Annotated in this window: 58 protein-coding genes (1 of these 58 running past the window's edge); 6 read left to right on the forward strand and 52 right to left on the reverse strand. The window is 43.6% G+C overall.

What is annotated here, in order from left to right:
* Positions 1 to 56 precede the first annotated feature (56 nt).
* From guaB to ABS301_RS09460, 7 genes are all read right to left on the reverse strand, one after another.
* Complete coding sequence (gene guaB, locus ABS301_RS09430) at positions 57 to 1,511, reverse strand: IMP dehydrogenase (protein WP_349671988.1); 1,455 nt, start codon at positions 1,509 to 1,511, stop codon at positions 57 to 59.
* 313 nt (positions 1,512 to 1,824) lie between these two features.
* Entirely contained in the window at positions 1,825 to 3,477 is a 1,653-nt protein-coding gene (gene treC, locus ABS301_RS09435) for an alpha,alpha-phosphotrehalase (RefSeq protein WP_349671989.1), read from the reverse strand.
* Positions 3,478 to 3,480: 3 nt separating this feature from the next.
* Positions 3,481 to 4,887 carry a PTS system trehalose-specific EIIBC component gene (gene treP / locus ABS301_RS09440; protein ID WP_349671990.1) on the reverse strand — a complete coding sequence of 469 codons (1,407 nt, stop codon included), beginning with the start codon at positions 4,885 to 4,887 and terminating at the stop codon, positions 3,481 to 3,483.
* A 134-nt stretch (positions 4,888 to 5,021) separates the two neighbouring features.
* Positions 5,022 to 5,735 carry a trehalose operon repressor gene (gene treR, locus ABS301_RS09445; RefSeq protein ID WP_349671991.1) on the reverse strand — a complete coding sequence of 238 codons (714 nt, stop codon included), beginning with the start codon at positions 5,733 to 5,735 and terminating at the stop codon, positions 5,022 to 5,024.
* Positions 5,736 to 5,892: 157 nt separating this feature from the next.
* Positions 5,893 to 6,402 carry a DUF6106 family protein gene (locus ABS301_RS09450; protein ID WP_349671992.1) on the reverse strand — a complete coding sequence of 170 codons (510 nt, stop codon included), beginning with the start codon at positions 6,400 to 6,402 and terminating at the stop codon, positions 5,893 to 5,895.
* A 52-nt stretch (positions 6,403 to 6,454) separates the two neighbouring features.
* Positions 6,455 to 8,074: a chaperonin GroEL gene (gene groL / locus ABS301_RS09455; protein ID WP_349671993.1), complete on the reverse strand. Its 1,620-nt coding sequence runs from the start codon at positions 8,072 to 8,074 to the stop codon at positions 6,455 to 6,457.
* 97 nt (positions 8,075 to 8,171) lie between these two features.
* Complete coding sequence (locus tag ABS301_RS09460; protein ID WP_097005136.1) at positions 8,172 to 8,462, reverse strand: co-chaperone GroES; 291 nt, start codon at positions 8,460 to 8,462, stop codon at positions 8,172 to 8,174.
* A 266-nt stretch (positions 8,463 to 8,728) separates the two neighbouring features.
* On the opposite strand from ABS301_RS09460, the gene ABS301_RS09465 reads away from it, so the two are divergent.
* Complete coding sequence (locus tag ABS301_RS09465) at positions 8,729 to 9,280, forward strand: hypothetical protein (RefSeq protein WP_349671994.1); 552 nt, start codon at positions 8,729 to 8,731, stop codon at positions 9,278 to 9,280.
* Positions 9,281 to 9,367: 87 nt separating this feature from the next.
* Here ABS301_RS09465 and bioB read toward each other — a convergent pair whose 3' ends face one another.
* The 6 genes from bioB to rhaB form a co-directional block, all read right to left on the reverse strand.
* The gene (bioB, locus tag ABS301_RS09470) at positions 9,368 to 10,324 is read right to left on the reverse strand and encodes a biotin synthase BioB (RefSeq protein ID WP_349671995.1); all 957 of its coding nucleotides are present in this window, start codon (positions 10,322 to 10,324) and stop codon (positions 9,368 to 9,370) included.
* 24 nt (positions 10,325 to 10,348) lie between these two features.
* Positions 10,349 to 10,891 carry a biotin transporter BioY gene (locus ABS301_RS09475; protein WP_349671996.1) on the reverse strand — a complete coding sequence of 181 codons (543 nt, stop codon included), beginning with the start codon at positions 10,889 to 10,891 and terminating at the stop codon, positions 10,349 to 10,351.
* Positions 10,892 to 11,006: 115 nt separating this feature from the next.
* A complete protein-coding gene (rhaD, locus tag ABS301_RS09480) occupies positions 11,007 to 11,834 on the reverse strand; it encodes a rhamnulose-1-phosphate aldolase (RefSeq protein WP_349671997.1) in 828 nt (275 codons plus the stop codon).
* A gap of 12 nt (positions 11,835 to 11,846) precedes the next feature.
* A complete protein-coding gene (locus ABS301_RS09485) occupies positions 11,847 to 13,097 on the reverse strand; it encodes an L-rhamnose isomerase (protein WP_349671998.1) in 1,251 nt (416 codons plus the stop codon).
* A 22-nt stretch (positions 13,098 to 13,119) separates the two neighbouring features.
* On the reverse strand, positions 13,120 to 13,434 hold the full coding sequence (rhaM, locus tag ABS301_RS09490) for an L-rhamnose mutarotase (RefSeq protein WP_104436530.1): 315 nt from the start codon (positions 13,432 to 13,434) through the stop codon (positions 13,120 to 13,122).
* Between the two features lie 25 nt (positions 13,435 to 13,459).
* Positions 13,460 to 14,890, reverse strand: coding sequence for a rhamnulokinase (gene rhaB, locus ABS301_RS09495; RefSeq protein ID WP_349671999.1), 1,431 nt, complete (start codon positions 14,888 to 14,890; stop codon positions 13,460 to 13,462).
* Positions 14,891 to 15,267: 377 nt separating this feature from the next.
* On the opposite strand from rhaB, the gene ABS301_RS09500 reads away from it, so the two are divergent.
* Both ABS301_RS09500 and ABS301_RS09505 read left to right on the forward strand, forming a co-directional pair.
* Positions 15,268 to 15,762 carry a CarD family transcriptional regulator gene (locus ABS301_RS09500; RefSeq protein ID WP_349672000.1) on the forward strand — a complete coding sequence of 165 codons (495 nt, stop codon included), beginning with the start codon at positions 15,268 to 15,270 and terminating at the stop codon, positions 15,760 to 15,762.
* A 502-nt stretch (positions 15,763 to 16,264) separates the two neighbouring features.
* On the forward strand, positions 16,265 to 16,465 hold the full coding sequence (locus ABS301_RS09505; RefSeq protein ID WP_349672001.1) for a cold-shock protein: 201 nt from the start codon (positions 16,265 to 16,267) through the stop codon (positions 16,463 to 16,465).
* Positions 16,466 to 16,912: 447 nt separating this feature from the next.
* On the opposite strand, the gene ABS301_RS09510 is transcribed toward ABS301_RS09505, so the two are convergent.
* From ABS301_RS09510 to ABS301_RS09565, 12 genes are all read right to left on the reverse strand, one after another.
* Positions 16,913 to 17,146 (reverse strand): hypothetical protein, encoded by a 234-nt coding sequence (locus ABS301_RS09510; protein ID WP_349672002.1) that lies wholly within the window; start codon positions 17,144 to 17,146, stop codon positions 16,913 to 16,915.
* 189 nt (positions 17,147 to 17,335) lie between these two features.
* Complete coding sequence (locus ABS301_RS09515; RefSeq protein WP_349672003.1) at positions 17,336 to 18,325, reverse strand: AraC family transcriptional regulator; 990 nt, start codon at positions 18,323 to 18,325, stop codon at positions 17,336 to 17,338.
* The gene (locus ABS301_RS09520; RefSeq protein ID WP_349672004.1) at positions 18,322 to 19,227 is read right to left on the reverse strand and encodes an MORN repeat-containing protein; all 906 of its coding nucleotides are present in this window, start codon (positions 19,225 to 19,227) and stop codon (positions 18,322 to 18,324) included. The genes ABS301_RS09515 and ABS301_RS09520 overlap by 4 nt, the downstream gene beginning before the upstream one ends.
* The gene (pdxR, locus tag ABS301_RS09525; RefSeq protein ID WP_349672005.1) at positions 19,224 to 20,666 is read right to left on the reverse strand and encodes a MocR-like pyridoxine biosynthesis transcription factor PdxR; all 1,443 of its coding nucleotides are present in this window, start codon (positions 20,664 to 20,666) and stop codon (positions 19,224 to 19,226) included. The genes ABS301_RS09520 and pdxR overlap by 4 nt, the downstream gene beginning before the upstream one ends.
* Positions 20,667 to 20,752: 86 nt before the next feature.
* Positions 20,753 to 22,426, reverse strand: coding sequence for a glutamine--tRNA ligase/YqeY domain fusion protein (locus ABS301_RS09530; RefSeq protein WP_349672006.1), 1,674 nt, complete (start codon positions 22,424 to 22,426; stop codon positions 20,753 to 20,755).
* An 84-nt stretch (positions 22,427 to 22,510) separates the two neighbouring features.
* On the reverse strand, positions 22,511 to 23,029 hold the full coding sequence (locus tag ABS301_RS09535) for a transcription repressor NadR (protein WP_349672007.1): 519 nt from the start codon (positions 23,027 to 23,029) through the stop codon (positions 22,511 to 22,513).
* A gap of 6 nt (positions 23,030 to 23,035) precedes the next feature.
* Positions 23,036 to 24,727, reverse strand: coding sequence for an ABC transporter ATP-binding protein (locus tag ABS301_RS09540; protein ID WP_349672008.1), 1,692 nt, complete (start codon positions 24,725 to 24,727; stop codon positions 23,036 to 23,038).
* Positions 24,714 to 25,490: an energy-coupling factor transporter transmembrane component T family protein gene (locus tag ABS301_RS09545; protein ID WP_349672009.1), complete on the reverse strand. Its 777-nt coding sequence runs from the start codon at positions 25,488 to 25,490 to the stop codon at positions 24,714 to 24,716. Before ABS301_RS09545 ends, ABS301_RS09540 begins: the two co-directional genes overlap by 14 nt.
* Before the next feature lie 16 nt (positions 25,491 to 25,506).
* Complete coding sequence (locus ABS301_RS09550) at positions 25,507 to 26,109, reverse strand: ECF transporter S component (protein ID WP_349672010.1); 603 nt, start codon at positions 26,107 to 26,109, stop codon at positions 25,507 to 25,509.
* Between the two features lie 14 nt (positions 26,110 to 26,123).
* On the reverse strand, positions 26,124 to 26,870 hold the full coding sequence (locus ABS301_RS09555; protein ID WP_349672011.1) for a nucleoside phosphorylase: 747 nt from the start codon (positions 26,868 to 26,870) through the stop codon (positions 26,124 to 26,126).
* A 112-nt stretch (positions 26,871 to 26,982) separates the two neighbouring features.
* Positions 26,983 to 27,258, reverse strand: coding sequence for a GNAT family acetyltransferase (locus ABS301_RS09560; protein WP_349672012.1), 276 nt, complete (start codon positions 27,256 to 27,258; stop codon positions 26,983 to 26,985).
* Between the two features lie 15 nt (positions 27,259 to 27,273).
* Positions 27,274 to 28,986, reverse strand: a complete 1,713-nt coding sequence (locus ABS301_RS09565; RefSeq protein WP_349672013.1) for a L,D-transpeptidase family protein — start codon at positions 28,984 to 28,986, stop codon at positions 27,274 to 27,276.
* Positions 28,987 to 29,177: 191 nt separating this feature from the next.
* On the opposite strand from ABS301_RS09565, the gene ABS301_RS09570 reads away from it, so the two are divergent.
* The gene (locus ABS301_RS09570; protein WP_349672014.1) at positions 29,178 to 29,681 is read left to right on the forward strand and encodes a hypothetical protein; all 504 of its coding nucleotides are present in this window, start codon (positions 29,178 to 29,180) and stop codon (positions 29,679 to 29,681) included.
* Positions 29,682 to 29,739: 58 nt separating this feature from the next.
* Here the strand turns inward: ABS301_RS09570 and ABS301_RS09575 are convergent, their stop codons facing one another.
* The 20 genes from ABS301_RS09575 to pdxA all read right to left on the reverse strand — a co-directional run bounded on the left by ABS301_RS09575 (position 29,740) and on the right by pdxA (position 50,153).
* The gene (locus tag ABS301_RS09575) at positions 29,740 to 31,149 is read right to left on the reverse strand and encodes a L,D-transpeptidase family protein (RefSeq protein ID WP_349672015.1); all 1,410 of its coding nucleotides are present in this window, start codon (positions 31,147 to 31,149) and stop codon (positions 29,740 to 29,742) included.
* A 100-nt stretch (positions 31,150 to 31,249) separates the two neighbouring features.
* Positions 31,250 to 31,864, reverse strand: a complete 615-nt coding sequence (locus tag ABS301_RS09580) for an HD-GYP domain-containing protein (protein ID WP_349672016.1) — start codon at positions 31,862 to 31,864, stop codon at positions 31,250 to 31,252.
* Positions 31,865 to 31,909: 45 nt separating this feature from the next.
* A complete protein-coding gene (locus ABS301_RS09585) occupies positions 31,910 to 32,401 on the reverse strand; it encodes a transcriptional repressor (RefSeq protein WP_104436549.1) in 492 nt (163 codons plus the stop codon).
* A gap of 54 nt (positions 32,402 to 32,455) precedes the next feature.
* Positions 32,456 to 32,593, reverse strand: a complete 138-nt coding sequence (locus ABS301_RS09590) for a FeoB-associated Cys-rich membrane protein (RefSeq protein ID WP_349672017.1) — start codon at positions 32,591 to 32,593, stop codon at positions 32,456 to 32,458.
* A gap of 60 nt (positions 32,594 to 32,653) precedes the next feature.
* The gene (gene feoB / locus ABS301_RS09595) at positions 32,654 to 34,837 is read right to left on the reverse strand and encodes a ferrous iron transport protein B (protein WP_349672018.1); all 2,184 of its coding nucleotides are present in this window, start codon (positions 34,835 to 34,837) and stop codon (positions 32,654 to 32,656) included.
* Positions 34,838 to 34,909: 72 nt separating this feature from the next.
* Positions 34,910 to 35,128 (reverse strand): FeoA family protein, encoded by a 219-nt coding sequence (locus ABS301_RS09600; RefSeq protein ID WP_104436552.1) that lies wholly within the window; start codon positions 35,126 to 35,128, stop codon positions 34,910 to 34,912.
* A 16-nt stretch (positions 35,129 to 35,144) separates the two neighbouring features.
* Positions 35,145 to 35,360 (reverse strand): FeoA family protein, encoded by a 216-nt coding sequence (locus ABS301_RS09605; RefSeq protein ID WP_104436553.1) that lies wholly within the window; start codon positions 35,358 to 35,360, stop codon positions 35,145 to 35,147.
* A 194-nt stretch (positions 35,361 to 35,554) separates the two neighbouring features.
* On the reverse strand, positions 35,555 to 37,612 hold the full coding sequence (locus tag ABS301_RS09610; RefSeq protein WP_349672019.1) for a M13 family metallopeptidase: 2,058 nt from the start codon (positions 37,610 to 37,612) through the stop codon (positions 35,555 to 35,557).
* Between the two features lie 93 nt (positions 37,613 to 37,705).
* Entirely contained in the window at positions 37,706 to 38,806 is a 1,101-nt protein-coding gene (rpsA, locus tag ABS301_RS09615; protein ID WP_349672020.1) for a 30S ribosomal protein S1, read from the reverse strand.
* The gene (ispH, locus tag ABS301_RS09620) at positions 38,787 to 39,638 is read right to left on the reverse strand and encodes a 4-hydroxy-3-methylbut-2-enyl diphosphate reductase (RefSeq protein ID WP_349672021.1); all 852 of its coding nucleotides are present in this window, start codon (positions 39,636 to 39,638) and stop codon (positions 38,787 to 38,789) included. The genes rpsA and ispH overlap by 20 nt, the downstream gene beginning before the upstream one ends.
* A 3-nt stretch (positions 39,639 to 39,641) precedes the next feature.
* Complete coding sequence (gene cmk / locus ABS301_RS09625) at positions 39,642 to 40,328, reverse strand: (d)CMP kinase (RefSeq protein WP_349672022.1); 687 nt, start codon at positions 40,326 to 40,328, stop codon at positions 39,642 to 39,644.
* Positions 40,325 to 41,581 (reverse strand): BaiN/RdsA family NAD(P)/FAD-dependent oxidoreductase, encoded by a 1,257-nt coding sequence (locus ABS301_RS09630; RefSeq protein ID WP_349672023.1) that lies wholly within the window; start codon positions 41,579 to 41,581, stop codon positions 40,325 to 40,327. The genes cmk and ABS301_RS09630 overlap by 4 nt, the downstream gene beginning before the upstream one ends.
* 66 nt (positions 41,582 to 41,647) lie before the next feature.
* Entirely contained in the window at positions 41,648 to 43,147 is a 1,500-nt protein-coding gene (pap, locus tag ABS301_RS09635; protein ID WP_349672024.1) for a polyphosphate:AMP phosphotransferase, read from the reverse strand.
* A gap of 26 nt (positions 43,148 to 43,173) precedes the next feature.
* The gene (locus ABS301_RS09640; protein ID WP_349672025.1) at positions 43,174 to 44,295 is read right to left on the reverse strand and encodes an aldo/keto reductase; all 1,122 of its coding nucleotides are present in this window, start codon (positions 44,293 to 44,295) and stop codon (positions 43,174 to 43,176) included.
* A 159-nt stretch (positions 44,296 to 44,454) separates the two neighbouring features.
* The gene (locus ABS301_RS09645; RefSeq protein ID WP_349672026.1) at positions 44,455 to 45,702 is read right to left on the reverse strand and encodes a 6-phosphofructokinase; all 1,248 of its coding nucleotides are present in this window, start codon (positions 45,700 to 45,702) and stop codon (positions 44,455 to 44,457) included.
* Between the two features lie 8 nt (positions 45,703 to 45,710).
* Positions 45,711 to 46,205: a YcxB family protein gene (locus tag ABS301_RS09650; protein WP_349672027.1), complete on the reverse strand. Its 495-nt coding sequence runs from the start codon at positions 46,203 to 46,205 to the stop codon at positions 45,711 to 45,713.
* An 18-nt stretch (positions 46,206 to 46,223) separates the two neighbouring features.
* Positions 46,224 to 47,246: a 2-keto-3-deoxygluconate permease gene (locus ABS301_RS09655; RefSeq protein ID WP_349672028.1), complete on the reverse strand. Its 1,023-nt coding sequence runs from the start codon at positions 47,244 to 47,246 to the stop codon at positions 46,224 to 46,226.
* A 26-nt stretch (positions 47,247 to 47,272) separates the two neighbouring features.
* The gene (gene rpiB / locus ABS301_RS09660) at positions 47,273 to 47,737 is read right to left on the reverse strand and encodes a ribose 5-phosphate isomerase B (protein WP_349672029.1); all 465 of its coding nucleotides are present in this window, start codon (positions 47,735 to 47,737) and stop codon (positions 47,273 to 47,275) included.
* Between the two features lie 17 nt (positions 47,738 to 47,754).
* Complete coding sequence (locus ABS301_RS09665) at positions 47,755 to 49,101, reverse strand: four-carbon acid sugar kinase family protein (RefSeq protein WP_349672030.1); 1,347 nt, start codon at positions 49,099 to 49,101, stop codon at positions 47,755 to 47,757.
* A gap of 23 nt (positions 49,102 to 49,124) precedes the next feature.
* Complete coding sequence (gene pdxA, locus ABS301_RS09670; protein ID WP_349672031.1) at positions 49,125 to 50,153, reverse strand: 4-hydroxythreonine-4-phosphate dehydrogenase PdxA; 1,029 nt, start codon at positions 50,151 to 50,153, stop codon at positions 49,125 to 49,127.
* A 280-nt stretch (positions 50,154 to 50,433) separates the two neighbouring features.
* On the opposite strand from pdxA, the gene tpiA reads away from it, so the two are divergent.
* A complete protein-coding gene (gene tpiA, locus ABS301_RS09675; RefSeq protein ID WP_349672032.1) occupies positions 50,434 to 51,201 on the forward strand; it encodes a triose-phosphate isomerase in 768 nt (255 codons plus the stop codon).
* Positions 51,202 to 51,236: 35 nt separating this feature from the next.
* Here the strand turns inward: tpiA and ABS301_RS09680 are convergent, their stop codons facing one another.
* The 7 genes from ABS301_RS09680 to ABS301_RS09710 form a co-directional block, all read right to left on the reverse strand.
* On the reverse strand, positions 51,237 to 52,001 hold the full coding sequence (locus tag ABS301_RS09680; RefSeq protein ID WP_349672033.1) for a DeoR/GlpR family DNA-binding transcription regulator: 765 nt from the start codon (positions 51,999 to 52,001) through the stop codon (positions 51,237 to 51,239).
* A gap of 131 nt (positions 52,002 to 52,132) precedes the next feature.
* On the reverse strand, positions 52,133 to 53,452 hold the full coding sequence (locus ABS301_RS09685) for an aspartate kinase (RefSeq protein WP_349672034.1): 1,320 nt from the start codon (positions 53,450 to 53,452) through the stop codon (positions 52,133 to 52,135).
* A gap of 111 nt (positions 53,453 to 53,563) precedes the next feature.
* On the reverse strand, positions 53,564 to 54,319 hold the full coding sequence (locus ABS301_RS09690; RefSeq protein WP_349672276.1) for an arginase family protein: 756 nt from the start codon (positions 54,317 to 54,319) through the stop codon (positions 53,564 to 53,566).
* Positions 54,316 to 54,909, reverse strand: a complete 594-nt coding sequence (locus ABS301_RS09695; protein WP_349672035.1) for a hydrolase — start codon at positions 54,907 to 54,909, stop codon at positions 54,316 to 54,318. Before ABS301_RS09695 ends, ABS301_RS09690 begins: the two co-directional genes overlap by 4 nt.
* Positions 54,910 to 54,935: 26 nt before the next feature.
* The gene (locus tag ABS301_RS09700; RefSeq protein WP_349667129.1) at positions 54,936 to 55,397 is read right to left on the reverse strand and encodes a 2-thiouracil desulfurase family protein; all 462 of its coding nucleotides are present in this window, start codon (positions 55,395 to 55,397) and stop codon (positions 54,936 to 54,938) included.
* An 87-nt stretch (positions 55,398 to 55,484) separates the two neighbouring features.
* On the reverse strand, positions 55,485 to 56,075 hold the full coding sequence (locus ABS301_RS09705) for an ATP-dependent Clp protease proteolytic subunit (protein WP_349667130.1): 591 nt from the start codon (positions 56,073 to 56,075) through the stop codon (positions 55,485 to 55,487).
* Complete coding sequence (locus tag ABS301_RS09710) at positions 56,072 to 56,470, reverse strand: helix-turn-helix transcriptional regulator (protein WP_349672036.1); 399 nt, start codon at positions 56,468 to 56,470, stop codon at positions 56,072 to 56,074. Before ABS301_RS09710 ends, ABS301_RS09705 begins: the two co-directional genes overlap by 4 nt.
* Before the next feature lie 187 nt (positions 56,471 to 56,657).
* Between ABS301_RS09710 and ABS301_RS09715 the strand changes: the two genes are divergently transcribed.
* A protein-coding gene (locus ABS301_RS09715; RefSeq protein ID WP_349672037.1) for an FprA family A-type flavoprotein crosses the window boundary here: on the forward strand, positions 56,658 to 57,671 show its 5' portion. 192 nt of this gene lie beyond the right edge of the window; only the first 1,014 of its 1,206 coding nucleotides appear in the window; it begins with the start codon at positions 56,658 to 56,660; its stop codon lies off the right edge, out of view.

Here is a 57,671-nt window from a genome sequence, read left to right on the forward strand (position 1 = left end):
TCGCTCAGAAGAAGATCCTCCTTTTTCGTAGAGACTTATTTCACAGCCCCTTTTTATTATTCGTCAATGCTGTAGTTGGGTGCTTCTTTTGTTATATGAATGTCATGAGGATGACTTTCTTTTAAGGAAGCAGCTGAGATCTTAACAAATCTGCCTGTTTCCTGAAGGGTCTTAATATCCTTTGATCCGCAATATCCCATACCGGAACGGAGACCGCCAAGCATCTGGAATACCGTATCCTCTACCATGCCTTTATATGCAACCCGGCCTTCCACGCCTTCCGGAACCAGCTTTTTCGCATCTGTCTGGAAATAACGGTCCTTGCTGCCGTTCTCCATGGCAGCGATAGATCCCATACCGCGGTATACCTTATACTTTCTTCCCTGATACAGTTCGAAAGTTCCCGGGCTTTCATCACAGCCTGCAAACATGCTTCCCATCATACAGACACTTCCGCCTGCTGCAATGGCCTTTGTCAAGTCTCCTGAGTATTTGATTCCTCCGTCTGCAATGATGGGAACCCCATGTTCCTTTGCTACACTGTAGCAGTCCATAACTGCTGAAATCTGCGGTACACCGATTCCTGCAACCACACGGGTGGTACAGATGGAACCAGGTCCGATTCCCACCTTAACTGCATCAACTCCTGCTTCGATAAGAGCCTTAGTTGCTTCACCTGTCGCTACATTACCGGCAATGACAGAAAGGTTTGGATAGGCTTCCTTGATCATTCTGACGCAGTTGATTACATTCTCTGAATGTCCGTGGGCAGAGTCAAGAACCACAGCATCTACCTTCGCTTCCACAAGGGCAGCCACGCGATCCAGAACGTTGGCGGTAATTCCAACTGCTGCTCCGCACAAAAGCCTTCCCTGTCCATCTTTTGCAGACAATGGATATTTGATCTGCTTTTCTATATCTTTGATGGTAATAAGACCTTTTAAGTTAAATTCTTCATCTACGATGGGCAGCTTCTCGACTCTTGCCTTGGCAAGAATCTTCTTTGCTTCCATAAGAGTAATTCCTTCTCTTGCTGTCACCAGATTCTCAGAAGTCATGCTTTCTTTGATCTTCCTGCTAAAGTCCTCTTCGAACTTTAAATCACGGTTGGTGATAATACCGACTAATTTTTTTCCCTCTGTGATCGGTACGCCGGAAATACGGAACTTAGCCATCAGCTCGTCCGCATCTTTTAATGTATGTTCCGGGGAAAGATAGAATGGATCCGTTATGACGCCGTTTTCTGACCTCTTAACCTTATCAACCTCTTCTGCCTGTTCTTCAATCGACATGTTCTTGTGAATAATGCCGATGCCACCCTGTCTTGCCATGGCAATTGCCATGCGGTGTTCGGTTACGGTGTCCATTCCTGCACTCATAAGTGGAATGTTCAGCTTGATGGTTTTTGTAAGGTTGGTCGATAAATCAACCTGATTGGGTATTACGTCTGAATAAGCTGGAACTAACAGCACATCATCAAATGTAATGCCTTCGCCAATAATTGTACCCATTATTTTCCTCTCCTTCGCTTAATTTTATACTTTTTAAAATAAACATTTTTGCTTATTAGTTAAATAGTTTAGCAAACTTTGCTTTGGTTGTCAACGGACATTTTCCTGTTTTTTTCCGCCCTCTGTGGACAGTAAAATGAACATTTCTAATAAATAATCACTTAACCAGGTCCACTGCTCCGGCTTTAAGCCTGGCAGTCTTCAGGTGCATAAAAAAAGACCGGCAGGAATTCACTTCTGCTGATTACAGCGATGAATTCTGTACGATCTTTTCTGCAATGCCAGAACACGTCATGTTAAATGCCTCACCGGATCATCCTCTCCGGTGCAGAATAACTGCTCCAAAGGGCTCCAGCGTCACCCTGTCCCCAAAGATTTTTATACTTTCATAATTGGACAGCAATACCTCCCAGTCACCCAGATCTTCTTTTTGCTTCACCGTCTGCTCCTGCCCGGTGAAGTTGGCAAATACCAGCAGCTTTTCTCCATACAAAGCCCTTTTATAGGACATGATACCCCGATTATCCACAAGAACCGGTTCATAGCTCCCGTCGCTGATGATATCATACTGCTTTCTCAATTCCACCAGCTTCTGATAATAGGTAAAGATGGAATCAGGATCAGAAAGGCTCTCTTTTACATTGATCTCCCGGCAGTTTTTATTGACAATCATCCACGGCGTTCCGGATGTAAATCCGCCATTTTCCGTTCCGTCCCACTGCATGGGGGTTCTGGCATTGTCCCTGGACCGTTCCTTAAGTATCCGGTAGATATCCTCTTCCTTCTGCCCCTGCTCCTTTAAAATATCAAAATAGTTAAGACTTTCCACATCCCGGTACTGGGAAATATCCGTGAAACAGGCATTGGTCATACCGATTTCTTCTCCCTGGTAGATAAAGGGCGTACCTCTCATCCCGTGAATCACCGTAGCCAGCATCTTGGCGGACTGCTTCCTGTAGATTCCGTCATCACCGAACCGGGATACCGCTCTCGGCTGGTCGTGATTGCACCAGAATACTGCATTCCACCCGTTTCCCCCGGCAATGCCCTCCTGCCAAGTGTGGAAGATCTTTTTCAGCCGCCCAAAGTCATAGGGCATTAAGGACCATTTATCTCCGTCCTTATAATCCACTTTCAAATGATGGAAGTTAAAGCACATCTTCAGCTGCTTTTCTTTTGGGTCTGTATAACGAATACAATGGTCTATGGTGGTGGAAGACATTTCCCCTACTGTGACCACATCTTCTGCATCAAGCCCGGTATCCTCCACGATTTCCCGCAGAAACTCATGAATCCGGGGACCGTCCGTGTAGAAACGGCGTCCGTCCCCCTCCTCGTCATCTTCAAAAACAGTTGGCTTGGAGACCAGATTGATGACATCAAACCGGAAGCCCCTGATTCCTTTCTCTTTCCAGAAACGGATTACATTTTTTATTTCTTCCCGCACGTCCCGGTTCTCCCAGTTTAAATCCGCCTGGGTCACATCATATAAGTGCAGATAATACTTTCCCAGCTCTTCCACGTACTCCCATGCATTTCCCCCGAACTTGGACTGCCAGTTGGTGGGCGGACTGCCCGCCGTTCCATTCTGAAAGAAATAGTAATCCTGATATTTCTTCTCACCGGCAAGAGCCCGTTGAAACCACTCATGTCTCGTAGAAGTGTGGTTGAAAACCATGTCAAGCATGAGCCTCATATCCCGGTCTTTTGCCTCGGAGATTAAGCGATCCAAATCCTCCATGGTTCCGAATAAGGGATCGATCCGGCAGTAATCCTCAATATCATAGCCGTTATCATTCTGAGGCGATAGGAAAAATGGAGTGAGCCAGAGGTAATCCACACCCAGCTTTTTTAAATAATCCAGCTTTTCAATAATGCCCTTTAAATCCCCGATTCCGTCTCCGTCTATATCCATAAAGGATTTGGGATATATCTGATAAACACATGATTTTTTAAAATTCTGCATTTACTAAATTCCTTTCTTTTTGCCCACAATGACAGTCAGCCCAAAGGGTACTGCAATCGCAATCAGCATGCAGATGGCGAAGATTCCCATATACTGAGGCTGAATGGACAGAATTCCCGGAATGCCGCCCACTCCGATGGAATTAGCCATAACGTTCATTCCAACGGAAACGGTTGCCGCAATGGCAGAGCCGATCATCGCGGAAAGGAAGGGGAATCCCCTCTTTAAGTTCACGCCGAACATCGCGGGCTCAGTCACCCCTAAATAACAGGAGATGCAGGCTGGAATAGAAATCTGCTTTGATTCCTCATCCTTTTTCTGTAAATAAATCATACCCAGTACTGCAGAGCCCTGCGCAATGTTGGACAAAGCGATCATTGGCCACAGCATGGTTCCGCCGAACTCCGCCATGAGCTGGAGATCGATGGCATTTGTCATGTGATGCAGCCCTGTGATGACAAGGGGCGCATAGACGAAGCCGAATAAGGTAGCAAACAGCCAGCGGAAGCTAGAAGTAAGTCCTGCATAAACCACCTTTGATATAGCGGAACCAATGGCCCAGCCAATAGGTCCTACTACCGCATGGGCGGCAATCACTGCCAGAAGCAGGGAACAGAACGGAACAACAATCATAGAAATGGCCTGAGGAGTGATCTTCTTAAAGAACCTCTCCAGATAAACCAGTACAAAGCCTGCTAAAATTGCCGGAATAACCTGAGCCTGATAACCGATCATTCTCATTTTTACAAAACCAAAATCCCAAACCGGTATCTCTACGCCCGGCGCCATGGCATAGGCGTTCAAAAGCTGGGGAGATACTAAGGTGAGACCGAGAACGATTCCCAGGATCTGGGTGGTTCCCATCTTTCTCGTCACGGACCATGTGATACCAACTGGAAGGAAATGGAAGATGGCCTCGCCTAAGAGCCAGAGAAAGCTGTAAACCCCGGCCCAGAACTGGGAAACAGCCACCAAAGTCTCTGTCCCGCCGTTCATGAATTTAATTTCACCGATAATATTCCGAAAGCCCAGGATGAGACCCCCTACGATAATGGCGGGAATCAGGGGCGCGAATATTTCCGCTATATCTGCTACCACTCTCTGCAGCGCGTTCATGTTGCCCTTGGCTTCCTTCTTCACTTCGTCCTTTGATACACCTTCAATTCCTGAAATCGCTGCAAATTCATTGTAAAAAATCTGTACGTCGTTTCCAATGATGACCTGAAACTGCCCAGCCTGTGTAAAGGTACCCTTAACGCTTTTCAATGCTTCGATCTTCTGCGTATCAGCCTTTGAAGGATCTGACAGCACAAAACGCATTCTGGTCATACAGTGAGTCACAGCCCCTATATTCCCCTTACCTCCGACGAGGTCCAAAAGCTGCCTGGAATCATCTTCATATTTCCCCATATCCATACTCCTTTTCAATATGTTTTTAAAATAGTTGCAACTTGTATGTTATTATTGTGTTTTGACTATAACATATACGTATATCTTTGTCAACATATATGAAGAAATATATTCCTGCCTTTGGATCAATCTTCTTACAGCTTCCTTCGGGCGAAATCCACAAACTTAAACTTGTCCGGCCTGTGGCGGGATTCGGTAAACTGAAACAGGGTGGAATCCTCCAGATAGGTATAACTCTTCACCACCACGATCATATCGTAGCTTCCCATATCCAGCAGGCGGTAATCCTCATCTGTAGCCATGTGTACCGTAATTTCCTTCATGGCAAATCCGATTTTCAGGCCAAGCTCCTTTTCCAGATATTCGTAAACAGAATCCTGAGCCGCACGAAGAGGCAGATTTTCCACCACCTTCCGTGAAAAATAATCCTTGTCAATAATGATCTTCTCTCCCTCGATCTCCCTGACTCTCTCAAGCAAAAACGCCTCATCCTCCGGTCCGATCTGTAGGGCCGCCATCAGCTTCTTATCTCCCTTGACAATTTCTAAATTTTCCACAATGGTATTGGGTTTAGAAGCAGAAAACCGGTAGATTTCCTTAAAGCTTGCGATTTCGGATACAGGGAAATTAAACTTGTTCTTGTCCAGAACCTCCGCCGCTTTTCCTCTGGCTTTTTGGATATAACCGTCCTGAACCAGAAGTTCCAGAGCCTTGCGCACCGTATCCCGGGAAGCGCCGTAAGCCTCCATCAGCTCGCCCTCCGCCGGAAGCTTATCTCCTGGCTCATATTCCCGCCTGTCAATCTTATCTAAAAGCAGCTTATAAAGATGCCTGTATTTACTTTCCATAATTGTTTAACCTCCATTTTACCGGGTTTATTTTTATATTTCTGATAAGTATTGATTTCATTGTAACATATACGTATATGTCAGTCAAATAAAAGAACTTTCCCATAAAGCAAAAAAAAGAATCAGGCGGCGTGGTTAAACCGTCTGATTCCTGTTATTACATCTGAGTTACAACTTTGCGTGGTGCAGTCATCTTCATACAGCGGAGCAGCTTGTCGTTTGGTTCAAAAATAATCTTCGTCCGTTCTGAACCAGACTGGCTAATCAGTGTATAAGTCTTAGCATCAGGTGTTTTGGAAGAGAAATCCAGTACTTTCATGGTGCCTGATTCGTGATCTCTGGCTTCTGTAGAACCGGTAGGTGCTACAATCTGAATTTCCTCCATCGATCCTTCCCAGCCTTTCTTACGCTTGCTTTTGCCGTAAATTCTGTCTATGGACAAGGTATTGGTCACGAACAGATACTCATATTCCACATCACTGTTTCGGAATACGACGTAGGTTGCCGCTCCGGCAACAAACAAAATTATCACTCCAAAGATACCGAAAACCGGAGAGATGGACAGGAAAAATGCAATTACACATAGAATTCCCATCACAATTTTCAGTAACATGGTATAAGCCGGAGACTTCCTCTTTACAAGCCATTCTGCATACATTTCATTCATAATAATACTGGATCCTTTCTCATACCTGCAAGGCGTCTCTTCTGTATAAATCTTACATCATATCCATTCCGCCCGGGGCCGGCATTGCAGGTGCTTTTTCCTTAATATTAGCAACAACAGACTCTGTTGTCAATAAGGTGGACGCAACACTGGTCGCATTCTGAAGTGCACTTCTTGTTACCTTGGTAGGATCAAGAATACCTGCATCAACCATGTCTACGTAAGCTTCTTTGTATGCATCAAAGCCTGTGCCTACCTTTGCTTCTTTTACTTTATTGATGATGACGCTTCCTTCCAGTCCTGCATTGGCTGCAATGTGGAATAATGGTGCCTCAAGAGCCTTTAAGATGATCTTTCCGCCTGTCTTCTCATCGCCTTCCAGCTCACTCACAAGACCTTCGATCTCAGTAATTGCATGTACATAAGCAGAACCGCCGCCTGCGATTACGCCTTCTTCTACTGCTGCTCTTGCTGCAGCTAATGCATCTTCCATACGAAGCTTCGCTTCTTTCATCTCAGTCTCTGTTGCAGCACCAACACGGATTACTGCCACACCACCAGATAATTTAGCAAGTCTTTCCTGTAATTTTTCTTTATCAAACTCAGAAGTTGTTTCTTCGATCTGGCTCTTAATCTGACCAATTCTTGCATCAATGGCAGCTTTATCACCGTATCCGTCAACAACAATAGTAACTTCTTTCTGAATCTTAACTGATTTTGCACGGCCTAACTGATCAAGAGTTGCATTCTTTAATTCGTAGCCCAGTTCTTCAGAAATGACTGTACCGCCTGTTAAAACTGCGATATCCTGTAACATCTCTTTTCTTCTGTCGCCGTAGCCAGGAGCTTTCACACCAACTACATTAAAGGTTCCTCTTAATTTATTAACGATCAGAGTTGTCAATGCTTCGCCTTCAATATCTTCTGCGATGATAAGAAGTCTTGCACCGGACTGAACAACCTGCTCTAATAATGGAAGAATCTCCTGGATGCTGGAAATCTTCTTGTCAGTAATAAGAATATATGGATCGTCAAGATTTGCTTCCATCTTCTCCATATCGGTGCACATATAAGCGGAAATGTATCCTCTGTCAAATTGCATACCTTCTACAAGGTCCAGCTCTGTCTTCATGGTCTTGGACTCTTCAATGGTGATGACGCCGTTGTTGGAAACCTTCTCCATAGCGTCAGCTACCATCTCACCAACTACATCATCTGCTGCTGAGATTGCTGCTACTCTTGCGATCTCCGCTTTTCCTTTAATCGGCTCGCTCATCTTGGCAATTGCTTCAATTGCCGCTTCAGTTGCCTTTCTCATACCCTTTCTTAAAACGATCGGGTTGGCACCAGCTGCCAGGTTCTTCATTCCTTCATTGATCATGGCCTGAGCCAGTACAGTTGCTGTTGTGGTACCGTCACCGGCAACATCATTGGTTTTGGTAGCAACTTCCTTTACAAGCTGTGCACCCATGTTCTCAAATGCATCTTCCAGCTCAATCTCTTTTGCAATGGTAACACCATCGTTGGTAATTAACGGTGCTCCGAATGATTTATCAAGTACAACGTTTCTTCCTTTCGGACCTAAGGTTACACGAACGGTATCTGCTAACTGATTCACTCCTGATTCAAGTGCTTTTCTGGCTTCTACGCCATATTTAATCTGCTTTGCCATGATTCATTCCTCCAGTTTAAAGTTTAATTTGTGATCTTATATAAGGAAATCACACCTTTTTATCAAAATCTGCTGTTACCTGCCGGTACTGCGTTTATTATTCAATTACTGCCAGAATATCGCTCTGTTTTACAATTACATACTTCTCGTCGTCTTCTCCGGTTTCGATCTCTGTTCCTGAATATTTGGAGAAGATTACTTTATCGCCTGTTTTCACCTGCATGGAAACTTCCTTACCATCCACAAGACCGCCAGGTCCTACTGCGATGACTTCCGCCTGCTGTGGCTTTTCTTTTGCCTGACCCGGCAGAACGATACCGGACTTTGTTGTCTCCTCTGCAACCAATGGTTTTAACACAACTTTGTCAAATAATGGTACTAATTTCATTGCAATTCCTCCTCATAACCTTCTTATTATTTCTTTCTGATTGGCCTTTAGAAAGAAGTTATATTTTATTCACATAATATGTTATATCACTCATTATTAGCACTGTCAATAGTTGAGTGCTAACTTTATATTTTTTTTACAAATTTACCATATTTAAACGGATTGAGCCGTTACTTACATAGTTTATAGAAATTTTCTTATTATATACCTTTATTTTTTTCCGGGTAAGTATTACAATAGGTAAGAGAATGAAAGGAGTGTTTAAAATGGCAAAAAGAGGTAATGGTTTTGGGAAATTCGTGGCACTTGCCACTATCGCCGGTGCTGTTGCCGCCGGCATCTCTTATTTTACAAAATACAAATCCTTCCATAAGGAGCTGGAAGAAAACTTCCATGATTTTGAAGATGACGGGAATGATGACATTTCCAAAATTGACAGTACGATGAACCGCAACTACGTTTCCCTTCATGCAAACAAGGATGAGCTGAAGACAGCAGCCTCCGATATGGCAGATGCAGCAAAAGACGCAGCGAATGCGGCTAAAAATATGATGAAGGATGCGGCTACCATTGTCAGTGATACAGCTAAGGAAGCAGCTTCCGCAGTGGCTGACACAGCCAGAGATATGTTTGATTCTGCTATGGAGAAGGAAGATATGGATGAGGAAGATATGGATATTACCGAAGACGGCGGTCTTGATTATTCCGCTTCTGAATCCGGACAACCTGCTGCTGAGGCACCAGAAGATAACACAGATTCCGAAGCTTTAGAATCTTCAGATGATACCACCACCATAGTGGAAGATGAATTACAATAAATATTCTGCTGAATGCAGGAAAGAGGAGCAGATCCCGGAAGATGCGTTTCGGAATCTGCTCCTTTAATTGTGATTCTTATATAAACGTTAAGGCTCAATGGAATATTCAAACCCGGCTTCTTCAATTATTTTTATGGTGCTGTCAATGCTTTCCCCGCCTGCAGTAAGGTATCCGGAAGCAAATACAGAATCAACCGCATAAAACATCCATTTTTCTTTTCCTTTTAAATAAAGTTCCCTTCCAGCCGCACACCGGATATCTGATTCAGGATTTAAAAGTCTGGACAGACAAAGTACTTTTAAACAGTATTCAGAGGTGAGAATGGCTGTACTCTGATGTTCCAGCGCCGTACCTTTTATGGGTATCAGAAAATTAATGGGAACAGCTTTCGGACTCAAATCCCGAATCTCAAACAGCATGTCCACCACATCTTCCGGCTTCTCACCCAATCCCACGATTCCGCCGCAGCAAAGTTCAAACCCCATCTCTTTCAGCATCTGAATATTGGCAATCCGCTGCTCATAGGTGTGGGTCGTGCAGATATTGGGATAATAGTTTCTGCCTGTATTTAAATTATGGTTGATTCTGTCCACACCGGCTTCTTTTAAGATCATCGCCTGCTCTTTTGTAAGAAATCCGATGGAACAGCAGACCGGAGTATCGCTTTCTTTCTTCAGATTCTTAATCTCATTGGCAAATGCAACAATCTCCTGATCAGAAAAACGGATTCCGCTTAATCCGATGCAATGCCTCGCCAGCTTCTTTTCTCTAACCAGATAACCGTCTTGTAAAAGCTTCTCACTGGTGATCAGTTCATAGGTATCAATGTCTGTTTTCGCTTGTCCGGACTGGGCGCAGTAAGCGCAGTTCTGAGAACAGTTGCCGCTGCGGGCATTGGTAAGCAGATGGATACTCACCATATTTCCTTTATGCTTCTTTCGTAATGCATATGCCTCTTCAAGAAGTTTCGGAAGTTCTTCATCCGGCATCAGAAGAATGGACCTGGCATCTTCCTTTGTAAGATTTATGTACGGATCTGTCATTTTCTGTCCTCCTTTTATTCCTCATTACCACTGCAGAGTTCTTTGAATTACAGAATATAACCGGCGGACTAAAACAATAGTAATGCATGACTTTAATAAATCACCCGGCAGAAATGGAATTACGCAAAGACTAAGTGCTGCGGTAAAAGAGGTGTGGGTAATATAGGAAAACCACAGGGTTCCAAATGCGTAAGTAACCAGCCAGCCGGCCAGAATGGACAAGGCAAGGGTTTTAACCGTGCGCTTTCCAAAACGCTCCAAAACCCAGCCGGTCACATAAGCTGATACTATATAACCGATGATATATCCTCCCGTAGGACCCGCTATCCTGGTCAGCCCGCCGTTAAATCCGGAAAATACCGGAAGACCTGCTGCTCCCATTAAAACAAAGGTAAGCTGGCTTAGTGCCCCCAGCCTTGATCCCAGTAACCCCGCTGCAAGAAAGGTAGAAAGATGAGCGAAATTGACGGGTACCGGTCCGATGGGTATGGTAATTTGAGACAGAATTGCAGTCAGAGATGCAAACAAAGCACATAACGTAATTTCTTTTGTTTTTAAACTTTTCATGAAAAATCCCCCTGTAGAATGATGTCATTTTTCATCATTATACAAAGGGATTTTTGTATTGTCAACCAAATTGTTGTTTCAGGTTAACATTTCGTCATTCTATTATATGAACACTTTATTTTTCGTAAAGAAACTCTTCCGGCAGTGTAACTTTAAAATCACGGGCAAGATCTTTAAAGTTCTGTGGTGTAATTGTCTGAAGTTTATCCGGACGTATGGATAGTACCTTTACCAGAATCTCCGCTGATTTTTCAACCGTATGCATTAATCCAAAGGTTAAGTCAAAGTCTTCACCGGAAGCAAAGAGGCCATGATGGGCCCATACTGCCACGTCATATTTCTTCATTAGCTCACTGGTGGCAACTGCGATATCCCGTCCGCCTGGTACCATCCAGCCAACCACACCAACGCCACTTGGGAAAACAACGGGACATTCGGTAGCCATCTCCCATAACTCTCTTGTAAATACACGATCTTCCAATGGCAGCACAAAGGTTAATGCAATTACATTGGCGGGATGAGCATGGTAAATGACCCGGTGCAGACCATTGGTTGCAATCTTCTTCACTTCATGATTCATTAAATGGGAAGGCAGCTCACTGGTAGGGCGTCCTCCGTTTACAAGTCCCCAGCAGATCCGGTAATTTTCACCGGATTCGTCGATTTCTATGATACAGGTATTGGCAGCCGGATCTAAAATCACATTGCGAAAATATTTTCCGCTTCCTGTGACCATAAAATATTCCCCTGCCAGATCCTTTACCGTTGTTCCGATGGGCTGCCAGGAAGTGTTTTGATCTAATTCTTCCTTTACAGACTCTACTTCTTCTGCCTTAATCCGGTAGCTTAAATTGCCTCCGTTTCTTTCATGCCAGTTCTGATTAAATCCATCGTCACACAGACGGATAAAGCCTTTTACAAATTCTGCATCTAATATCTTCATGTTTCTTCTCCTCTATTTGCGGTCTGCCAGCACTTCTTTTTCATATGCGGTAATCTGGCTGAACCAGTCTTCTTTTGCAGGTACTCCGTTTAACTCACAGAAATAATTCCATACATCACCAATTGGATAGAGCTTTAACTCTTCCTGAAGCATCATAAGCTCTGTAAAATTACGGGATTCCTGTAAAGCAGCCAGTTTCTCATTGGGAAGCAGAAGGGCGTTCAAAAGAGCTTTCTGCATGTTTCTCATTCCTATTACCCAGGCGCTTAAACGGTTGATACTGGCATCAAAAAAGTCCAGAGCCAAAAGGACACGGTCTGCTCCGCCACGAACGATCTCTTTTGCGATCTCTTTCGTCTCATCGTCAAACAGTACCACATGGTCACTGTCCCAGCGAACTGGTCTGGTTACATGAAGTGCTACTTTATCAAAAAACAGAAGCATGGAAGAGATCTTATCAGAAACTACCTCCGTCGGATGATAATGTCCGCTGTCCAACAGGCAGAGAATATCATTCTTTGATGCATAGTTCATATAAAATTCATGGGATCCTACGGTACAGCTTTCCATACCAATGCCAAATACCTTTGATTCTACTGCAACAAATACCTTAGACTTATCGTAATCCATGGAAAGAATCTGGTCAAGGGAATCTTTTAATCTTGCTCTCGGTGAGGTACGGTCGGCAGGAATGTCCTTAAATCCGTCTGGAATCCAGATATTCATGGTACAGGGTGTACCTAACTCTTCGGCAAAATACTGGGAAATACGGATGCACGCCTGTACATGGCGGATCCAGAATGCCCTTATTTCAGGATCTTCGCTTGATAAGGTGGCATGCTCTGCTTTTGAATGGGAAAATAAGGTAGGATTAAAATCAATGCCGATTCCTCTCTCTTTCGCAAATTCCACCCATTTTGCAAAATGCTTTGGCTCCAGCTCATCCCGGTCAGCCCATTCTCCCTCTTCAAAGACTGCGTAGCTTGCATGAAGATTGATTCTGTGTTTTCCAGGAATCAGGCTCAGCGCCTTGTCCATATCTGCCATCAGTTCTTTGGGATTGCGTGCCCGTCCCGGATAATTTCCGGTAGTCTGGATTCCACCTGATAATGCTCCTGCTCCATCAAATCCGGTTACGTCATCACCCTGCCAGCAGTGCATGGAGATCGGGATCTGTTTCAGTGCAAGAAGTACCTGGTCTGTATCAACGCCTACTGCTTTATATGATTCCCTCGCTGCTTCATATCTTTCTTTGATTGTCATATTTATTTCTTCCTTTCTTTTTTCAATCTAAATGAAATACCGGTTTTAACCCGTCTGAAACAGGGCTGTTATCCGGATTTGTTTTCATAATATCCGCCATATAGTCCCACCATTTCCGGTTAATGGGGGTATCTGCAGATTTTGCCCATTTCTCTTCCTCTTCTATCTCGATATATCCATAAAGCACATTGGTTTCTTCATCTAAAAATATGGAATAATTATGTCCGCCGCATTCATGAATCATTTCTTTCATTTCCGGCCAAAGCAGGTTGTGACGTCTCTCATATTCCTCCGCCATTCCTTCATTTAGATACATTTTAAATGATTTTCTGATCATATAGCTCCTCTCCCATCCACAGCCGTTAAATCGGCTTATATTCTTTTACAGCAAATGACTGAAATACTGATTCTCTTGCTGTTTTTAAATCTTCAAATTCTCCGTATGAGATCATCTGAGCCAGCAGATTTCCAATCGCAGTGGCTTCTCCCGGTCCGGCATAAACGGTTTTCCCCGTCTGTTTCGCAGTTAATTCATTTAGGTAGGCTGCATTGGAACCGCCTCCCACCACATGAAGACTGGAATATGTTTTTCCTGTAATGGACTGAAGCTCTTTAGCTGTATCTTGATAGCATGCAGCAAGACTGTTATAAATCACTGCAGCAATTTCTCCTGCACTTTTTGGTACAGGCTGATTATTTCTCTGACAGAACTCAGTAACCGCATTTATCATACTCTCTGGAGCCAGAAAACAGTTATCGTTACAGTCAACCAGAGAAGGAATACTTTCCTTTGATGCAAGCTCACACAGTTCTGCAAAGGAATAAATTTCGCCTCTCCCCGCCAGTTCTTTTTTCACTGACTGTATCATCCAAAGTCCCATAATATTTTTTAAATACCGATAACGGAAATCGTACCCGCCTTCGTTGGTAAAATTAGCTTCCATACTTTTAGTGGAACAGTCGGCAGCCGGAAGTTCGGTTCCCATAAGCGACCAGGTTCCTGAGCTGATGTATAGTATGTCCTCCTGAAGTTCTTCTTTTTCCGGAACTTTAGGAACAGCCATTACCGCAGATCCGGTATCATGAGTGGCAGGTAATACCACAGTACAGGAAAATCCCACCTCTTTTATGATCTCCTCAGTGAACTGGCCCACCTTTGTTCCAGGCATGGAAAGCGGTCTAAATAGCTTCTCCGGATAGGAAAGCATACGAATCAGTTCATAATCCCAATCCTCGGTTACTGGGCTGACCAGCTGGGTAGTGGTAGCATTGGTATACTCCTGTTTCTTTTCTCCCGTCAGCAGAAAATGAAAGTAATCCGGTATCATAAGGAGTGATTCGGCCCTCTTAAGAAGATCTGGTTCTTTCACCTTAATAGCCATCAGCTGATAAATTGTATTGAAGATCTGTTTTTGAATTCCGGTTCTCTTATATAAATCATTCTGGGAAATAATTTCATATACCTTTTCATCCATTCCCGTTGTTCTGTCATCCCGGTATCCAGCTGCCCTTCCAAGAATTTTATTCTCCTCATCCAGAAGGACAAAATCCACTGCCCAGGTGTCAATGCCCATGCTGACGGGTATCTTACCAAGTTTTTTGCACTGCTTCAGTCCCTCTATTATTTCAGTAAATAAGGACTCCACATCCCAGGATAAGTGACCATTCTCCTGCTTCATGCCGTTGTCAAAACGGTAAATCTCTTCCAGAATTATCTTGTTGTCCTTCACAGTGCCGAGTATATGACGACCACTGGAGGCTCCAATGTCTACGGCAAGATAATAATTTTCCATACGCACCACACTCTTTCATTATTATTGCCCATGTTCTCTGGGCATAAAGGGATACCCGCAGGGTGTTCACTATTATTGCCCACCCACATTTCTATTTATATCATAACGGATATTTAAATAAAAAATAAGGACGCTGTTTAATTAAAACTGCGTCCTTATTTGCATTTTCTTTTAAAGTCTTGTATTTCCCTGTACTCTGGAAAATATTAAATAGATTAACCTATAATATAGTCGTAAGTTTGGGTATATCGCCGTATACACCTCGTCTGCAATTGTGCTATAATATAAATATCAAACGTGTGGTTTGCTTTACGGGTACGTGAGTCCGGTTTTAGTGAACTGCATTTTTTTATTTTATTAGAAAGAGGTGAAATATTATGAACATAGGTGATGTCTTTATATACGGAAGTCATGGTATTTGTGAGGTTACCGGATTACAGGATATGTGTATGGATGAAAAAATCGGCCAATATTATGTACTCAAACCTGTTTACCATGCTGCCGCTACAGTATACATCTCATCTATAAGTAGCAGAAGAAAAACTGAAATTCGCCACATTCTCTCTGCCGATGAGATTTTCTCTCTACTAAAAAAATTGCCGGATAAAGATCACATTTGGAATAAAGATAATCGTAAGCGAAAAGAATTATACGGCCAGATTCTTGCAGATGGTAACCGTTCCGAACTTGTAAAAATGATAAAAACTTTACGTTGGCACAAACAAGAGCTAAAAAACACAAATAAAAATAATAAATTACAGATTTCAGATGAAGACTTTCTTAAGGATGCTGAAAAAGCGCTTTGCGAGGAGTTTGCTTATGTATTGAACATCAAGCGTGAAGAGGTTATTCCGTTTATTTATGAACAGTGATGCTAACCCATTTTACATGTAATCGATCAATTTTATTTCATTCCTTATTGGCATGTCAAGACCACTTTTAATCTCATACAAATCAACCCCTTATTTCATTATTGTTTTTCCCACAGATAATATCTGTTTTAACGCAAAACGAACCCGAATTTAAAGCAAAATATAAAAAGTTGAAGTAATCACCAGTTAGAAGTCCATCATAAGGTATTTAGTGGTTGGCTGAAACTTAACTAATCATTAGATTACCTTTTAACTCCGACAAACGATATTTTACCAAGTTTAGACTTGAACACCCCATAAACTCCCCGCCGTTCAATTTATCATTTTATTATTTCTACATTTTTTCTTGACATATTCAGATTATCGTGTTATATTAAAAGTAGTATTTTAATAAAGTCTTGATTTCGCATGTATACGTAAGTCATTATTCTATTGATGATTTACGCATATGTGCGATTTTTAGTTTTATCAAATATAATTTTAATTTAAGGAGGTATCTTTAATGAATAAAGGTACAGTAAAATGGTTTAATGCACAAAAGGGATTTGGTTTTATCAGCGACGAGAAGGGTAACGATATTTTCGTTCATTTCTCAGGTCTCGCTATGGACGGTTATAAGTCATTAGATGACGGACAGTCTGTAACATTTGATATTACAGAGGGTAATCGTGGCTTACAAGCTGTAAACGTTAACCTCGCATAAACATAAAAAAGACTGCTTTCGAGTGGTCTTTTTTTATTTCTTTTCTTTTAAGTCAAAGTCGATGTTATCAAAAGCTATTTGCAAACATTTTGTCTGTGTTGGCGCTTCAGATCCATCAACTATAGAAGACCCATAGGACACCATACAACTACATAAAATCTCATGAGTTTATTTCTCATGTCTGCACTTGTACTCAAATAAGATACACACCTTATACCATGGTTAATAATTTTCTCATAATACCAAAGGCCATAAGGCCTTTAAAGTCATATTTCATTATCCACCATGCCCACATAAAGACAAATCTTAATAATCAACGACAATTCAAAACGTCACGGCATACTGAAATTCAGTATTTCCGTGACGCTTGATTGTTATTTCGACACTTGAAATAATTTAATTAAAACTGCGTCCTTATTTGCATCCTCACCCAATTGCTTAATTTTCCTACTCAGCCTTGGAAGAAATAAGTAATTCCTTTAAATCCATAATAGACATTTCGTGCTCGTCCAGTATTGTAGATACTTCCTTAAACTGTTCCAGCTTTATTTTATCCTGAATTTCTTTTTCCTTTTCATCCAGTGTAACAAGACTTTCCTTATACTGCTTGATGGATTCCTGAACTTCCGTTAACTCTTCCTGAAGTTTCTCAAGCGCTGTTTTTCTGACTCCTCTTGGCATATTGGTCCTCTCCTTTACAGATATTATTAAATTAACCATATATAACCAAGTATATGCAGGAATGATTTTCATTATTACAAAAATACAAGTTATTAATAAATTATCTTTGTTTTCTTTTCTTCATTTTTAAATCATCTCTTCCGGTTTTTCATCCTTAACAAAGTAGAAAAAGGATACTCCTTAATACTGTTATCTCTTCCCATCGGGAGATGGCAACGTTACATTCTTATCCCTGTATTCTTTTGGAGACATGCTGTAGTAATTCCGGAAAATCCGATGAAAATAACTGGTATTGTCATATCCTACTGCAATCGATATATCTGTGATAGAAAGTCTGGTATTCAGAAGAAGAAAGGAAGCCTGATTCAGCCGCTTAATCTGAATGAGTTCCTTAAATGTCCGGCCGGTGATGCGTTTTACTGCTCTGCTCAGCCAGTAAATATTGTAGTTTAAGCTGGCTGCAAGTTCTGTCAGCTCCCCGTCTTTATAATTTTCATCAATAAATTTTAAAACCTGAAAAGTCAGCTTCTGGTCAAAACTTTCTGATGTATGGCTGATCTTATCGGTGTAGTGCATGAGTTGAAGAAATAAAAGCCCCATTGTAACCTGATTGATGCTTCTTTTATTTGGCTGGTCATTGAGCAGAGTCCATACCATATTTTCCACCAGATTCTGTACTGGAAGAACGTCAGCCACCTGAAAATGCAGGTAACTGGCATAGCGTGGATCAAAGCAAAGACTGCCTACCAGAAAATCTCTTAAAAGATTCTCCTCCTCTCCCATCATCTGAAAGGCAGTATCAAAAAATTCCGGAAGAATAATAAAGTTAACGGCAATATCCCCCTCACCTGCAGGAAGTATTTCCTGTGTTGCATGCTGATTTAAAAACAGCAGTTCCCCGGTTTTTAATACTACCTCTTCCCCGTCAATCCGATGGGTGGTCTCTCCCTGGCACATATAAATCACTTCTATATAATTATGTTTATGTCTTGGAAAATGGACAAATCTGGTATGAGGTCTGATGCGGATCATTTTACCATGCTCTAACATCTTTCTGCTGTCGATCACCAGCTCCTGCCCTTCTGTATACCGCTTCCGGTCGATTTCCGTCCGGCCGTTTATGATCTCCCGTTCCTCATCGGTGATCACTGCAAGACGGTTTATAATCTCCTGATTCACTGACTGGTGCCTCCTCCTTCAATTTGGGAGAACGAAATTAAGTTTCTCCATCGATCCTCACCTATGACTCGTTCACTAAGAGCATAGGCGTGATCCTTTTCCCCATTGGCAAGGAGTTTATAAATCACTGCCCCCTTTGCATCTGTTTCTTTGATCCACCGGTCATTTAATACAATCACTCCATCCTTCGTCTGAAACTGCCACACAGCGGTCTCTCCCTGCCTGTTGGTACTGGAATAAGTGATATCTCCCTGCATGAGATCATCCTGAAACATTCCGTTTTTAGAGGTTTTAACAGTAATATCCTGAGTCACTTCATCGTAATAGCGGTAACCGCATTCACCGCTGCCGTTCATCTTTCCATTCTTCCAGCTTCCATAGGAATAATCATACCGTTTACCTTCTTCCAGACTAAGGACTGAGATGGCCGAAGCAGTTCCATCCGGCATTCCATTTTTAAAATCTCCATAAAATACAACGGTAGGTTTTAGAAATACCATTCCAGTTCCATCCTTGATTTCACGTATCAGCATCTCTTCCGAATACATACAGGGAAATTCAGCAATGGAATCACCATTTGTTTCTATTAACCTTGCAGCTCCCTCCAGATCCCCGTCTTTCAATCTGCCGTTCAGCCCTTCTAAAAATTCACGATTGGCAGCAGTCAGAGAAATTCCCGTATCGGCCATTTCTGTAACCGCGGTTTCTGGCGGTGTTGCGTCTTTTTCCTGAATCTGAGATAACTCTGTCTTCTTAAGCTGTTTATCCTTATTCTGTACTTCCTTACTGTTTCTCATGGTTCCTGCCACACTTAAAAGAAGCATCAACAGGGATACCAGGGCTATGGTGACGCCGATTCTTATATTTTCTTCTCTTCTGGCTTTATTTCCATCATAATTCACGAACTTCCCCCCTTACTGCCGTCAACCGACCAGGCTTCTTTTAAAAGAGCAATCCCTTTTTGTATTTCCGTCTCAGTTAAATTTGCAAATCCAAGAATAACCGTAGGTGGGTATTTATTATGTTCCTTATGAATAAAGGATCCGGACAAACCATATACTTTTACGTTTCTCTTCTCTGCCCTTAAAACCAGTTCCTCCTCGCTTCTTCCCTTCTGGTCTGTCAGCAGCAGATGCAGTCCTGCATGTTCTCCCCCAATTAAAAACTGATCTTCAAAGGACTTTAAACCGGCAGTTAACACATCGTGCTTGGACTTATAAACGGCTCTCATTCGGTTTAAATGACGCTCATAATGTCCCTCAGACAGGAACTGATACAATATGTTCTGATCAATTCTTGATACTGTGGAAGCATAGAAACTGATCCGTTTCTGATAAATCTGGTAAAGGGGGATGGGTAATACCACGTAACTGACACGGATGGCAGGTGCAATGGATTTGGAAAAGGTACCGCAGTAAATCACCCGCTCCCTGTCATCCATACCCTGCAGGGCAGGAATCGGCTTTCCCTTATAACGGAACTCACTGTCGTAATCATCCTCAATTAAATACCGGTTCTCCTGTTCATATGCCCATGCAAGCAGCTCCTGTCTTCGTTTAACCGGCATAATAATTCCAGTGGGATACTGATGAGAGGGCATGACATAGGCAATATCTGCACCGCTTTTTTCAAGCAGCGAGACATCCATTCCCGACTGATCCATATCGACAGGTACCACCTGATACTGCAGACTGTCAAACACCCGGTATGCCTGTCTGTAAGTGGGATTTTCCATGGCGATGGTTCTGTCCCTTCCCAGAATCTGGGACAGGAGCATCAGAAGATATTCGCTTCCTGCACCTACAATGATCTGTTCCGGAAGACAGTTAACTCCTCTGGCAGAATGAAGATAGGAACGGATCGCTTCCCGAAACAGGTATTCTCCCTGGGGATCTCCCGCTGCGAAGATCTCTCTGTTATCGTCGATCAGCGTATTTTTTGATATCCGCCTCCATGTATTAAAGGGAAAATTACAAAGATCAATTCCTCTTGGGGAAAAATCCACAGCCCAGTTCTTTTTCTCCCCTTCTTCTTTTGCAGCAGTAAAAAAAGAGGGCTGGCTTTTTAGTGTCTCCTGTCCGGTATGAATGAGTCCGTCGATTTTCAATACAAAATAGCCACGGCAGGGAACCGACTCAATATAGCCTTCGGATAAAAGCTGCTCGTAGGCCATCTGGGTGGTACTCCTGCTGACTTTTAAATGCTCCGCCAAAAGTCTGGTGGAGGGGAGGCGAACCGCAGGCTTTAGATTGCCTTTTACAATTTCATTCTTAATGTAACTGTAAATCTGGCTGTAATAAGGCAAGCCTGGCTGGTTCTTTAACGGTATCATCAGTTCCATGGTAACAACACTCCTCCTTTACCGGATAGGAAAAAATGCCGCACGTCCCTTGTCTTGCGGTCATGCGGCATTTTTGTTCAGCTGTACTATTTTCCAATTTTAAAAGAACTCTTTAAGGATACAATCCGGTTGAATACCAGATGCTCCGGTGTGCTGTCCTTGCAGTCAACACAGAAGAAGCCGTTTCTTACAAACTGGTAGCTGTCATATGCCCTGGCTCCTTCAAAGCTGGGCTCCACATAGCAGTTCTTTAAAACAGTCAGGGAATTGGGATTTAAGTTTAAGCTTCCGTCTTCGTTTAACTTTCCTTTTTCTTCGTCCACGATGTTCTCATATAAGCGGCACTCCACTTTCTGTGCAGTTGAAGCAGCTACCCAGTGAATGGTTCCTTTCACTTTTCTGCCCTCAAATCCGGAACCACTCTTTGTCTCCGGGTCATAAGTGCAGTGAACAACCGTAACATTGCCGTTCTCATCTTTTTCGCAGCCCGTACAGGTCACAAAATAAGCGTTCATGAGGCGGACTTCATTGCCTGGGAATAAACGGAAGTACTTTTTAATGGGCTCTTCCATAAAATCTTCCCGTTCGATGTAAAGTTCTCTTCCAAATGGAACCTTTCTCTCACCCAGTTCCGGATTCTCCAGGTTATTGGCTACATCCAGATACTCCGTGGTATCTTCCGGATAATTATCAATTACCAGCTTGATTGGGTCTAAAATCGCCATCATTCTGGGTCTTTTCAGTTTTAAATCTTCCCTGATGCAGTACTCTAACATCGCGTAGTCAACAGAGCTGTTTGCCTTGGAAACACCTACTAAATCAACAAACATGCGAAGGGATTCCGGCGTATAACCTCTTCTTCTTAATGCTGCGATGGATACCAGTCTTGGATCTTCCCAACCGTCAACGATGTTATCCTCTACCAGCTTTTTGATGTAACGCTTTCCAGTTACCACATTGGTCAGATAAAGCTTTGCAAATTCTATCTGACGGGGAGGGTTTTCAAATTCACACTCTTTTACTACCCAGTCGTACAACGGTCTGTGATCTTCAAATTCCAGTGTACAGATGGAGTGGGTAATCTGTTCAATGGCATCTTCAATTGGATGTGCAAAATCATACATGGGGTAGATACACCAGGTATCCCCGGTGTTATGATGGGTCATACGTGCCACACGGTAGATAACCGGATCACGCATGTTGATGTTGGGAGATGACATATCAATTCTGGCTCTTAACACCTTTTCGCCGTCTTTGTATTTACCGTCCTTCATCTCTTCAAACATCTTTAAGTTCTCTTCCACACTCCGGTTTCTGTAAGGGCTCTCTTTACCAGGAGTTTTAAAATCTCCCCGGTACTCCCTTATTTCATCGGCAGTTAAATCACAGACAAATGCCTTTCCCTTCCTGATTAAAAGAACGGCACAGTCGTACATCTCCTGAAAGTAGTTGGAAGCAAAGTAAAGTCTGTCATCAAATTCTGCACCCAGCCATTTCACATCTTCAATAATAGATTCCACGAATTCCGTCTTTTCTTTTGTCGGGTTTGTATCATCAAAACGGAGGTTGAATTTTCCGCCATACTTTTTAGCCAGGCCATAGTTTAACAGGATGGATTTGGCATGTCCAATATGCAGATAACCGTTTGGCTCCGGCGGAAATCTGGTCTGCACATGGTTATAAACGCCTTCTGAAAGATCCTTGTCTATCTCCTGTTCAATAAAGTTTTTAGAAATTATTTCTTCTTTGTTATCTTCCATCTTTCTTCCTCCATATCAGTCACTTCAATAATACAATATCATATCATACTTCAAACGATTCGAAAAGGGGGAAAACGTCTTATCCTATAACAGATAGCCTTTCTTTTTCAGCTCTGCCTCAATAAAATCAAGATTCTTCTCCGAGTCTGCCTCCACGGTATGATAATGGCAGCCTCCTGTCAGTACATTTAAGGGCTGGTCTTTGGAGGATTTTAAATGCTGCATAAATTCCACTGCATCCAGACGGTTGTTAATAATTAAATCCACCTCGATCTGCCCGTATAACTGGTGTTCGATAAACACGTTCCTGATTCTTCCGCCATAATCAACAATGGTATTCAGTTCCTCCAGGGTATCTTCTGTCTTATGGCTGGTTCTGAAAATTCTTACAATAGAAGGTTCCTCTTCTCTCTTTTCCAGATGAAGAAGGTAGCCTTTATTGGTGGACAGGATCATCTTATTTTCCGCACGCAACAGTGCAATATCCTGTACCACCACCTGTCTGCTGACGCCAAGTCTCTGTGCTAAATCTCCTCCGGATATGGGCTTTCCTTCTTCCATTAACAGTTCCACTATTTTCTTTCTTCTGCTGCTGCCTTCCACGTTTTATTACTCCTGCCTAATTTTTCTGATGTCCTCTGTTGTCAAAAATGTGCCTTCGTATTCAAGAATCTCACAAAGCCTTGTGATGTGAGGCGGTTCCAGCCGGGCTTTTGTAAGAGTATCTTTCTCATAGAATATCTTCTCTCCCGGTCCGTCTGAAATCACCTTTCCTCCTGCCATAACGATAACCCGTTCAAAATACCGGGCAACAAAATCCATATCATGAAGAATTGCAAGTACAAATTTTCCTCTCTCAGTCATGGTACGAATCAGCTGTCCCAGTACCTCCCGCCCCCTGGCATCCTGGGCAATGGTGGGTTCATCTAATATCAGCACCTTAGGATCCATTGCCACGACAGATGCAATTGCTACCATCTTTCGTTCAGACAAATCCAGATCATAAGGATTTTCCTTCTCAGCATGGAGGAGACCTACCATCTCAAGAGCTTCCCTGGCACGCTGTTCCCCTTCTTTTCTTGTCATACCGATGTTTAAGGGACCTACCATCACCTCTTCTAATACCTGACTCTTAAAAATCTGGTCATCTGGATTTTGAAATACATATCCCACTTTTTTTGCAAGCTGGGCTACTGTCCGCAGGGAAATATCCTCCCCTTCCAGAAGTACCGTTCCTGCCCTGGGTTTTAGAAGTCCCTTAAGCAGCTTAACCAGTGTGGTTTTTCCGGCACCGTTCTGACCAATCACTGCAGTTGGTCTTATATCAAGGGAAAGAGTAAGGTTCTCAATTACCGGAGCACCGGGTATATAATGAAACCCCAGATCCTTTATGGTAAACATATGCTGACTCAGTTTATCAGGAGATCGTTCTCTTGCTGTTTTTGAAATGGTAACGGGGAACTGATCCTTGTGGTTTTGTATCTGTTTTAAGGTTACGGGATAAAGTAAGTCATCGCCCTCTTTCCTATAGACGGAAAGTGCTTTTGAAACCTGGGTATAGACGGGTGGCTCCACTCCAAGCTCCCTTAAATCATCTCTGGAAAAAATGCGTTCCGGAACATCATAAGCCACCTGTGATCCACCATGAAGCAGGAGAATTTTATCGCAATAGGCCGCCAGCTTTTCCATCTTCTGTTCCACCATAATAATGGTGATTCCGGTCTTCGCCAGTTTTTCAACCACCAGGAACACATCTTCGCTGCCCTGAGGGTCCAGCTGGGATGTGGGCTCGTCCAGGACTAAAACCTCAGGTTCCATGGCGAGAATGCTGGCAATTGCCACTCTCTGAATCTGTCCACCTGATAAATCAAAGGGATTCCTGTCCTTATATTTAATAATATCCAGAAGCTTCAGCGCTCTATCCACTCTTTTTCCGATCTCTTCCCTTGGAATTCCCAGATTCTGAAGTCCGAAGGCAATTTCCTCAAAAACCGTATCTTTCGCACCGGACAGCTGATTAAAGGGATTCTGAAACACAAGGCCCACTTTCTGGCAGAGAACTGCAATTGGCACCTTTGATGCTTCTACACCGTCGATGATCACTTTTCCCCCATATGCTCCACGGAACATGGTTGGAACAAGCCCTGCAAAAGCCTGGCAGAGTGTACTCTTCCCCGCCTGATTTTCACCGATAATGCCGATAAACTGTCCCTTATCCGCTTCAAAATCAATTCCATCAAGAACCAGTTTACTGGTATGGGGATACTTATATTTTAATCCTTTTACCTCAATGAATGCCATATACGATCCTCCAGACAGCCGAGGCTGCAATCAGAAGAGCCATAAGAATCATAAATCCTTTGTCTCCTCCCGATAGCCGGTGCTCTCTTAAAAATGTTTTTTTATTTTTAGAGCCAAACCCTCTCACCTCAAGTGCAATCGCCCGTTCTCTGGTATTGATGAGAGAACTGCTGACTACTGGAGAAATCAGGGGAATAAATGCCTTAGCTCTGGTAAATAAGCTTCCTTCGGTTTCCATTCCCCGGCTTCTCTGGGCATCTAAAATAGTATTCATAGTTCCCATCATCTGAGGAATGATTTGAAAAACAGAGGTGATCATATATCCGAATCTGGGAGAAAATCCCATCTGTTCCAGATCATCAACCAGATCTGCCGGTCTGGTTGTAAGAACAAACGCAGCAAAAGCCAGAAGCATATTTAAAATATTCAGACCGATCCGGCATGCATAAAGAAGACCTTCCCGGTAAAATATCAGGGCTCCTGCCCGAAACAGGATGGTTTCATTCTCTTTATTAAACAGACCGTGGATCAAAAAAATGGTAATGAGAATGGTAAATGAAAATGCAATCAGCGGAAAAACCTTTTTAAGGATTCCTCCGCTGATCAAAAGGATCAGACTGATCGCCAGAAACAGTCCATACATCCACAGCGCGCCTCCAATGAGAGGCACGCTGATGGCCGCCAGAATATATACCATTTTGGCAAAGGGGTGAAGTCTGGTTAAATAACTGTCCTTATCTACGTAGAGACTGATGCTTTTCATAGGAATAAAACCTTTCTTAATCCAGAATTTCTACCTCATCATTCACATCATAAAGAGAGGTAAGTTTTTTAGGCAGTCCTTTCATAATCGCAAAAACAATAAGGACTGTAATCAACTTGTCCGGCACATCTACAACCAGTTCATCGAGAAATGATCCCAAAAATACAGGCAGTCCTGCCGACTGGGACCAGCCAAATAAAAGATCTCCCCAAACATTGCCGGTTGCCCCGCCCCAGAAGATTACATTTAAAGGAGTGGAGATAACAACTGCTGTCAGTCCTGCAGCCACTGCTGTCAGAATTGCTCCTGAAAGCTTTTCCATATGACCCAGTCTTGCCATAATACCCACTGCAGCTCCGATACCAAGACTGGTCAGAGCATAGATCAAAGTAATGGAATCACCGGTGGTAAAGCCAAAAATCAGATTGTTGGCTGCCCCGCAGACAGCTCCGATTATGGGACCTCCAAGCACACCGCCGATACAGGTGCCGATGGAATCCAGCCAAAGGGGAAGTTTTAGAACAGATGCAAATAGTTTTCCTAAATAGTTGATTCCGATACAAGCCGGTATCAGAACAAAAGTAGCCGCGTTTAACCTGGTTTTAAATAAATGATTCATCTTCAATCCTCCGTTCATGATTCTGATTGATCCATCCGTACAAACGCTTCCAGCGCAGTCAGGATCTCCATTTGTTCCCCTCTCATCATAGCAGATTCGCCGTCGGTATAGCTGTTAATCTGTTCCGTCAGCTCCTCCTCAAATTCCACCACCGTATTCAGTATGGAGGCTGTCTTTACTCCACGTAAGCCCCCGGTTACAAATACGGCCGCCGTTTCCATGTCTGATCCGAGAACGCCTTTTCCCGACCAGTAAGCGCAGATTTTTTCTTCCTCATCGATGTAGAAGCTGTCATGACTTCTGGCAATTCCCACATGAGCCGTTGCACCCAGTGCCTTTGCACTCTCCATACAGGCAATCAAAAGACCTGTGTCCGGAATTGCAGGATACTTAGAGTCAACGTAGGAGGACGATGCACCATCATCCCTGACAGCTCCGTTTACCAGAATTAAATCTCCAAGCCGGATTCCTTTTTTAAGAGCTCCGCAGCTGCCGATCCGGATCATTCCACGTACCCCGATTCTGGAAAGCTCTTCCACAGCAATTGCAGCAGAGGCTCCTCCTATTCCGGTAGAAACCGCCATCACAGGTACTCCGTGATAGAACCCTTTTATGCTTCGGTATTCCCTGTTGTATGCAAGCTGTTCCACATTTGTAAGGTGGGAAGCAATCCGGTCTAATCGGGCAGGATCTCCCGGCAGCAGAGCATAGGGAGCTGCCTGACTGTCTGACAGCCTGATATGGGGCATAATTTCTGCCAAAACTACCATCTCCTTCCTTTTCTATTCTCTGAATTTAACACAAAGAAGCTGCCTTGTCAACCAATTGTCAGGTGACAAGACAGCTCTCTTTTCTATCCTTTTATAACTTTGTTTATTTTCTCTCTGCAGCGGACCACAGATCCTGTTTCTCCATAAACTGCTGATTGATCCATTCCAGTGCCTGCTGCCTTCCTTCCTCTGAAAAAGGAAATACTGCTTTCGTCTTTTTTTCATCGGCAGTCGCTTCATAACAGTATGGCTGGGGGTAAACGGTGGCTTCAAGTCCTTCTTCTTCCTTTTTAATCCGATACCGCATCCCATTCATGCTTCCCGTATATGCCTCTTTTTTAAAAAACTGGATTGGAACAAAGGTTTCTTTCTTTAGCATCAATTAATTATCTCCTTATTTAACGCCAGGACCTGTTTTTTTCTTTCCTGTGGAATTGGAAACACCTGGTCCCGCTTCCCGCTGTGGATTGCTTGTAACAGGCGCTTCCTGAGTGGCAGGAGTCGTTACTGCTGGTGTGGTAGGTGCCGCTGTGGTAGGGGCTGGTGTAGTAGGTGCCGCCGTTGTGGGAGCTGTTGCTGCCGGAGTAGGTGCTGCTGTTGTTGGAGTTGTTGCCGGCGTAGTCCCTGCGGTTTCAGTCTTTGTTGTTCCATTAGAAGTCGTCTTTGTTTCCGTACCAGGTAAATTGTAGCAAAGCACCGGTACTTTAGACGGAATGTTTTCAAAGAGAGTTTTGGCCATTGCCGGGGGAAGGTTCACACATCCATGGGAGCCGCTTGTTTTGAAAATACTGCCTCCAAACTGCTTTCGCCAGGTTGCATCATGAAACCCGATATTACCGTTAAACGGCATCCAGTAAGCAACCGGAGTTCTGTAATCCTCTCCTTTTAAAGTTGCATCTTTCTGCTTATAGGTAAGGGAGTAAACGCCAGCCGGTGTTGACCAGCCTTTGGACTCATTCCCTGATACAAAATCCGTATCGAGTACCAGTTTACCGTCTTTATAAAAATATAAATGCTGTGCAGTAAGGTTTACTTCCACATAGGTGTTGCCATAATCATTCTCTCCGTAGCTTGCTGCCTCCTGTTTATATTCAGGCACCCTTTCCTGACTTTCTCCAGATCGGATTATTTCTGCCAGCGCATCGGCTTCCGCACTCTGATTCATCTTCCAGCCATAGCTTCCTCCGGTTATTTTTACCGGTTTTCCGTAAGAAGTATTCAGGGTCTTTGCCTTTGATACAGTATCATACTTGGAGGCCAGACCTTTTACATAGGCAGTTACTTCAGAACTGCTTAAATATGCTTTTCCGTCTTCCCCGATTCCCACCCATTTGGAAATAGTATCACCGTTTAATACTTCTCTCTTATCTCCAAATTTATAGGTTACCTTTACGTTGGTATATCGGTTTAAGGTCTGGACCTGATTGATTAAATCCGGATTATCTGCCGTTATCTTTGGTTTTGTATAAACATCACCATCCTCTAAGGACACTTCTGTCTTAAAGTCCGAAACAGCTGCTGCAATCAGTGATTTTACCTTCTCCGGATCCGGGCGGTTTCCATCTGTTGCTGCAACAATATGATATCCTTTCCCAGACTCATACTGAGAAATGGTGGCATCCTGGGGTTCTTTTATCTTATCTTCCTGAAAACAGTCCAGCTTTGATACTACCTCATCAAACTGCTCCTGATTGTATTTTACCAAAGTTCCTATATCAAAATTCTGAAATTTGCTATTATGCTCTCCCCATTTCAAAGGATTCTGCTCTTCCAGAAGTTTTTCAACGCTTCCGTCAAAAACTGCTTCCATACCGATATCAGTACCTTTTATGGTCTCGGTATTGTCCCCCCGTTCCTTAATTGTAATCTGGTAACCGTCAATACCGGCTGCTACCATCTTCTTAACCTCATCAATGGATTTTTTAGATGCATCCATACCGTTAATAATCGTGTTGGGGAAAAACACCTCTTTGTACTGTCTGCCCATCTGTAAATATGTAAGTGCCGCAATTAATGCGACTACGGCAACTGATCCGCCTCCGATTACAGCCAGACCCCCGATTCCCAATGACTTTTTCTTCCTGCTGTGGGGCATTTGCTTTTCCATTTATTTCCTACCTCTTTACTAGCCTTTTTATTCAGGTATTATTATATCGTAAAACAGCGAAATATGTCTAAATATTTATGGTATATTTTTTGACTTTTTTATTACGATTTGACCTGATATCTCCAGAAAATTCATATTGACTTCCTGCCTCTCATAAGATATGGGTAAGAACAATCGGAAAGAACCAATTTATGGCCAATTATTCAACCGTATACGGAATTGTCGGTTCCGTTACTCCCTTTTACACCACGGTATCTGACCACAGCTGCTCCCTGCTTATTTCTGTCAATACCCAAAGCATGGGGCAGATAAATTTTGTTGTTTCTCCCCAAACCTTTGTTTTGGAACAGCACACGTTTGGTCAGGGTGAGCCCATTATCGGCATATATGACACCAGTGTTCCGGTTCCTTTGATCTATCCACCCCAGTACCAGGCTGTTGTTCTGGCACAAAACACCTTCGGCTACCGGGCCGCACTGAATTATTTTGATGAAGATCTGCTAAGCGTGGATCAGACAATGAAACTAAACATTCCGTCAGATGGAAGCACTCAGGTTCTTCTCATTAATGGACAAAATTTTATTTATAATCCTGGAGATCACTATCTTTTTATTCTATACATGTCTGATTCCATGAATCCTGAAGTGGAAGTGACCCCCCAGAAGATTATCGTATTCTGTAATTCAGATGAGTAAATGCATGAAAAAAGCCGTCTTATCCGCCCCTTAACCAGGCCGTAAGACAGCTTTTTTATTAATAATGGCAAATTACAGGGATTCCCGTATTGATTAAACCATAAAGGGCCTTTGCCTTTTGGGGCGGAAGGTTAATGCAGCCATGACTTCCACCTGTCTGGTAAATGGTTCCTCCGAATTTGCTTCTCCAGCTGGCATCATGAAAACCGATTCCTCCGTTAAAAGGCATCCAGTAATCCACATGGCTCTCATATTCGTAAGTACCATCCGGCTTTTTATCTCCCCGAAGTACCCGGTCTGTCTGCTTATAAGCAAGCGTATAGATGCCTTCCGGTGTGGTAAGCTTCTTTGACATATTCCCCGTTACACAGGGAGAATCCCATATGACACTCCCATTCTGATACAGGTACACATGCTGGGCTGCCATGTCCGCTTCCACATAAGTGCTGCCCCAGTCCACATTACGGTCAGCTGCTACCAGACTGTACTGGGGAGTCCGCTCCTGGCTCTGACCAGTTTTTATAATAGCCATAAGAGCCTGTGTCTCCGCTTCCTGGTTCATTTGCCATCCATATGCACCAGAAAGAGACAGATCTCTTCCATCGGTTGCTTTAAAGGCTCTGGCTTTTCCGGCCGTATCATATTTGCCGGCCAGTGACTGAATGTACTCCGCAGCTTTTGTTCCGTTTATATGGATTCCTGTCTGATCTGCACCATCGATCCAGGTACAAAGCTGTTCTCCGGTCAATACTTCCGACTGACTGCCAAATAAATATGTGACTTTCATATCCCTGATCTGATTTAAGGCAGCGCATCTTCCCACCAGTTCTGAATCCGTGGATGTCACTGTCACCGTATCATAACAGTTTTTCTCTTCCAGACTGATCTGCCTGTTCTCCTGAGTTAACGCAGCTTTCACCGCCTCATCAAGTTTCTTTCTGTTTACGCTGTTCCCCTGTACCTCAGCAATGACAGTGAAGGGCTGTCCCTCCTGCCAGGCTGAAATTCTTGCGTTCTGAGTAACCACAATATCCTTGCTGCTGACACAGGCAAGAGAATCCAGCCGTTCTTTCAGCTTCTCTTCCTGGTAGGTCACCGTACTTTTAAGGACACTGCTGTTGTCGATATCAGGACCTGCCACACGTCCGTTACTATTTTGTTGCGCCAGTATATTCTGAAGTCCATCGGTAATCACCACCTGATACTGGATATCTGATCCCTTAATTACTTCAGAGGCTCCTCCTTTTACCTTTATGGTAAGCTGATACTCTCTTCCATAAAAGCCTTCAATCTGTACCTTTGCCTCCTCTACAGTCATACCTCCCACCAAAACTCCGTTGATCTTTGTTCCGGGCACAAACTTAGAAGCATCATCTGCCAGTGCAACCACACTTCCTGCCAGCATAAAAACCGCTGTCAGAAAAGCAATTATCCCTACGGTACCTGCATGACTCTGTCTCCTGCTCATTCATTCAAATCCTTTGCTGATTAGTTATTATGGAAAAATATCCCACTTCCTCCTAGGTTAGCACGATTTTATCAGAATAACAAGTATCAAAATCCACAAATCATTCCGCCACATATTTCGTCAAATCAGCCCAATGTTCCAATGCAACAGCTCCGATCCGGGGATCGTATATAATGCCCAGATTCCTCTTTATTTCTTCATAACAATACTTCAGCGAGTATGCATCCCTGTATCCCCTGTCGGAGGTCATGGCATCGACGGAATCGCAGATTGAGATTATCCTGGATCCAACAGGAATTTCATCTCCTTTCAGTCCGTAAGGATAACCGTTTCCATCATATCGTTCATGGTGGTGAAGAACAATGTCTTTCAGCTCATTCAAATGACGGGATTTACTTAATATCTGGGCACCGGTCTGGGGGTGTTTTTTCATGGCAGCCCATTCGTCCGGAGAAAGCCTGTCCGGTTTGTTTAATACTGCATCAGGAACTCCGATTTTACCAATATCATGAAGATGAGCGGCAATATGAATTCGCTCCGTCTCCTCCCGATCAAGCTTTAAAAACCCGGAAAGGGCCAGCGCCATATCGCTGACCCTTTGAGAATGCCCCGCCGTATAGGGATCTTTGGCATCTAATGCGCTGACGATGCATTCAATAATTTCATGATAATCAATGCCGTTCCTGCATAACTCAAATCCTGATTCATTTTTCATGCTCTTTTCTACCTGCCTTACTGGTTAGCAATAGCTAACTTGTAATTAATAGCAACCGGCATTCTCACATCCGCAAGGTTTAATCGAAATTGAAGCGATCTTTTGATCTTCCAGATAGCCGCAAGCGGTTAAACCTGCCCGCACAACGGAATTCCAGTTTTTTGCCGAGAGATGATAAGTCGTTTCATCATCCAGCACTACCGTGCAGGCATCTTCCATGGAGCAGGTATCAGAGTAGGCGATTTTATACATATTCTTCCTGCTGATGGCTCCTATTTCCTCTAAGACATTAACCATGCGATAGACAGTAGCCGCCCCGATGCTCTCATCTACCCTGGACGCTTTGTAATAGATTTCTTTACAGCTGGAACATTCGTGCTCCAGAATAATATCTAATAGTGTGAGGCGCTGCTTTGTAATTCTGCACCCCTTACCCTTTAACCGTTCAATAATAAGATCCTTCTGCATCCTGGTTCTGTGATAACTCCTGGAATCAGCTACTTTTCTCTTTTCAATCATGTTTGTGTGCATTTCCATTTTGGCACCTCCATTTAGACGTATAATATAGTACGAAAGTCAGATACCAGCCTGTTAGTGGCAATGTCCTCCACAGTCCTTGCACTGTCCGCCGCACTGAATGGATTTTCCGTTCTTTTTATCCCGAATCATGCTTCTGATAATCAGTGCCACCACTCCGATGACAACTGCTGATACTGCGAATGTTCCCATATGATACCTCCTGATATCTTGAGCCTGCATAAACCATGCAGGCTCTTTATAATTACCGGATTATTTTGCTCCGGCAACACTTGTTAATTTTACTTTAGATTCGCTTTTTACTTTTTCAGGTCTGACAAGCAGATAGATAAAGCCTGCAATCAGTGCAAATGCTACTACAGTAAAGAATCCAAAGGATCCGGTGGTTATTAAGGTTCCTACCTGATAGACACAAAGAGCTACGATATAAGCCAGAAGTGTCTGATATCCCACTGCAAACCAGAACCACCTGGCATTATTCATCTCACGTTTGATGGCTCCCATGGCTGCAAAGCATGGTGCACAGAGAAGATTAAATACAAGGAAAGAGTAAGCAGCAACTGCTGTCATACTGCCTGCAAGAGTACCCCAGATCTCAGAACCATCTTCTGCAACTTCAGCAAAGCCGTAGAGAATACCGAATGTTCCTACCACATTTTCTTTTGCTACCAATCCGGTGATGGCTGCTACTGCAGACTTCCAGTCTCCCCACCCAAGAGGTATGAAGATCCAGCTGATTGTGCTTCCCAGCTTTGCAAGAATGCTGTGATCAAGTTCCAGTGCTTCCAGCATTCTGAACTGACCATCTACCCAGCCAAAATAGGAAGCAAACCATACAACAATAGTAGATAACAAAATGATGGTTCCTGCTTTCTTAATAAAGGACCAGCCACGTTCCCACATACTTCTTAAAACATTTCCTACTGTAGGCATATGGTAAGCTGGGAGCTCCATAACGAAAGGAGCCGGATCACCAGCGAACATTTTGGTCTTCTTTAAAATGATACCGGAGCAGATAATTGCTGCAATACCAACAAAGTAAGCACTTGGTGCAACCCAGGAAGCTCCGCCGAAAAGTGCACCCGCAATCAGTGCGATAATTGGAAGCTTGGCACCGCAGGGAATAAAGGTTGTTGTCATAATTGTCATCTTACGGTCACGGTCATTTTCAATGGTACGGGAAGCCATGATTCCAGGAACGCCGCATCCACTTCCGATCAGCATGGGAATAAAGGACTTACCGGAAAGACCAAATTTACGGAAAATACGATCCATGATAAATGCGACTCGTGCCATATAGCCGCAGCTTTCTAAAAATGCGAGGAAAATAAAGAGCACCAGCATCTGGGGAACAAAGCCTAAAACGGCTCCTACACCAGCTACGATTCCATCAAGAATCAGACCCTGGAGCCAGTCTGCGCATCTAACTGCAGTTAAAATGCCTTCTACTACTACCGGTACGCCAGGAACATCTATACCAAAGAAGCTGAAGCCTTCGCCGAAAAGCCCGTCATTAGCCCAGTCAGTCGCCCATGTACCAACGGTTGTAACTGAAACATAGTAAACAAGGAACATTACCGCTGCAAAGATGGGAAGCGCCAGAAACCGGTTAGTAACGACCCTGTCAATTTTATCCGATATGGTGAGGCTATCCCTTTTGGCTCTTGTGAAACACTGGTCAATGATAGAAGAGATATATACATACCGCTCATTTGTAATTATACTCTCTGTATCGTCATCCAGTTCCCGCTCAATCCTTGTGATCTCTTCCGTTACATCAGGTACGCGTTTCATCTGAGACTGGATCTTTTCATCCTTTTCTAACAGTTTAATGGCAAAGAAACGCTTCTGTTCTTCGGGAATATCATTTCCAAGCTTTTCTTCGATGGAATCCAGAACTGACTCCACTTCAGCTGCAAATTTATGTACTGGCGGTCTGTTGTTTTTCTGGTTAGCAATCGCCACTGCTTTTTCAGCAGCCTTCTGGATTCCAGTGCCCTTCAGCGCAGAAATCTCCACAACCTCACAGCCAAGCTTTTCGCTTAATTTATTTATATGAATTTTATCCCCGCTCTTTTCCACGATATCCATCATGTTAACTGCCATGATAACGGGAATTCCAAGTTCCATAAGCTGGGTGGATAAATATAAATTACGTTCTATGTTGGTACCATCTACGATATTCAAAATCGCATCAGGCCGTTCTCCGATCAGATAATTTCTCGCTACCACTTCTTCCAGTGTGTAAGGAGAGAGGGAATAGATACCTGGAAGATCCATGATAATGACATCTTTATGACCTTTTAACTTTCCTTCTTTTTTCTCTACGGTAACGCCTGGCCAGTTCCCCACAAACTGATTTGATCCCGTCAGCGCATTAAACAACGTCGTCTTTCCGCAGTTGGGATTACCTGCTAATGCAATTTTAATTGACATACTCTACCTCTTTCTGCCTGTCAGCAATTGATTTGTCTGGTATTAGTCTCACCTAACTAATATGTAAAAAAATCACTCCACAATGATCATTTCTGCATCCGCTTTTCGTAAAGACAGCTCATACCCTCTGACTGTTACTTCCACCGGATCTCCAAGAGGAGCTACTTTCCTCACAAAAATATCAACACCTTTTGTGATTCCCATATCCATAATTCTTCTCTTAACAGGGCCTTCTCCGCTTAGCTTGGTTACCTTGACAGTTTTACCGCATGGAATTTCCTTTAATGTCATCGTCTTTTCTCCTTTTCTATCCCACCATGATTTTATTAGCCATATCTTTTCCTATGGCAACTCTGGAATCTTTTACATTAACGATCATGTTTCCGCTTATTTCAGAAACAACAGTCACAATTCCGCCGGTAACAAAACCCAGGTTTTCCAGAAAACGTCTTGTCTCTTCTTTGCCGCCGATTTTACGAATTACGTTAGGCTCTCCTGCTTTCACCATTGTTAAAGGCATCATTCATCATCTTCTTTCATTTTATTATTGATAATCATTCCCATTTCTCATCAGTTAGTATATTCTAACTTTGGTTAGTTGTCAATATTTTTATTGATAAATTTTCTCATTATTAAATTGTATTTTTTCGCATCCACAATTTATCATAAAAAGCTGCGGCATATAAAACCTGTTGCCGCAGCCTTGCTACCTTGTTTTTACCAGATTTTCACTCGTTTATCAGGAGCCACATACATGGTATCTCCTTCTTTTATGTCCGGATACGCCTTGTAAAATGCATCTGTGGCGCTAAGCACTCCATTGACTCTGACTTTTGCAGGAGAATGGGAATCCGTATTGAGACGGTCAATCATCGCTTCCGGAGTATACTTGGACGCCCAGATTGTTGCATACTGGCGGAACAATAAATTCAAATCACTGCCCTTTTCACCTGCAATCGCCGTAATGCAAGCCATGGATCCCAGATCTGCGATATTTTCATTCAATGTCTGGGCGCCATTTACTTTTCTCCCCTGAAATCCATCCATCCCGCTGTAGTATTCTTCCACCTGTCTGGCCAGTTCATCAAATTTTTCCCGGTCTTCCTTTGTCCACCATACATGATAATTTCCATTTTCATCGTAAAGGGAACCAGAGGAATCAAATGCGTGGCTCACCTCATGAGCCATTACCATTCCGATTCCACCTAAATTCGAGGCGAAATCTCCTTTTGGATCATAAAACGGGGGCTGGAGAATAGCGGCCGGAAACACAATCTCATTGGCCGTGGGGTTGTAATATGCGTTTACAGTCTGAGGAGTCATGCCCCACTCCCCTTTGTCCACAGGTTCCTTATATTTCTTTTTATTTACCTCATTCTGCGCTTTCAGGAGAGACAGCATATTATCAATTAAGTTCCCCCCCTCTTCTGCTGAAAGCACCTTGGCATTCTTATAATCATTGGGCCATTGATCCGGATACCCCACCTTCAGATTCATATGCTCCAGCTTTCTTATGGCAGAAGCCTTGGTTTCATCACTCATCCAGGTGAGACTTTCAATCTGCTTTTTATAAGAGGCAAGAATCTGACGGATCATGGACTCAATGTCCTTTTTATCCGACTTGGAAAAGCATTTCTCAACATAAAGCTTTCCGAATTCAAATCCCAGGGTATTCTGTGTCAATTCACTTGCCAGTTTTTCGTCTGTTTTTCTTTCTTTAATTCCTTTTCTTAAATTATTCCATTCCAGATTGGTGTCTCTGATTTCGGGTGTCAGACTGGAAGCAAAATCATTAACCAGGCAAAATAGCGTATACTGTTTTAAAAGAGGGAGCGATTCCTGATTTAAATATTCACCGATTTTTTTCATCTGATCTACCTGAACCACAATGTATTGATCCTGTTCATTAAAGCCTGCTGCTTTCAAAAAGGTCTCCATGGTTCCATCTGGAAACAGTTTCTTTAATTCTTCACCGGTATACGGATTATATATAACATCAGGGTCTCCCTGTTTGCTAAGAGGAAGTGCACTTCCGGCCAGATCCTTCTGTAATTTTAAAATGCCATCTGCAGCCTGATCCGCTTCTTCTTTCTTCATTCCTGTATATTCCAAAATCCGGGATATATAATTGCGGTAATGGTTCATCAGTTCTTCCTGGTCGGAATCCTCTAAGGTTTCTTTTCCAGGTCCAAGATCTGCGCCGTCAAAATACAGGGCATAGCGGGTAGAATTACTCATATCCTCAGACCACTGGGGCAGAATAATGCTGCTCACCCCCAGATCATTGTAGATTTTTCCTGCCTGTTCCAAGTATTCCTCAATGGTGGAGGCACGGCTGATCCCGTCCATATAAACAGCAAGTCCGCCAAATCCGGCAGCCCTTCTCCCATCCATATCCATAGCTGTCAGATAGAGATCGGCGATTTTCTGTTCCAGCGATCCTTCTTTTTCATTTTTCCTGTTATTCACAGATTCACGGAGCACTTCATTTAGAATTTCATAAGCCTCTCTGTCCAGCTTGTAAAACTGACTCCAGCCACTTGCATCACCCGGAATCTTCGTATTATTCAGCATCTCCCCGTTGACAAAGTCATAATAATCATCTTCCAGGCGTATATGGTTAGCTTCCCCTGCAGAGGCCTTTCCCGTTCCACTGGCGGGCTTTGCCTGGGTCTGCTCTTCTTCCGGTTCAGGGCCCGTTTTACTTTTACAGCCGGTAAACGCCAGAGTCATAACTATCATTGCCGATAGGATTGTGAAAAAAACTTTTTTCATGAAATCTACCTCTCCTTGCCATTACGATATATTTTTTGTACGAAAAAAGGAAGCGGATTTCTCCACTTCCCATCTGCTCATTCTTTATTATGCTTAAACTTCGTCAGAATATACAGGTGCATCTTCTGCAGCTGCTTCGTCCTGACCCTGAAGTGCTTTGATGCTTAAGCTGATCTTCTTGTCGTCTTCGTTAAAATCAACTACCTTTGCTTCGATTTCCTGTCCAATTGCCAGAACATCTGCAGGTTTCTCCACATGCTCTCTGGAAATCTGGGATACATGAAGCAGAGCATCAACGCCTGGCTCCAGCTCAACAAATGCGCCGAAATCAGTCATACGTGCTACTTTACCGTTTACTACATTGCCCACTGCATACTTATCAGATGCATCTTTCCATGGATTTGTCTCCGGGAATTTTAAGCTGAGGGCAATCTTGTCGCCGTTGATATCTTTGATTAAAACTTTTACTTTCTCACCAGCTTTGAATGCTTTTTTCGGGCTTTCTACTCTGCCCCAGCTCATCTCTGATATATGAAGTAAACCATCGGCTCCGCCAAGGTCAATAAATGCACCAAAATCGGTTACGTTCTTGATTGTACCTTCAACAACATCGCCTGCATGGATCTTATCAAATAATTCTTTCTGAAGCTCGGCTCTCTTAGCAACCATAATCTGCTTTCTGTCACCGATAATTCTTCTTCTCTTTGGATTGAATTCAGTAATGATGAATTCGATTTCCTTATCTGCATACTTGGTTAAATCCTTCTCATAAGAATCGGATACCAGGCTTGCAGGAATGAATACTCTTGCGCCTTCTACAACCACGCTTAAACCACCGTCAAGCACCTGTGCAACTTTTGCGGTAAGTACTTCGTGGTTTTCAAATGCTTCTTCTAACTTCTTATTGCCTCTGTCTGCTGCTAATCGCTTATAGGATAAAGCAACCTGACCCTCACCGTCATTAACCTTAGTGACTTTGGCTTCCATCTCTTCGCCAACCTGAACAACAGTTGTAAGATTTAAATTCTGGTCATCCGTGTACTCGCTACGCGGGATGATGCCGTCAGACTTGTACCCTATATTCAAGACGATTTCATCTTCTTTTACGTCGATGACTTTACCAGTGACGATCTCTCCTGTACGTATGGTTTTCAATGATTCCTCTAACATTTGTTCAAAACTTAACTCTGACATTAGTATGAACCTCCTCGATAATATGATTCGGGGTTGAAGCCCCGGCTGTAATACCTACGCTGCGCACAGAATTTACACAATCAGGATCTAAATCACCTAGTGTCTGGATATAGTAAGTATTCTTACATTCCCTTCGGCATATCTCGTACAGCTTCTGGGTATTGGAACTGCTTTTTCCGCCAATGACTATCATGGCATCCACTTCTGAAGCTATCCGCTTTGCTTCCACCTGTCTTTCCTGTGTTGCATTGCAAATCGTATTTAAAACAAGTATATCATACCGCGTTTCAGAAATTTTTTCAACTAAATCTTGAAATTTCTTGTAATTAAATGTCGTCTGTGATACAATACACAGCCTCTCTCCTTCTGTGAGCGGCAAAGTTTCCACTTGCTCGGGTGTTTCCACCACTAAAGTATTGTCATTTCCCCAGCCTTTAATACCTTCCACTTCCGGGTGTGAATCATTACCAATTATGATCAGGCGTCTGCCCTCTTTATTCTGCTCCTGAGCAATCTTGTGAATCTTTCTCACGTAAGGGCAGGTTGCATCAATGATCTCAATTCCGTTCTCTTCCATGATATCATAAACCCGTTTTCCGGCTCCATGGGAACGGATTACCACAACGGCGTCGTGAATCTGTTTCAGTTCTTCTTCACTTCCAATTACTTTTACGCCCTTTTCCTCTAAATCTTTTACAACCTCTTCATTGTGGATGATGGGACCATACGTATAAATTGGCTTATCGTTTCGTTTCAGCTGTTCATATACCTGATCAACGGCACGTTTCACGCCAAAGCAGAATCCGGCGGATTTTGCCACAACTACTTCCATACATTAGCTCCTCTCTTCCAGTTTTCTTTCCTCAAACAGCATTAAGATCCGTTCTATTACCTCTCTGGCACTCATCTCAGAAGAATCTAAAAGCACCGCATCCTCTGCCTGCTTTAAGGGAGAATGTTCCCGGTTCATATCCTGGTGGTCCCGTTTGATAATATCTTTTTCGATTTCTTCCAGATTGCAGTCCTGCCCTTTTCCCTTCAGTTCCAGATACCTTCTTTCGGCACGGACCCGGCTGCTGGCGGTTAAATAGATCTTAAGATCGGCATCTGGAAGAACGCAGGTACCGATATCCCTGCCATCCATAATGACATTCTCCCGGGCTGCAAGACCTTTTTGCAGCTCTACCAGCTTTTCTCTCACAGATAAGTGTACGGAAGTGGCAGAAGCCATGGCTCCCACTTCTTCAGAACGGATCATTCCTGATACATTCTCTCCGTTTAAAATCACCTGCTGCACGCCGTTTTCATAGGCGAGGGTTACATCCGCAGTCTTAACAGCTTCAGAAATAGCCGCCTCATCCTGTGGAGAGATCCCTTTTCTTAAAAAATGCAATGCCATGGCACGGTACATGGCCCCAGTATCTACATAAACAAAATCAAGCTGACTGGCTGCTGCACGGGCAATGGTGCTTTTTCCTGCTCCAGCCGGCCCGTCAATTGCGATATTATAAACCCTTGTCATCTTTCGTCCTTCTCCTCTCCTGCCGCACTTCCTGCTGCCCAGCCCGTGGACCAGGCAATCTGAAGATTAAAGCCCCCAGTCACCGCGTCTAAATCCAGCACCTCTCCTGCAAAATACAGGCCGCTTACAAGTTTAGACTCCAGAGTGGAGGGATTTACCTCTTTTACAGAAATACCTCCCTGGGTGATAATGGCCTCATTGTATCCTCTCAGTGCAGTGAGAGTCATGGTAAATGACTTGGTTACGTGAATCAGCGCCTGACGCTCCTCTCTTGTAATCTCATTAACCTTCTTTTCCGGAGAAATTCCGCTTGCATCAATGATAACAGGAATCAGCTTGGCAGGATATAGATTGCCCAGAGCATTTTTAAACTGCTTATTCATGGATTCCTCAAAATCTCTTAGAATCCTGGCATCCAGCTGTTCTTCCGTCAAAGCAGGCTTTAAATCAATGGAAAGAGTAAGAGAACCTTTCTTCAGTTCCTTTGCCGCATAGCTGCTGGCACTTAACAGAACCGGACCACTGACTCCGTAGTGGGTAAAAAGCATCTCTCCGAATTCCCTGTAAATAACCTTGCTGCCTTTCATCACCGTCGCTTCTACATTTCTAAGAGAAAGACCCTGCAGCTCCTTAATCATGGGCTCTTCCACAACGAAAGGAACCAGGGCCGGAGATAACGTGGTTACGGTGTGGCCGGCTTCTTTCGCCAGTTCATAGCCGTCTCCCGTGGAACCGGTGGTCTGATAGGAATAACCTCCGCAGGCAATCATCACACTGTCTCCATAACAGGACTTCTTACCGGTACTGTCACTGACCACAATTCCTTTTACAGCACCGTTATCAATAATCAGCTTTTCCGCTTTTTTCCGGTAATGAATCGTAACACCCAGTTCCAAAAGCCGGTTATTCAAAGCCTTAATTACATCGGAAGCTTTATCCGAAGCCGGAAACACCCGGTTTCCCCGTTCCGTCTTTAACTGGCAGCCAAAGGTCTCCAAAAGTTCCATCATATCGAAATTGGTAAAACCGTAAAAGCTGCTGTAAAGGAATTTGGAATTGGTGACAACGTTCCCGAACAGCTCCTCCGTATCACAGGCATTGGTTACATTGCACCGTCCTTTTCCTGTAATATATACTTTTTTACCAAGCTTCTCGTTTTTCTCAAAAATGTGGACGGTACTGCCCTTCATGGCTGCTGCTATTCCAGCCAGCATCCCTGCAGCGCCCCCGCCCACGATTAAAACCGTATTCATGCCCTTTCCTCCTGCCATTGTTCACTTCTTCCTACTTTACACGAAAAAAGAGGAAAACACAAGTGGTCAGGGACGATTATTCACTTCTTTTATCTTGTTTTCCAGCGCTTCCACCACAGTTTTTAAGATCTTGACCCTTGCATAATACTTGCAGTTTCCTTCCACTACCACCCATGGTGCATAGGTTGTGGAGGTCCGGACCAGCATCTCATTGACTGCTGATTCATACAGATCCCATTTTTCTCTGTTTCTCCAGTCTTCTTCTGTAATCTTCCACTGCTTTAAGGGATCTTCCTGCCGTTCTTTAAAGCGTTTTTCCTGTTCATCCTTATCAATGTGAAGCCAGAATTTAAGGACAACAGCACCTGCATTTGCCAGGTGGCTTTCCATCTCATTGATTTCCTGATAAGCCTGCTTCCACTGGCTTTCCCTGCAAAAGCCCTCTACCCGCTCCACAAGCACTCTCCCGTACCAGGTGCGGTCGAATATGGCGATATGGCCTGCTTTTGGCATATTGATCCAGAAACGCCAGAGATAGTGATGAACCCGTTCCAGATCGTTGGGAGCTGCAGTCGGGTATACCTTATACCCTCTTGGATCCAGGTGGCTGGTAAGCCGTTTAATGGCTCCGCCTTTTCCCGCTGCATCCCAGCCTTCAAATCCCAGCACAACCGGAATCCGCATGCGGTAAATCTGGCTGTGGAGGAATTCCAGTTTTTTCTGAAGACGGTCAATTTCCTTTTTGTAATCTTCCTTTGAAATGGACTTGGTTAAATCCACTCCGGACAGAACACCTGATTTAAAGCTTTCTGAACGGACTGGCACTTCCTTCTCCTTTGGCGCTCCGTTTAAACTCTTTTTATTCAGGGCATCCGAAAGGCAGTCTGCCACACAGGACATGATTTTGGCTGCTGCATACTCTTTATCGTTTGCCTCGATTATGGTCCACGGGGCATAATCCATATCTGTATTCTGAAGCATCTCTTCGCAGATCTGCAGGAACCGGTCATATTCCGTGTTCCTCTTCCAGTCGTCTTTTGTTACCCTCCAGCTGGTTTCCTTTGAGCTTTCCAGCTTTTTAAACCGTTTTTTTTGTTCTTCTCTGGAAATATAAAGAAAAAGCTTGATGATAACCATTCCGTCATCGGTAAGCTGCCGTTCAAAGGACTGTATGTCATGAAAAGCTCCGGGCAGGTCTTCATCAGGAAGCTTTCCTGAAAAACGCTCCATGGTTACCTGACGGTACCAGCTTCTGTCAAAAACAGCGATTCTTCCCTGGGCTGGAAGTTTTGTATAAAAACGCCACAGGAAGGGACGCATACGCTCTTCGTCCGTCGATTTATCATTGGCATAGACATCAAAGCCTCTGGGATCAAGGGCCTGAATCAGGTGATTGATCTGAGTGCCTTTTCCTGAGGCTCCCATTCCTTCAAATACGATCATAACCGGAATTCCGGCTTCCTTTAACTGGCGCTGCAAAAGCCCCAGCTTTTCACTTTGTTCTTTCTCTGTCTTTTTGTAAGTTTCCTTATCAATCTTCTTTGATAAATCAATTTTCTCCAGCATAAACAGTCCCTCCTTACTGGTTTCCGTTAAGCCTGTATCTTTTCAAACACCTTTGCAACTTCTGGCATAACCTGGCTGATTTTAATCATCTGCGGACATTCCTTTTCACATCTGTGGCAGGTTTTGCAGCTGTCTGCTTTTATGGCAAGAGCCTCATACCCCGCCTTTGCCTCATCCTCTTTGTGGGCAGCCGTCATATTATAGTAGGAGAATATCTCCGGGATCTCCAGTCCGAAGGGGCAGGGAACGCAGTAACGGCAGCCGGTACAGCCAACCAGCGCCATGGAGTCGAAGACCTCCTTTGCTTTCCTGTACATGGCATGTTCTTCTTCCGATACCATTCCAATATGGCTTCTGTCTGCATACAAAAGATTATCTTCCAGCTGCTGTTCATCACTCATACCACTTAAAAGCAGACTGACTTCCGGCTGATCCCATAAAAAATCAAGGGCATATTCCACGCTGGATTTTTCATTGCCTAACGCTTCTTTAACATGAGATGCAGGATTAGCCAGTCTTCCGCCTAAAAGGGGCTCCATAATGACAACGGCAAGCCCTTTTCCAGCAGCCTCTTTCAGTCCTTTTAAGCCTGCCTGATGTGTCAGATCCACATAGTTATACTGAATCTGGCAGAAATCCCATCCATCATAATAATCTAGGATATCCTGAAACACGTCATATGAATCATGGAAGGAAAAACCAATATACTTAATTTTTCCATCTGCTCTCGCTTTTTCCATCTTCTCTACCAGTTTCAGTTTTTTTATCTTCTCTTCAAACCGGTCTCTGCTTAAGGCATGGAGCAGATAAAAATCCACATGATCTGTCTTTAATTTCTTTAACTGTCCATCTAAAACTTCTTCAAAATCTTCTTCTTTTTCAAGCTTCCATACAGGACATTTGGTAGCCAGATAGGTTTTCTCCCTGTAACCTTCCTGCAGCGCTTCCCCTACGATCCGCTCGCTTTCCCCCTCATGATAGGGATAAGCAGTGTCAATGTAGTTGACTCCCTGATCAATGGCATGACGGATCATAGCCACCGCCCTCTTCTCATCTACCTGATTTTCTCCCGAAAGAGGAAGCCGCATGGCTCCGAACCCGAGTGCTGAAACTTTTATTCCTGTCTTTCCAAAATCACGATATTGCATATTTTTCCTCCGCATGATAAGATTCGCAATTGAACTATAAGCTGCTTTAATCATTATTGTATCATATTTATTTCCTGTCCAATAGTTTTTTTTGCAAAATATAAGCGAAAAAAGACAGACATTGCGTCATGCAAATGCCTGTCTTTCTACCTGTAATTATTAAGCCATTTTCCCTGACAGATTTTCCTCCAGGATTAAATGGACCGGTATGCCGTTCTCATACTTCACACTTCGCTCCCCCTGGATCAGAGGACGTAAATACTCCATCATTTTTTCATTTACATCGCAGCCGTCAGGGCATATCATTTCTTTTGGTACCTTTTTTTCCCGGTTTGCCGCTTCTCCTGAATTTACGGAGGTAAACTCCACCATGTAAGGATTGGAAGACAGCCTTCTGATGGAAGCCATTTCTCCGTTCTTTCCATCAAGGACACACTGCAATGCTTTTCCCCCCAGCATCCAGGCCTCCTTTAAGTCCGTCTCGCTGGCAATATGGGCTGCACAGCGCTGCATCAGGCTGAGTTCTACCGTCCTCACCTTACAGTCCAGTCTGGAACGAATGACGTTTTCCAGAATTTTTCCTGCTCCGGATATATATTTATGGCCAAATGCATCGGTCTGCTCCATCTGCACCTGTTCTGAGAGATAGCAGTCTTTTTCATCCTTTAGCCCCTCGCTGACTGCTATGAGAAATGCCTTTTTCCGGGACATCACACGTCTCATGTCTTTAAGAAACCGTTCCTGGGAAAATGCTGTCTCACACAGATAAATTAACTCCGGGCCTGATGCACCGTTTATTCTTGACAGAGCGGAGGCGGCAGTAAGCCAGCCTGCATTTCTTCCCATTATTTCTACAATTGTCACTCCGGGAACCGGATAAACGGATATGTCGCGTTCCAGCTCTGCCACTGTGGCCGCAACATATTTGGCTGCCGAACCGAATCCCGGGCAATGATCGGTTCCTTCTAAATCATTATCAATGGTCTTTGGAACTCCCGCAACCAGAATATCGTCGATTTCTTTCTCTTTTATATATTCGGACAGTTTAAATACCGTATCCATGGAGTCATTACCCCCGATGTAGATAAAATAAGAAATATGGTGCTTTTTAAAAATTCCCATTAGTTTTTCATATTCCTCTTCATTTTCTCTCCATGGTTTTAAGGGATAACGGCAGGAGCCCAGAAGGGAGGCAGGGGTCTGACACAGCAATGAGGAATCCCGGGAGCTTTTAAGCACTTTCTTTAAATCTACAAACTGCTCATTTAACACCCCCTGTATTCCATAAAAAGCTCCCAGGATGCCATCCACCTGACTGCTTACACAGGCGGCCTCTGCCACTCCGGCCAGACTTGCATTAATGACTGCTGTGGGGCCTCCCGACTGGGCGATTAACAGATTTTTCATAACATCTCCTATCTGATATAAATCTTATCTCTTGTTATATTCTCCGCGATCAGCTTCATCACCGGCATAAAATAATCATGAAAGCTTTCTTTTGGAAGAATCAGCGCCGTTCCCTCATTTACATAAAACACAATATCCTTTGGAGTGGATACCGCTTTCTCTACCTGATTCCAGGAATAGGAATTTTCCACTCCCACATTCTGTATTGAAAATCCCTTTTCAAAGAAGGTATATACCGTCTTTTCTTTATAGCAGGGAGCTGCAATCATCTTTCTTGACTTCAAATACAAAGAAAGAGGAGTGCATGACAGAAAGAGGAAACCTGCCCCTACATAGAAAAGAGCATTTTCTACCCCAATGCGGTCGGTTGAAAGCAAGATTCCGCCAGCGACGATTACCGCCAGACCCAGGACATTAACAAGAAATCCGGAAAGCCGGGAATAGGTATGAAACAGCAGCAGATCATAAATATGTTCCGCTCTCATGGTCACTTCAATTTTCATAATGCACCCTCATATTATTTAATTTAATTTTTCTGCTGCCCAGCCTTCCGGAGAATAAATTCCTTTTTTCTGCTTTCTCATCATATTGTCAAAGAAAGCTACGATAAATGGACAAAGGAATAATGTAATAATGGAAGCAGTGGCGCACTGAGCGGTTGCCATCTCGGTATACCGCGCCATGGTGGGATCTGCTTCTGCCACTGCTGCCGGAGTCATAGCGGAGTTAAGCGCAGTTGTACCAATGGCTGCACCCATTGCATTTCTTTCTTTTTTAGGAAGAATCAGATTAAAGATCAGGAAAAAGATCACTGCGGTAGCTGCAGAAATAAGTCCCAGAACAATTCCGGAAGCTCCCGCCGTTATAATCGTTTTCATATCCGTTTTTGCTCCGATGGATATGGTCATGAAAAAGGTTATAATGGGCTGTGCCGTAGCACAGACGCGGCGGAATTCCTTGTCAATATTTCCCCATACGAAACCAATCAGGATTGGAATAATCGTAGCAATCAGACTATTAAAAGGAATGGAGGCAAGACCAGTTGCTCCCAGAGCAATCAGGGTGAAAAATGGTCCGTCATTTAAGGATAATACGGAAATCGCGCCTGTATCAGTGGCGTTGCCAAACTGAGATGACAGGGATATGTATAAGGATCCGTTGGAATTGGTAATTGCTGCAATCCATACAAAGGGAGCTATGCCAAGAAAACCATTGACTCCGCATAGTTTTCCCACCAGTAAACCGATTACAATTCCAAGTAAAAACTTCATTCCCGTTAAGGTGACGCCTTTATAAAGAGGCATGCCTACCTGGTTGATATTAATGGAAGATCCGCAGACAATTAAGAACAACCCCATCATTGCCGCATTTCCCTGATAGAACAAAGCCGTTACATAGCCGCCGATCTGAAATGCCTGCGGAACAAATGTTGCAATTAAGACTGCAATGACTAGTGGTATGATGACAAGGCCCCCCGGCATTTTCTTCATCCTGTTTAACAAATTTAAATCCAGTTCTTTTCTTTCTTCATGATTAACACCCATTACACTAAATACCTCCATCCATCCGATTATGGTTTTCCTGCCCTCTCCAGATACTCTTTTTCATATTCCATGATCCGGTCCACCTTTGGTCCGGAACCGCCGCCTGAAAATTCACAGGACAGCCAGATATCCACCAGACACTTGGCCAGCTCCAGACCAATCACCCGTTCCCCCATACACATGATCTGTGCATCATTGCTTTTTCTTGCCCGCTCTGCAGAAAATGGATCGTGGCATACTGCCGCCCTGATTCCAGGAACCTTGTTGGCTGTAATTGCCATGCCGATCCCAGTACCGCAAACCAGAATTCCTCTTTCAAACTCCCCTCGTGCGACTGCTTCTGCTGCTTTGACCGCTATGTCCGGATACAGTACTGCTTCCCCCTCGTTTGCTCCAAAATCCTGATACTCCACCCCTTTCTCGTCCAAATGCTTCATAATCTCTGCTTTCAGCCGGTAAGCGGCTTCATCACATCCAATTGCTATCTTCATGTCCCAGCCTCCTGAATTTATTTTCTGCCTGCTTCCAAAAACAGGCGGTCTACTACATCGACTGCAGTCTGGTCATTTCCTGTAAGTCCGCCCTTGCCTATAATCGGCAGTCCTTCATAATTACCGGAAAGCCTTCCTACATCCGTCTGTGCTATCACATAATCAAGAACTTCGATCGATTCCACCCCCAGCTGGTAGCACACATTTACCATGGTGTCCCCTCCCGTGGTATATAGTCCGGCGATTTTTTCCATACCTGCTTCTTTTAAAACATCGGAAACAATCATACCAAGCCCTGCATTAATGCGGTTGGCGCTCATTCCATCTGTATAGTTTCGTTTCTCATCTTCTTTTGCAAGATCCAGAAGCTGCCCATGCAGCGCAGTTTCAAAAAGAATTGCCCTGGGACGACGTTCAGTATCCAGATATAAAAGTGCTGCCCTGGCGGCTCTTTTTACTTCTGCCAGGCCCTCCTGACCGCCATCGATTAACAGCACAGGGTCTACCGGAATCCGTTCTACTCTTTCATCCTGACATAGAACCTCCATCTGCCTCTTTGTGACTGGTGTTGCACTGCCGGCAGCAATGAGAACTGTCTTATTCAATTCCTTAGTTTCTGTTTCCGGTATGTTGGGTTCCTCCTGGCAGATTAAGTTTCTGCAATAGGCAAGTTTTGCCGTAAATGCGCCCGGATCAACGGCTATCACATTCCAGTCAAGCTCCACACAGGCCTTTGCAACTGTTTCCACATCCGACAGAGTAATGCTGTCCACCACAATCACTTCGCTTCCCTCAGACCGCTCTCTAAGGAGTTCCTTTTTCACTTCTTCACAACCCTTTAAGACTGCATCCAGTTTGATCAGTCCCACCTGCCTTCTGGTCTGCTTCTCTAAAAGACGTGGTATGTAATTTTCATACACCGGAGTACGGACATCCTGTGCTACAGGAGTCTTAATTAAAGCCGTTCCGTCTATGATGGAAAAGCCTCCAACCAGAATCCGTCTTGACTGGGGCATTGCAGGAACAACCACTGCCACAGCCGTTTCATCCATGCAATCCAGCATTGCATCAATTTCGGTGCCAACACCTCCCCGGAGTGTGGTATCAATTCGTTTGGAAAAATACAAAATCCCCATTCTTTTAAGCGCCATGGTGGCCGAACGGACTTTTTCATAGGCTTCCTCCGGCGGAAGCGCCCTGCTGTTGCTGCTGACCAGTATGGCGTCTAACCGCTGTGCCCCACTGGCCTTCTCCGCCGCCTCTTCATTAAAGAAAACTGCTGTCTTTGCCCTGGATCTGGCAAGAAGAACACCTGTTGTGGTGGCACCTGTCAGATCATCTGCTACCGCTCCTATTACCGGCATACCTTCTCCTCCTGTTTAAAAACTTATGCTTCTCCCTGTTTCTTCCCCTTTATTAAAGCAGCGTATTCCGATACGACTTTTGTGGATTCGATGAGACTCACCGCATTTGCCTTCCCTGTTCCCGCAATGTCAAATGCAGTTCCGTGATCCACAGAACTTCTGATAAATGGCAGACCAAAGGTTAATGTAACGGACTTTTCAAAATCCAGAGTCTTGCAGGCAATGTGTCCCTGATCGTGATACAGGGAGAGAATTGCATCGTAACATCCGGATTTGCCGATATGAAAGACTGAATCTGCCGGACATGGGCCTACTGCATCTATTCCTGCTTTCTTTGCCTCTTCAACAGCAGGAATCAGCTCATCGATCTCTTCTGTTCCAAACAATCCATTGTCCCCTCCATGAGGATTTAAGGCTGCTACTGCTATGTGGGGCTTCTCAATTCCGATTTTTCTTAACTCTTTGTCAATGTTAATCACAAACTCCAGCACCCGTTCCCTGGTGGCATAGCGGCAGGCATCCACCAGGGACATATGGCGGCTTACAAAAAACACACGCAGCCTGTGACAGGAAAACATGGTAAGTGCATAGGGTGAATGAGTGTAATTTTCATAAATCTCCGTATGACCCGGTTCTTTAACGCCGGCAAGCTTAATCGCGCCTTTATGTATGGGTGCGGTAGATACTGCATCAATGCGGCCGGACATGCCCAGTTCAATGGATTTCATAATCCAGTCAATACTCATCTTTCCAGCCAGCGCCTGAACTTCTCCCCACACGATGGAATCCGTATCATAGCTGCCCGTTTCCAGAACATCTACTGTTCCCAGTTCAAATAAAGCATCTCCGGGATCTGTGATTTTCCGGTAATTCAGTTCCTGTTTCATGACCTGTGCTGCTTTCTTAAGGATTTCAATGCTGCCTATTACAAATGGTCGGCAGCATTCATGAATCTTAGGTGCCAGCATGGTCATAACAATTGTTTCCGGCCCAATCCCTGCAGGATCTCCCATGGTAATTGCTGTAACCGGTTTGAAATTCGTCTCTTTCATTCTGATCTCCTGTTTCGTTTTCTCTTCTTTTACTTTCGTTTTATTTTCTATTTTTATTATTAACCCAAGAAAATAATACATCTTTTTTTGGTCCTTTACAATACTCTTTCATATTTTTTCTCTTTTTACTATTTTTCACTCTCAATTTTTGTGCATAAATGCCAGTTTATGTTTTTTATTGTCGAATTAAATATTTTCTTTTTTCTTTCGTTTTTTATTGATTTTATTTCATTTTTATTTTAAACTGATATTATCAAACAGATTGGAGGTTTTTACTATTATGAAAAAGAAAATTTATTTTGGGACAAATTTAAAGATGTATAAAAATATCAGAGAAACTACGGAATACCTAAAGACACTGTCCGGACTGACTCAAGATATCAGCAGGGACAGCATTGAATTATTTGTGATACCCTCCTACACTTCATTAAACGCAGCCTGCCAGTTTACAGACAGCCGGTTCATCACTCTGGGTGCCCAGAATATGTGCTGGGAAGAAAAAGGAACCTTCACTGGTGAGATTTCTCCCTTAATGCTTCAGGAAATCGGCATCGAACTGGTAATGATCGGTCATTCAGAACGCCGGCATGTACTTGGAGAAACGGATGAAGAAGAAAACAAGAAGGTGAAATGCGCCTTAAACCACGGGATGACTGCGCTTCTTTGCGTTGGCGAAACCACGAAAGAAAAAGATTACAATATCAGTGATGAGGTGATAAGGACTCAGTTAAAGATCGGTCTATCCCATATCCCGGTCTCACAGATTTCCAGACTGTGGATAGCCTATGAACCGGTATGGGCAATCGGTGAAAACGGAACTCCCGCCAGTGCCGCATATGCAGAAGAAAAACATCAGACAATCAAAAACTGCCTCACAGAATTATTTGGAGAAACAGGCAGTCAGATACCCGTGTTGTATGGGGGAAGCGTCAATCCGGATAATTCTGTTTCACTGATTTCCCAGCCATCAGTCGACGGTTTGTTTACGGGAAGAAGCGCCTGGAATGCCCACTCATTTAATTCCCTGATACGAAAGGCACTTACATAAAAATAAGCAGCTGCAAAACAGCAGCTGCCTTTCTATTATACAATATCGATCGCCACTTCTCTCTGTCTGGCCATCTCTAAATATTCCTTCTTTATCTCACTGTCAGTAATAATTTTCTTGATTTCAGAAAGCGGACTGACTGTCAGTACATACCCGCCTCCGAATTTACTGCTATCAACAAGAAGATAAACTTCTTTTGAAACTTTCAGTATGGTTTTTTTTATCTGCATCTGGGGAGAACCAATGGATGTAATACCTGCGTCAAAATTGACACCATGGGCACTGATAAATGCCTTATCTGCATGACATTCTTCCAGATTCTTTATGGTGACATCTCCCATGGTAGATGACAGCTTTCCACCCACCTGACCGCCAAGCAGGAACAGATCCACGTGTTTCACGTTAGACAGCTCTCCCGCCGCCATAAGCGAGTTGGTAATCACCAGTATATGCTTACCGGGATTTTCTTTAATCACTTTTGCAAGGTAATAGCTGGTGGAGGCATCATCCAGGATAATTGTGTCATTATCATCAATATACTCATATGCCTTCTGTGCAATCAACTGCTTTTTATCGGCGTTTTTATTTACCGTCTCCGAATTATAGAACACGGCTATAGAAGCTCCTGCTTTCGTAGCCCCTCCATGAACCCGGTTAAGCAGTCCCATCTCTTCAAGCTTTTGTATATCATTGCGAACTGTGACCTCAGAACACTCCAGCAGTCTGCTGATATCGGTAACACGTATGCTGTTCTTCTCTTCCAGTTCTTCCAAAATAAACTCCATCCTTTTGTTTAACAATGCAGTTTCCTCTCCTTGACATTTTTCCTCTATTATCATTCTATCTTACTATTATAATCGGAATTGTACAAGTATTATTCTCAAATTCGGAACGCTGCAGACATCGGGATGGAGTTCTGTTTTTATAGCTTTTAAACTTCGATTGTTATAAAGATATCGTAAATTGCTTTAATCGCTTCTTCAAAGTCACTGTTTCTAACACCAATTATGATATTTAACTCACTGGAGCCCTGATCAATCATTTTTACATTGACTCTGGAATGAGCGAGAGCGGAAAAAATCCTGCCGGCAGTCCCTCTGGTGGCCTTCATGCCTCTTCCTACAACGGCTACCAGCGCAAGATCGGATTCCATCTCCACAAAATCAGGCTCAACCGCTCTGTGGATTCCGGCAATGACAGACTGCTCATATTCTTCAAACTCTGACTGGTGAACAAAAACCGTCATGGTATCAATTCCGGAAGGCATATGCTCAAAGGAGATTCCGTATTTTTCAAATACCTCCAGCACTTTTCTCCCAAAACCAACTTCCGCATTCATCATGGCTTTTTCAATATTAATAGAACAAAAGCCTTTCTTTCCTGCAATTCCCGTTATGGTATAGCGGGGCTGTCTGCAGGTGCTTTCCACAATTAAGGTTCCCTTGTCCTCGGGCTTATTGGTGTTGCGGATGTTAATGGGAATTCCCTCTTTTCTCACAGGGAAGATTGCATCCTCATGGAGTACGCTGGCACCCATATACGCCAGCTCTCTTAATTCTCTGTATGTAATGGTTTCAATGACTTCCGGATCTTTAATGATTCTGGGATCTGCCACCAGAACACCGGATACATCCGTCCAGTTTTCATACATATCAGCATGAATTGCTTTCGCCACTACGGAACCTGTCACATCGGAGCCGCCTCTTGAAAAAGTCTTGATTGTGCCGTCGTGCTTTGAGCCATAAAATCCAGGAATAACAGCTGTTTCAGCTTTGCTTAAACGTTCCGAAAGCACCTGATCCGTAAGATCTGCTTCAAAGTTGCCATCTTCATCAAAAAAGATCACCTCAGCGGCATCAATAAATTCGAATCCCAGATACTCAGCCATGATCAGACTGTTTAAATATTCACCTCTTGAAGCAGCATAGTCCCTGCCTGCCTTTTCTAAGAAATTCTTTTCAATCACATTAAATTCCTCATTAAGACTCATGTTCAGTGAAAGTCCGCTGATAATTTCCATATAGCGCTCTTTGATTTTTTCCAGAATGCTTTTGTAGCTTTTACCCGCTTCCGCCGCATCGTAACACTGATACAGCAGATCTGTTACCTTTTCATCCTTGTCATTACGCTTTCCCGGCGCGGATGGAACTACATATTTTCTGCTCTTGTCTGCGCGAATGATATTACCAACCTTTTCAAACTGCATGGCGCTGGCTAAAGAGCTTCCTCCGAATTTCACAACTTTTTTCATGGCGTCTTTCTCCTCTGATACAGGTTAATATCTACATATTTAACGGAAATAATATCTTAATTGTCACCAGCTGTCAAGTGGTTTTCTCTAATTATGTATAATTTTCCATCATCATGCATAAATTCTCTTTTCCAGGAACATATTTAAGATCTTTTCATTTGCCAGGCTGTTTCGTTTATCCGATTCTTCAATTCGCCTGTTTCCTCCGCTGATGCTGTTATATTCCCCGCAGATATCAACTGCCAGCACTGGTTTCTTTCTGCAGATAATATTCCACGCCTTAGAAAGCTGGGACAGTGTCATACTTCCCTGATCCCAGTCAGTCAGCAGTTCACTGGAAGAAAATACATCTTTATCTACAGATAAATACACCGGCTCCTTAAGCTGTCCGGCAAAATCTGAAACCCAGTCTTTCCCTGATAATTCCGATTCCGTATAGATCTTCACTCTGTCTTTAAAATCTTCCCTGACTGCACAGGCCAGCTCATCCGACACTCCGATTAAAATAACCCTCTTTAAGCACTCCTGCTCTTCCAGTATCTGGCGGATCCAGTTTCCACAGGAAAGGATACCCTGAAAACTGGAAGCCATAAGGTCTGCATGATGGTCAAATACAACCAGATCATAGGGCTCTTTGTAATCTTTTTGCAGAACATAACTGACATAATGAAAATTTCCGCAGTCCAGGAACCGGAAGCTGCCCCCTGCCTTTTTCGCCCGCCGCTCAATCTCCGTTAAGGAAGCGCCGTCGCAAAAACCATGGACACCGGTTAAATCTGTACAGTCAACCCAGTCATATGGAACCTTCCTGTAAAAATCCTGTCTTTTGTAGACATCTGTGAAATTAAATATGGTGACCGGTCTTATTTTCCTTTCAAAGCTTCCACCTCCTGATTTACGCTTTCCTCACAGGAACGCATGGCAAGTATGGTCTTTTCAAGCAGCTCTTCTAACGTCCAGCCCAGATACCCGGCACCGGTGTCGATGATGTCCCTGGAACAGCCTGCTGCAAATTTTTTATCCTTATACTTTTTCTTTAAGCTGGATACTTCCATATCCATCACACTTTTGGAAGGACGCATTCTGGCAGCTGCACCGATTAAGCCAGTCAGTTCATCTGAGGCAAAAAGGACCTTTTCCATCTCATGCTCCGGTTTTACCTCTGAGCAGATCCCATAGCCATGACTGCACACAGCATGAATCAGCTCCTCCTCTGCATCAATTTCTTTTAAAAGCTCCGGCGCTTTTGTACAATGTTCCTCTGGAAACTGCTCAAAATCCACATCATGGAGAAGTCCTGCCAATCCCCAGAAATCTTCTTCTGCTCCGTAGCCAAGTTCCCTGGCATACCAGCGCATCACACCTTCCACAGTCAGCCCGTGAAGGAGATGAAACGGCTCCTGATTATATTTTATGAGTAAGTTAAGTGCCTGTTGTCTGGTTATCTCTGTTTTCATACTGATATTCTCCTTACTGTACTTAATTAATTGTCCGTTCCGGTTATGAGAGAATGAATTTTGCTTTCTCCAATCACTTCAATTCCGTTCTCTGTAAGCAAATCTGCGGTGACACCGCTTCCAGGAATTTTATTTCCGGAAAATGTCCCGTCATAGATCATTCCATGGCCGCAGGATGGACTGCGTTCCTTTAAAACAGCCTTTTTGCAGCCAAAGATTTTTGCAAGCTTTAAGGTCTCACTGGCACCTTTTTCAAAAAATGCTGTGACATCCTGACCAGACTGGCTGATGACTGTATTTTCACCTTTCCGCTCAGACGCAGGCCTGGGTGTTTCCATTCCTCCCAGCTGTTCCGGACAGACAGGGACCAGATGATACTCATCAAGCAGTGCCAGAATTTCTTTATTCTCTCCATGATTGCCATCATAGCGGCAGTTCACACCCAAAAGACAGGCGCTCACCAGAATTGTCTCTTTTTGATCCTTCATTCCTTTCGCCTCCTTTCATAAGTCCTACTGTAGCAAAAAATCAAAAGGGGTTCAATCCTTTTTTCAGATTAACCCCTTAAACATTCCCTATTTTCTTTTTTCCAGAATTGCATCAATGATTCCGTAATCCCTGGCTTCTGATGCTGTCATAAAATGATCCCTGTCTGTATCCCGTTCAATCTCTTCTTCGGAATGACCGGTATTTTCCCCCAGTATCCGGTTTAACCGCCTCTTATCCTTTTGAAGCTTTTCTGAATAAATCCATATGTCAGCCGCCTTTCCCCCGATTCCTCCTGATACTCCGGGCTGATGAATCATAATCTCCGCATTGGGAAGGGCAAACCGCTTTCCTTTTGTTCCTCCTGCCAGAAGAAACGCCCCAAAGCTGGCCGCAAAGCCAAGGCAGATGGTGGAGACATCGCAGCGGATGTATTTCATGGTGTCATAAATCCCCAGTCCTGCGGTAATGGAACCGCCGGGGCTGTTAATGTAAAAGGAAATGTCTTTCTCCGGATCCTGGGATTCCAGAAATAAAAGCTGTGCGATAATCAGCTTGGCAGATTCATCACTTACCTCTTCTCCGAGAAATATAATCCGGTCCTTTAACAGTCGGGAAAACAGATCATAGCTTCGTTCCCCTGATCCGGTCTGTTCAATCACATAAGGAACCACATTCATGCCGCACACCTCCAGGCTTTGGAGTGGTTCATTATTACCTCTTTTCGCCTTAATTCTTTGTTAATTCTTGCTTTTCTGTATGTCATTGGCGTACAGCCATATACTTTTTTAAATTCCAGTGTAAATGCCTGCTGGGACTGATATAATGCATCCTGGGCAATTCTGGCGATGGATTCTTCTTCCATAATAAGCTTACCAGCCGCTTTACTGAGCCTGCGCTCCTTAATATAGCGGTGGATGGTACAGCCTGTGACATCAGAAAACAACCGGTTGATATGAAATTTAGAGTAGCCGGCATACCGGGCGATCTCCTCCACATTCAGTCTTTCCGGCGCAGATAAATTTACTTCAATATAATCAATGATCTGACTAACTGTTTTTTTCTTTTCATCCATGCTCTCTACCTCCGTAATATGACCTTATTATAGCAGGTTTCATTTTCCCCGTATTCATAAAAAGTGCGGTTTCAAAAAAACACCGAATTCCTACTATGTTTGTAGAAAAAGGTCATGACATTTTGCTAATAATATAGTATACTTTATACAAGATACTAGAACGAGCAATAGAAAGGAAGGCTGCAACATGTACTGTATCAAAAAAATAATAGACGATCTGTTCTGGGTTGGCGGAAGTGACCGCCGTCTGGCCCTGTTTGAAAATGCATACCCTATTCCCAGAGGAATTGCTTATAATTCCTACGTTTTGCTGGATGAAAAAACCGTACTGTTTGATACGGTTGACAGAGCCATCAGCGGACAGTTTATCGAGAATGTGGAAGCAGTTTTAGGCGGACGGAATCTGGATTATATTTTTGTTAATCATATGGAACCGGATCACTGCGCAACGTTAGGAGAGATGGTAAGAAGATACCCCGATGTCAAAGTGGTGTGCAATGCAAAAACTGTCCCAATTATCAATCAGTTTTATGAATTTGGAGTGGATGACAGAGCTGTCATTATAAAAGAAGGAGATACATTCTCAACCGGTAAGCACAATTTCACCTTCTACATGGCTCCCATGGTACACTGGCCAGAAGTTATGGTAACCTATGATGCCACTGATAAGATTTTATTTTCCGCAGATGCATTTGGTACCTTTGGCGCCATGAACGGGAATATCTTTGCTGATGAGCTGAATTTTGAGCGTGAATGGCTTGATGATTCCAGAAGATATTATTCTAACATTGTGGGCAAATACGGGGTCAACACCCAGGCTTTATTAAAAAAGGTGGCGGACTTAGACATACAGCTTCTCTGCCCGCTTCACGGACCGGTATGGCGTTCCAATATCTGCTGGTACATGGACAAGTACTACACCTGGAGCAGTTACGAACCGGAAGAACAGGCTGTCATGATCGCCTACGGCTCCATATACGGCAACACGGAAAATGCCGCCAATATTCTTGCTTGCCGGCTTGCAGAACGGGGCATACGCAATATTGTGATGTATGACGTTTCCGTAACTCACCCTTCCTATATTATCTCTGAGGCATTCCGATGCAGCCATCTGGTTTTTGCATCTGCTACCTATAATGCAGGAATCTTCAGCAATATGGAGCATCTTCTTATGGATATGAAGGCTCACAACGTGCAGAAC

It is taken from the genome of Lacrimispora sp. (assembly GCF_031982545.1).
Taxonomy (GTDB): Bacteria; Bacillota; Clostridia; order Lachnospirales; family Lachnospiraceae; genus Lacrimispora.

What these genes read in the sequence shown, in the direction of transcription:
- ABS301_RS09585 (WP_104436549.1), bottom strand. Translation starts at nt 32,401, where the DNA reads ATGGAAATGCACACAAACATGATTGAAAAGAGAAAAGTAGCTGATTCC.
- tpiA (WP_349672032.1), top strand. Translation starts at nt 50,434, where the DNA reads ATGAAAAAGAAAATTTATTTTGGGACAAATTTAAAGATGTATAAAAAT.
- pdxR (WP_349672005.1), bottom strand. Translation starts at nt 20,666, where the DNA reads ATGGAACTGATGATACCGTTAAAGAACCAGCCAGGCTTGCCTTATTAC.
- ispH (WP_349672021.1), bottom strand. Translation starts at nt 39,638, where the DNA reads ATGGAAGTAGTTGTGGCAAAATCCGCCGGATTCTGCTTTGGCGTGAAA.
- ABS301_RS09695 (WP_349672035.1), bottom strand. Translation starts at nt 54,909, where the DNA reads ATGAAAACAGAGATAACCAGACAACAGGCACTTAACTTACTCATAAAA.
- rhaD (WP_349671997.1), bottom strand. Translation starts at nt 11,834, where the DNA reads ATGAAGATATTAGATGCAGAATTTGTAAAAGGCTTTATCCGTCTGTGT.
- pdxA (WP_349672031.1), bottom strand. Translation starts at nt 50,153, where the DNA reads ATGAAAGAGACGAATTTCAAACCGGTTACAGCAATTACCATGGGAGAT.
- ABS301_RS09685 (WP_349672034.1), bottom strand. Translation starts at nt 53,452, where the DNA reads ATGAAAAAAGTTGTGAAATTCGGAGGAAGCTCTTTAGCCAGCGCCATG.
- ABS301_RS09705 (WP_349667130.1), bottom strand. Translation starts at nt 56,075, where the DNA reads ATGAATGTGGTTCCTTATGTGATTGAACAGACCGGATCAGGGGAACGA.
- ABS301_RS09500 (WP_349672000.1), top strand. Translation starts at nt 15,268, where the DNA reads ATGAACATAGGTGATGTCTTTATATACGGAAGTCATGGTATTTGTGAG.
- ABS301_RS09590 (WP_349672017.1), bottom strand. Translation starts at nt 32,593, where the DNA reads ATGGGAACATTCGCAGTATCAGCAGTTGTCATCGGAGTGGTGGCACTG.
- groL (WP_349671993.1), bottom strand. Translation starts at nt 8,074, where the DNA reads ATGGCAAAGCAGATTAAATATGGCGTAGAAGCCAGAAAAGCACTTGAA.
- ABS301_RS09640 (WP_349672025.1), bottom strand. Translation starts at nt 44,295, where the DNA reads ATGCAATATCGTGATTTTGGAAAGACAGGAATAAAAGTTTCAGCACTC.
- guaB (WP_349671988.1), bottom strand. Translation starts at nt 1,511, where the DNA reads ATGGGTACAATTATTGGCGAAGGCATTACATTTGATGATGTGCTGTTA.
- ABS301_RS09605 (WP_104436553.1), bottom strand. Translation starts at nt 35,360, where the DNA reads ATGATGCCTTTAACAATGGTGAAAGCAGGAGAGCCTAACGTAATTCGT.
- ABS301_RS09700 (WP_349667129.1), bottom strand. Translation starts at nt 55,397, where the DNA reads ATGAAGGATCAAAAAGAGACAATTCTGGTGAGCGCCTGTCTTTTGGGT.
- treC (WP_349671989.1), bottom strand. Translation starts at nt 3,477, where the DNA reads ATGCAGAATTTTAAAAAATCATGTGTTTATCAGATATATCCCAAATCC.
- rpsA (WP_349672020.1), bottom strand. Translation starts at nt 38,806, where the DNA reads ATGTCAGAGTTAAGTTTTGAACAAATGTTAGAGGAATCATTGAAAACC.
- ABS301_RS09710 (WP_349672036.1), bottom strand. Translation starts at nt 56,470, where the DNA reads ATGGATGAAAAGAAAAAAACAGTTAGTCAGATCATTGATTATATTGAA.
- treR (WP_349671991.1), bottom strand. Translation starts at nt 5,735, where the DNA reads ATGGAAAGTAAATACAGGCATCTTTATAAGCTGCTTTTAGATAAGATT.
- ABS301_RS09645 (WP_349672026.1), bottom strand. Translation starts at nt 45,702, where the DNA reads ATGAAAAATCTGTTAATCGCCCAGTCGGGAGGCCCCACAGCAGTCATT.
- ABS301_RS09450 (WP_349671992.1), bottom strand. Translation starts at nt 6,402, where the DNA reads ATGAATGAAATGTATGCAGAATGGCTTGTAAAGAGGAAGTCTCCGGCT.
- ABS301_RS09565 (WP_349672013.1), bottom strand. Translation starts at nt 28,986, where the DNA reads ATGGAAAAGCAAATGCCCCACAGCAGGAAGAAAAAGTCATTGGGAATC.
- ABS301_RS09610 (WP_349672019.1), bottom strand. Translation starts at nt 37,612, where the DNA reads ATGAAAAAAGTTTTTTTCACAATCCTATCGGCAATGATAGTTATGACT.
- ABS301_RS09580 (WP_349672016.1), bottom strand. Translation starts at nt 31,864, where the DNA reads ATGAAAAATGAATCAGGATTTGAGTTATGCAGGAACGGCATTGATTAT.
- ABS301_RS09475 (WP_349671996.1), bottom strand. Translation starts at nt 10,891, where the DNA reads ATGAAAAGTTTAAAAACAAAAGAAATTACGTTATGTGCTTTGTTTGCA.
- ABS301_RS09665 (WP_349672030.1), bottom strand. Translation starts at nt 49,101, where the DNA reads ATGCCGGTAATAGGAGCGGTAGCAGATGATCTGACAGGTGCCACCACA.
- ABS301_RS09550 (WP_349672010.1), bottom strand. Translation starts at nt 26,109, where the DNA reads ATGAATCATTTATTTAAAACCAGGTTAAACGCGGCTACTTTTGTTCTG.
- ABS301_RS09505 (WP_349672001.1), top strand. Translation starts at nt 16,265, where the DNA reads ATGAATAAAGGTACAGTAAAATGGTTTAATGCACAAAAGGGATTTGGT.
- ABS301_RS09510 (WP_349672002.1), bottom strand. Translation starts at nt 17,146, where the DNA reads ATGCCAAGAGGAGTCAGAAAAACAGCGCTTGAGAAACTTCAGGAAGAG.
- rpiB (WP_349672029.1), bottom strand. Translation starts at nt 47,737, where the DNA reads ATGAAGATAGCAATTGGATGTGATGAAGCCGCTTACCGGCTGAAAGCA.
- ABS301_RS09540 (WP_349672008.1), bottom strand. Translation starts at nt 24,727, where the DNA reads ATGGCATTCATTGAGGTAAAAGGATTAAAATATAAGTATCCCCATACC.
- feoB (WP_349672018.1), bottom strand. Translation starts at nt 34,837, where the DNA reads ATGTCAATTAAAATTGCATTAGCAGGTAATCCCAACTGCGGAAAGACG.
- ABS301_RS09575 (WP_349672015.1), bottom strand. Translation starts at nt 31,149, where the DNA reads ATGAGCAGGAGACAGAGTCATGCAGGTACCGTAGGGATAATTGCTTTT.
- ABS301_RS09655 (WP_349672028.1), bottom strand. Translation starts at nt 47,246, where the DNA reads ATGGGTGTTAATCATGAAGAAAGAAAAGAACTGGATTTAAATTTGTTA.
- rhaB (WP_349671999.1), bottom strand. Translation starts at nt 14,890, where the DNA reads ATGGAAAATTATTATCTTGCCGTAGACATTGGAGCCTCCAGTGGTCGT.
- ABS301_RS09570 (WP_349672014.1), top strand. Translation starts at nt 29,178, where the DNA reads ATGGCCAATTATTCAACCGTATACGGAATTGTCGGTTCCGTTACTCCC.
- rhaM (WP_104436530.1), bottom strand. Translation starts at nt 13,434, where the DNA reads ATGATCAGAAAATCATTTAAAATGTATCTAAATGAAGGAATGGCGGAG.
- pap (WP_349672024.1), bottom strand. Translation starts at nt 43,147, where the DNA reads ATGCTGGAGAAAATTGATTTATCAAAGAAGATTGATAAGGAAACTTAC.
- cmk (WP_349672022.1), bottom strand. Translation starts at nt 40,328, where the DNA reads ATGACAAGGGTTTATAATATCGCAATTGACGGGCCGGCTGGAGCAGGA.
- treP (WP_349671990.1), bottom strand. Translation starts at nt 4,887, where the DNA reads ATGGGGAAATATGAAGATGATTCCAGGCAGCTTTTGGACCTCGTCGGA.
- ABS301_RS09630 (WP_349672023.1), bottom strand. Translation starts at nt 41,581, where the DNA reads ATGAATACGGTTTTAATCGTGGGCGGGGGCGCTGCAGGGATGCTGGCT.
- ABS301_RS09600 (WP_104436552.1), bottom strand. Translation starts at nt 35,128, where the DNA reads ATGACATTAAAGGAAATTCCATGCGGTAAAACTGTCAAGGTAACCAAG.
- ABS301_RS09485 (WP_349671998.1), bottom strand. Translation starts at nt 13,097, where the DNA reads ATGACAATCAAAGAAAGATATGAAGCAGCGAGGGAATCATATAAAGCA.
- ABS301_RS09560 (WP_349672012.1), bottom strand. Translation starts at nt 27,258, where the DNA reads ATGCTAAAGAAAGAAACCTTTGTTCCAATCCAGTTTTTTAAAAAAGAG.
- bioB (WP_349671995.1), bottom strand. Translation starts at nt 10,324, where the DNA reads ATGACAGATCCGTACATAAATCTTACAAAGGAAGATGCCAGGTCCATT.
- ABS301_RS09460 (WP_097005136.1), bottom strand. Translation starts at nt 8,462, where the DNA reads ATGAAATTAGTACCATTATTTGACAAAGTTGTGTTAAAACCATTGGTT.
- ABS301_RS09465 (WP_349671994.1), top strand. Translation starts at nt 8,729, where the DNA reads ATGGCAAAAAGAGGTAATGGTTTTGGGAAATTCGTGGCACTTGCCACT.
- ABS301_RS09530 (WP_349672006.1), bottom strand. Translation starts at nt 22,426, where the DNA reads ATGGAAGATAACAAAGAAGAAATAATTTCTAAAAACTTTATTGAACAG.
- ABS301_RS09650 (WP_349672027.1), bottom strand. Translation starts at nt 46,205, where the DNA reads ATGAAAATTGAAGTGACCATGAGAGCGGAACATATTTATGATCTGCTG.
- ABS301_RS09545 (WP_349672009.1), bottom strand. Translation starts at nt 25,490, where the DNA reads ATGAAAAGCATCAGTCTCTACGTAGATAAGGACAGTTATTTAACCAGA.